Source organism: Streptomyces sp. JJ36 (assembly GCF_021696945.1).
Taxonomy (GTDB): Bacteria; Actinomycetota; Actinomycetes; order Streptomycetales; family Streptomycetaceae; genus Streptomyces.
The window spans coordinates 1-42,556 of sequence record NZ_JACYHE010000050.1 but is presented as its reverse complement, the minus strand read 5'-3'; the positions used below and the strand labels follow the sequence as shown (position 1 = coordinate 42,556).

Annotated in this window: 37 protein-coding genes and 7 pseudogenes; 16 read left to right on the top strand and 28 right to left on the bottom strand. The window is 71.1% G+C overall.

Annotation, left to right across the window (positions count from 1 at the left end):
• Positions 1-118: 118 nt before the first annotated feature.
• The 3 genes from HOY81_RS18565 to HOY81_RS18555 all read right to left on the bottom strand — a co-directional run bounded on the left by HOY81_RS18565 (position 119) and on the right by HOY81_RS18555 (position 4,646).
• A complete protein-coding gene (locus tag HOY81_RS18565) occupies positions 119-1,660 on the bottom strand; it encodes an amidase (protein WP_237321571.1) in 1,542 nt (513 codons plus the stop codon).
• Between the two features lie 830 nt (positions 1,661-2,490).
• Positions 2,491-3,981 carry a hypothetical protein gene (locus HOY81_RS18560; protein WP_237321570.1) on the bottom strand — a complete coding sequence of 497 codons (1,491 nt, stop codon included), beginning with the start codon at positions 3,979-3,981 and terminating at the stop codon, positions 2,491-2,493.
• Complete coding sequence (locus tag HOY81_RS18555) at positions 3,981-4,646, bottom strand: RNA polymerase sigma factor (RefSeq protein WP_237321569.1); 666 nt, start codon at positions 4,644-4,646, stop codon at positions 3,981-3,983. Before HOY81_RS18555 ends, HOY81_RS18560 begins: the two co-directional genes overlap by 1 nt.
• A 533-nt stretch (positions 4,647-5,179) precedes the next feature.
• Between HOY81_RS18555 and HOY81_RS18550 the strand changes: the two genes are divergently transcribed.
• Positions 5,180-7,897: an N-acetylmuramoyl-L-alanine amidase gene (locus tag HOY81_RS18550; RefSeq protein WP_237321568.1), complete on the top strand. Its 2,718-nt coding sequence runs from the start codon at positions 5,180-5,182 to the stop codon at positions 7,895-7,897.
• Between the two features lie 387 nt (positions 7,898-8,284).
• Here the strand turns inward: HOY81_RS18550 and HOY81_RS18545 are convergent, their stop codons facing one another.
• The gene (locus HOY81_RS18545) at positions 8,285-9,790 is read right to left on the bottom strand and encodes a Glu/Leu/Phe/Val dehydrogenase dimerization domain-containing protein (protein WP_237321567.1); all 1,506 of its coding nucleotides are present in this window, start codon (positions 9,788-9,790) and stop codon (positions 8,285-8,287) included.
• Between the two features lie 805 nt (positions 9,791-10,595).
• Between HOY81_RS18545 and HOY81_RS18540 the strand changes: the two genes are divergently transcribed.
• From HOY81_RS18540 to HOY81_RS18510, 7 genes are all read left to right on the top strand, one after another.
• Entirely contained in the window at positions 10,596-11,228 is a 633-nt protein-coding gene (locus tag HOY81_RS18540) for an RNA polymerase sigma factor (protein WP_237321566.1), read from the top strand.
• Positions 11,225-12,406, top strand: a complete 1,182-nt coding sequence (locus tag HOY81_RS18535; RefSeq protein WP_237321565.1) for a hypothetical protein — start codon at positions 11,225-11,227, stop codon at positions 12,404-12,406. The genes HOY81_RS18540 and HOY81_RS18535 overlap by 4 nt, the downstream gene beginning before the upstream one ends.
• A 67-nt stretch (positions 12,407-12,473) precedes the next feature.
• Positions 12,474-13,712 (top strand): amidohydrolase family protein, encoded by a 1,239-nt coding sequence (locus tag HOY81_RS18530; RefSeq protein ID WP_237321564.1) that lies wholly within the window; start codon positions 12,474-12,476, stop codon positions 13,710-13,712.
• A gap of 271 nt (positions 13,713-13,983) precedes the next feature.
• On the top strand, positions 13,984-14,202 hold the full coding sequence (locus HOY81_RS18525) for a hypothetical protein (RefSeq protein WP_237321563.1): 219 nt from the start codon (positions 13,984-13,986) through the stop codon (positions 14,200-14,202).
• A gap of 64 nt (positions 14,203-14,266) precedes the next feature.
• Complete coding sequence (locus tag HOY81_RS18520; protein ID WP_237321562.1) at positions 14,267-14,425, top strand: hypothetical protein; 159 nt, start codon at positions 14,267-14,269, stop codon at positions 14,423-14,425.
• A gap of 68 nt (positions 14,426-14,493) precedes the next feature.
• Complete coding sequence (locus HOY81_RS18515; protein ID WP_237321561.1) at positions 14,494-15,294, top strand: hypothetical protein; 801 nt, start codon at positions 14,494-14,496, stop codon at positions 15,292-15,294.
• Positions 15,295-15,479: 185 nt separating this feature from the next.
• Positions 15,480-15,851: a hypothetical protein gene (locus HOY81_RS18510; protein ID WP_237321560.1), complete on the top strand. Its 372-nt coding sequence runs from the start codon at positions 15,480-15,482 to the stop codon at positions 15,849-15,851.
• A gap of 381 nt (positions 15,852-16,232) precedes the next feature.
• On the opposite strand, the gene HOY81_RS18505 is transcribed toward HOY81_RS18510, so the two are convergent.
• Positions 16,233-17,540, bottom strand: coding sequence for an MFS transporter (locus tag HOY81_RS18505; protein WP_237321559.1), 1,308 nt, complete (start codon positions 17,538-17,540; stop codon positions 16,233-16,235).
• 123 nt (positions 17,541-17,663) lie between these two features.
• Here HOY81_RS18505 and HOY81_RS18500 point away from each other — a divergent pair, with 123 nt between their 5' ends.
• Positions 17,664-18,242 (top strand): CGNR zinc finger domain-containing protein, encoded by a 579-nt coding sequence (locus HOY81_RS18500; RefSeq protein ID WP_237321558.1) that lies wholly within the window; start codon positions 17,664-17,666, stop codon positions 18,240-18,242.
• 367 nt (positions 18,243-18,609) lie between these two features.
• Positions 18,610-21,378, top strand: a complete 2,769-nt coding sequence (locus HOY81_RS18495; RefSeq protein WP_237321557.1) for a S8 family serine peptidase — start codon at positions 18,610-18,612, stop codon at positions 21,376-21,378.
• A gap of 103 nt (positions 21,379-21,481) precedes the next feature.
• Here HOY81_RS18495 and HOY81_RS18490 read toward each other — a convergent pair whose 3' ends face one another.
• The gene (locus tag HOY81_RS18490; protein WP_237321556.1) at positions 21,482-21,877 is read right to left on the bottom strand and encodes a hypothetical protein; all 396 of its coding nucleotides are present in this window, start codon (positions 21,875-21,877) and stop codon (positions 21,482-21,484) included.
• A gap of 298 nt (positions 21,878-22,175) precedes the next feature.
• Complete coding sequence (locus HOY81_RS18485; protein ID WP_237321555.1) at positions 22,176-23,360, bottom strand: SMI1/KNR4 family protein; 1,185 nt, start codon at positions 23,358-23,360, stop codon at positions 22,176-22,178.
• Between the two features lie 506 nt (positions 23,361-23,866).
• Between HOY81_RS18485 and HOY81_RS18480 the strand changes: the two genes are divergently transcribed.
• Complete coding sequence (locus tag HOY81_RS18480) at positions 23,867-24,697, top strand: alpha/beta fold hydrolase (protein WP_237321554.1); 831 nt, start codon at positions 23,867-23,869, stop codon at positions 24,695-24,697.
• A gap of 45 nt (positions 24,698-24,742) precedes the next feature.
• Here the strand turns inward: HOY81_RS18480 and HOY81_RS18475 are convergent, their stop codons facing one another.
• The 8 genes from HOY81_RS18475 to HOY81_RS18440 form a co-directional block, all read right to left on the bottom strand.
• Positions 24,743-25,249 carry a DUF1648 domain-containing protein gene (locus HOY81_RS18475; RefSeq protein WP_237321553.1) on the bottom strand — a complete coding sequence of 169 codons (507 nt, stop codon included), beginning with the start codon at positions 25,247-25,249 and terminating at the stop codon, positions 24,743-24,745.
• A 42-nt stretch (positions 25,250-25,291) separates the two neighbouring features.
• Complete coding sequence (locus HOY81_RS18470; protein ID WP_237321552.1) at positions 25,292-25,657, bottom strand: hypothetical protein; 366 nt, start codon at positions 25,655-25,657, stop codon at positions 25,292-25,294.
• Positions 25,657-26,205: a hypothetical protein gene (locus HOY81_RS18465; protein ID WP_237321551.1), complete on the bottom strand. Its 549-nt coding sequence runs from the start codon at positions 26,203-26,205 to the stop codon at positions 25,657-25,659. The genes HOY81_RS18470 and HOY81_RS18465 overlap by 1 nt, the downstream gene beginning before the upstream one ends.
• A gap of 192 nt (positions 26,206-26,397) precedes the next feature.
• Positions 26,398-26,784 carry a hypothetical protein gene (locus HOY81_RS18460; protein ID WP_237321550.1) on the bottom strand — a complete coding sequence of 129 codons (387 nt, stop codon included), beginning with the start codon at positions 26,782-26,784 and terminating at the stop codon, positions 26,398-26,400.
• 115 nt (positions 26,785-26,899) lie between these two features.
• Complete coding sequence (locus HOY81_RS18455) at positions 26,900-27,370, bottom strand: NUDIX domain-containing protein (RefSeq protein WP_237321549.1); 471 nt, start codon at positions 27,368-27,370, stop codon at positions 26,900-26,902.
• 158 nt (positions 27,371-27,528) lie between these two features.
• Positions 27,529-28,500, bottom strand: a complete 972-nt coding sequence (locus HOY81_RS18450) for a hypothetical protein (protein WP_237321548.1) — start codon at positions 28,498-28,500, stop codon at positions 27,529-27,531.
• Positions 28,501-28,603: 103 nt separating this feature from the next.
• Positions 28,604-28,807, bottom strand: a complete 204-nt coding sequence (locus HOY81_RS18445; protein ID WP_237321547.1) for a DUF397 domain-containing protein — start codon at positions 28,805-28,807, stop codon at positions 28,604-28,606.
• Entirely contained in the window at positions 28,804-29,673 is an 870-nt protein-coding gene (locus HOY81_RS18440) for a helix-turn-helix transcriptional regulator (protein ID WP_237321546.1), read from the bottom strand. Before HOY81_RS18440 ends, HOY81_RS18445 begins: the two co-directional genes overlap by 4 nt.
• 324 nt (positions 29,674-29,997) lie before the next feature.
• Here HOY81_RS18440 and HOY81_RS18435 point away from each other — a divergent pair, with 324 nt between their 5' ends.
• Entirely contained in the window at positions 29,998-31,578 is a 1,581-nt protein-coding gene (locus tag HOY81_RS18435) for a M48 family metalloprotease (RefSeq protein ID WP_237321545.1), read from the top strand.
• 255 nt (positions 31,579-31,833) lie between these two features.
• On the opposite strand, the pseudogene HOY81_RS18430 reads toward HOY81_RS18435, so the two are convergent.
• The 3 genes and pseudogenes from HOY81_RS18430 to HOY81_RS18420 all read right to left on the bottom strand — a co-directional run.
• A pseudogene (locus tag HOY81_RS18430) lies at positions 31,834-31,935 on the bottom strand (IS5/IS1182 family transposase); the annotation flags it as partial.
• A gap of 21 nt (positions 31,936-31,956) precedes the next feature.
• Positions 31,957-32,358 (bottom strand): hypothetical protein, encoded by a 402-nt coding sequence (locus HOY81_RS18425; protein ID WP_237321544.1) that lies wholly within the window; start codon positions 32,356-32,358, stop codon positions 31,957-31,959.
• A gap of 367 nt (positions 32,359-32,725) precedes the next feature.
• Complete coding sequence (locus HOY81_RS18420) at positions 32,726-33,142, bottom strand: DUF5959 family protein (RefSeq protein WP_237321543.1); 417 nt, start codon at positions 33,140-33,142, stop codon at positions 32,726-32,728.
• 202 nt (positions 33,143-33,344) lie between these two features.
• On the opposite strand from HOY81_RS18420, the pseudogene HOY81_RS18415 reads away from it, so the two are divergent.
• A pseudogene (locus tag HOY81_RS18415) lies at positions 33,345-33,540 on the top strand (IS701 family transposase); the annotation flags it as partial.
• Between the two features lie 57 nt (positions 33,541-33,597).
• On the opposite strand, the pseudogene HOY81_RS18410 reads toward HOY81_RS18415, so the two are convergent.
• Positions 33,598-34,308, bottom strand: a pseudogene (locus HOY81_RS18410) (RHS repeat-associated core domain-containing protein); the annotation flags it as partial.
• 9 nt (positions 34,309-34,317) lie between these two features.
• Between HOY81_RS18410 and HOY81_RS18405 the strand changes: the two are divergent.
• Positions 34,318-34,791, top strand: a pseudogene (locus HOY81_RS18405) (IS5 family transposase); the annotation flags it as partial.
• 9 nt (positions 34,792-34,800) lie between these two features.
• Here the strand turns inward: HOY81_RS18405 and HOY81_RS18400 are convergent.
• The 4 genes and pseudogenes from HOY81_RS18400 to HOY81_RS18385 form a co-directional block, all read right to left on the bottom strand.
• Positions 34,801-35,268, bottom strand: coding sequence for a hypothetical protein (locus tag HOY81_RS18400; protein WP_237321542.1), 468 nt, complete (start codon positions 35,266-35,268; stop codon positions 34,801-34,803).
• A 377-nt stretch (positions 35,269-35,645) separates the two neighbouring features.
• A pseudogene (locus HOY81_RS18395) lies at positions 35,646-36,416 on the bottom strand (sugar-binding protein); the annotation flags it as partial.
• 157 nt (positions 36,417-36,573) lie between these two features.
• On the bottom strand, positions 36,574-37,002 hold the full coding sequence (locus tag HOY81_RS18390; protein ID WP_237321541.1) for an SMI1/KNR4 family protein: 429 nt from the start codon (positions 37,000-37,002) through the stop codon (positions 36,574-36,576).
• Between the two features lie 220 nt (positions 37,003-37,222).
• Positions 37,223-37,606, bottom strand: coding sequence for a hypothetical protein (locus HOY81_RS18385; RefSeq protein WP_237321540.1), 384 nt, complete (start codon positions 37,604-37,606; stop codon positions 37,223-37,225).
• Between the two features lie 198 nt (positions 37,607-37,804).
• On the opposite strand from HOY81_RS18385, the pseudogene HOY81_RS18380 reads away from it, so the two are divergent.
• A pseudogene (locus tag HOY81_RS18380) lies at positions 37,805-38,113 on the top strand (transposase family protein); the annotation flags it as partial.
• A 564-nt stretch (positions 38,114-38,677) separates the two neighbouring features.
• On the opposite strand, the gene HOY81_RS18375 reads toward HOY81_RS18380, so the two are convergent.
• The 5 genes and pseudogenes from HOY81_RS18375 to HOY81_RS18355 form a co-directional block, all read right to left on the bottom strand.
• A complete protein-coding gene (locus HOY81_RS18375) occupies positions 38,678-38,935 on the bottom strand; it encodes a MafI family immunity protein (protein WP_237321539.1) in 258 nt (85 codons plus the stop codon).
• Positions 38,936-39,059: 124 nt separating this feature from the next.
• Positions 39,060-39,275, bottom strand: coding sequence for a hypothetical protein (locus HOY81_RS18370; protein ID WP_237321538.1), 216 nt, complete (start codon positions 39,273-39,275; stop codon positions 39,060-39,062).
• A gap of 27 nt (positions 39,276-39,302) precedes the next feature.
• Positions 39,303-40,081 (bottom strand): annotated as a pseudogene (locus HOY81_RS18365) (polymorphic toxin-type HINT domain-containing protein); the annotation flags it as partial.
• A gap of 372 nt (positions 40,082-40,453) precedes the next feature.
• Complete coding sequence (locus HOY81_RS18360; protein ID WP_237321537.1) at positions 40,454-40,894, bottom strand: SMI1/KNR4 family protein; 441 nt, start codon at positions 40,892-40,894, stop codon at positions 40,454-40,456.
• Between the two features lie 390 nt (positions 40,895-41,284).
• Positions 41,285-41,674 carry a hypothetical protein gene (locus HOY81_RS18355; protein ID WP_237321536.1) on the bottom strand — a complete coding sequence of 130 codons (390 nt, stop codon included), beginning with the start codon at positions 41,672-41,674 and terminating at the stop codon, positions 41,285-41,287.
• Between the two features lie 259 nt (positions 41,675-41,933).
• On the opposite strand from HOY81_RS18355, the gene HOY81_RS18350 reads away from it, so the two are divergent.
• Positions 41,934-42,362, top strand: coding sequence for a transposase (locus HOY81_RS18350; RefSeq protein ID WP_237321572.1), 429 nt, complete (start codon positions 41,934-41,936; stop codon positions 42,360-42,362).
• The last annotated feature ends 194 nt before the right edge of the window (positions 42,363-42,556 follow it).

Genomic DNA, 42,556 nt, shown 5'->3' with positions numbered 1-42,556 from the left:
GCGCGGCCCGCTGACACGCCCCGGGCGCAGGCCGTAGGCGCGGGCTCGGGCGCGGCGCGGGAGTGCCGGGCGGCGCGGGAGTGCCGGGCGGTGCGGGAGTGCCGGGCGGTGCGGGTGGTCAGCTCTCGGCGGCCGGTGCGCCGAGCCCGCCGGACCGGCGAGGTGCGCGGGGGGCACGGGGCTCGCGGGGGCCACGGGGCTGGGTCCCCGCCGCACCGCCCCGGTCCGCGCGGGCCCCCGCCCACCACTCGTCCGGCGGCCGGAGCGCGTCCCAGCGCCGGTCCGCCTCGAGCTGGGCGGCCAGCGAGAGCAGCAGCGGCTCGCTGTTCGCCGGGCCCAGGAGCTGCGCCCCCAGCGGCAGGCCCTCGTCGGTGAACCCGGCGGGCACGTTGACCCCCGGCCAGCCGAGCACGTTCCACGGCCAGGCGTACGGGCAGTGGGCGATCATCGTCCGGTCCGTCTGCCAGGAGGTGAGCCCCTCGAAGGCCCCGATCCGGGGCGGCGGCAGGGCCGTGGTCGGCGTCAGGACGACGTCGAACCGGCGGAAGATCCCGCCGACCCGGCGGCGCAGCGGCCCCTCCGCCGCCCGTGCCGCACGCAGCACCGGGCCGCCCAGCAGCCGTCCGGTGCGGGCGGTGTCCCGGGTCCGCGGGTCCAGCAGCTCCGGGTCCGGCGCCCGCATCGACCAGTCCCGTACGCCCACCGTGGCACGCGGCAGGAAGGAGAGCCCCACCAGTCCGTACGGCGGGTCGGCCTCCTCGATCTCGTGGCCGAGCGCGGCCAGCCGCTCGGCGAGCTCGGCGACCCGCACCCGCACCCGCGGGTCGAGCCGCTTCGGGGTGGCCGTGAACGGCATCCGGAAGGAGAGGGCGATGCGGAGCCGCCCAGGATCACGCCCGGGCGCCCCGGCGAGGTCCACCGGGTCCGGCCGGTGCCGGTCGCCCTCGACGTTGCCGGCCGCCGCCGCCAGCAGCAGCGCGGCGTCGGCGACCGTACGCGTCAGGGTGCCGTGCGCGGTGATCCCCCGGAACGCCTCCGGGTCCGGCCAGGTGGAGAGGCGGCCGCGCTGCGGCTTCACCCCGATCAGATGGCACCAGGCGGAGGGGATACGGATGGAGCCCGCGCCGTCCGAGCCCAGCGCGCCGGCGACCAGCCCGGCCGCCACCGCCGCGGCCGAGCCCCCCGAGGAGCCGCCCGGAGTGTGCTCCGGCGCCCAGGGGTTGCGGGTGTCCCCGAAGGCCGGGCCCTCCGTGAAGGGCCACTGGCCGATCTCCGGGGTGTTGGTCTTGCCCACCACGACCGCGCCCGCAGCCCGCAGCCGGCGTACGACCTCGGCGTCGGCCGGCCGGGCCGGGAAGTCGCCCGGGCAGCCGAAGGCGGTGGGTTCGCCCGTCAGGTCGATGTCGTCCTTGATGGCGACCGGCACGCCCAGCAACGGCGCCCGCTCCCCCGCCGCAAGCCGCCGGTCGGCGGCGTCCGCCTCGGCCAGGGCCTCCTCGTGCCGCACGATGCGGAAGGCGTTGAGGGTGGGCTGGGCGGCGTCGACCCGGGCCAGGGCGCGCTCGGTGAGCCGCCGCGACGTCACCTCGCCGGCGGCGAGGGCCCGGGCCTGCTCCGCCAGCCCCTCGGGCGCGGCAGCCGTGTCACCGGTTCCGGTCACGTACGCCCCCTCCGGGGGCGGCGACGGCCCTGCGGCCGGGCGCCCCGCTACTCGCCAGTAAGTCCGGGGACCATCCTGGTGCACCGCGGCCGGGCCCACAACGCCGCCACGCGGAGGGAGGGAAAGAGAAGGGGAGGGAAGAAAGGGCGCGGGCGGGACCGGGGGAACGTGCCCCGCCCGCGCCGAACGCGCGAACCCGGAGGTACGGGGGGAACCTCGGGTGTATCGCGCAGCCGATGACCAGTCGGCTCACTTCTTACTGCGCCGGACCGCCGGAAAGTGTCACACCCGCCGTTCAGCGGAACGAAACGTCTGCGTTGTCCAGGTCTGCGGGGTGGAACGGGAGAGCCTGTGTGCCCAGCCGGGGGCGTCTACACGCCAGCTTCCCGGCGGTCGCGGGGATCCCGTCCCGGGCGCGGAGGGCGGAAGCCCGTCCCGGGCACGGGCAACGGGGCGCGCACAGCCGAACGCGCCGCCGTGCGGGGACGTTACCGGGGCCTCGCGGACCCGGTTGCCGCACGGGCCGTACGGGGCACGGCCTCCGCCCGGCGGGACGCGCCGCCGTGCGGTCGGGGCCGGAGCGGGCGCCGTGCCGACCGGACGGAAACGGGGATGCGCGCCACCGTGCGGGGGCCGACCCGGTGACCCCGGGGCACCACGCGCACCACACAGGCACGCGAGTTCGAGTCGGCGGGACGCGCGCCATGCGGTCGGCTGCGGGGAGCGGCGGCCTCGGGCGCCCAGCCGCCCGTACGGCCATGGGGTGCGTGCCGCCGGGAAGCCGCCCGGCGACGTGACGGGGCCCGGGCCGCGCCCGGGTCGGCGCGGGTTCAGCGCACGCGCGAACCGCCGCTCAGCGTACCGGTGGCTCCACCGGTGTCGGCGCCGCCCGCGGTGCCGGTGTCCGTCCCTCCGGTGCCGCCGCTCGTGACCCCACCGCTCGTGGTCGTGCCGCCGTCCGCGGCGCCACCGGTGGCGTCGCCCGGCTCGCCACTGTCGCCGGCTTCACCGCCGTCACCGACTTCGCCGCCGTCGCCGGACTCGCCACCGTCGCCCGACTCCCAGCCGTCGCCCGACTCACCACCGTCGCCCGACTCCCAGCCGTCGCCCGACTCACCACCGTCACCGGACTCACCACCGTCACCGGACTCACCACCGTCGCCCGACTCGCCGCCCCCGCTTCCCGCGCCGGCCGTGTCACCACCCGGGGTGTCGACGTCGGGCGCGCCGTCACCGACCTGACCGCCGTCGACGCCCGCACCGTCGTCGCCGGACTCACCGCTCAGCCCCTGCCTCCCGTCGTGCCGGGCGCAGAAGCCCAGCACGGCGTCCCGGCCTCCGGCCGCGCGCTCCAGCTTGCGCCGGGCGTCCGACTCCAGATTCTCGTTCTCGTACGGGGCGCAGAAGGCGTCCGCGAGTCGCCGCTTCTGCTGCTGCGTGAGGTCCTGGGGTTTCCAGTCGCCTTGGGGGAGGCCGTCGATGACCGTGCCGTCGCCGTGTTCGCCCGGCCCGGAGGTCTCACCGCCGGAGCGGTCGGCGTCCGGTCCCTCCGTGGACGCGGAGTCGGTGCCGCCGTGGCCGCCGTCCCGGCCACCGGTGTCCTGTTCGCGGTGCGGGTGCGCGGTGCCGTCCTCGTCGGGACTCACCACCGGTGTCGCGCTGGCCTCCGGGGGCGAGCCGCCGCTTCCGGCGCCGAAGGGCGTCGGCAGCACGCCGCTGCCCGTCGCGACCGCCACGCCGCCCAGCGCACAGCCGCCGAGCGCCACCGCCAGCCCGATCCGTACCGGTCGTCCCGGTTGCCCGGGGAGCAGGGTGCGCAGTGCGGACCGTATGCCTCCGCGGCGGTCGGCGGGCGGTTCCGCGCCCACCGAGCCGCTGCGGAGTACTCCTTTCTGTGCTTCCCGGAAGGCGGCGACCGCCGCCTCCTCGCCGCACAGTTCGCCGGAGGCTTCGTGGTGTACGCCGCGCAGTGATGCGGCGGCCAGGTCCTGCAAGATCCCGGCCAGCCGGTCCGGGTCGCCGTCCGGGAGCGGTTCGCCGTCCGGGAGCCGATCGCCGGCCGCCTGCTCGGCGTCGGGCTGCCCGGAGCTGCCGGCCCGGGGACCTTCCGGGTGGCCGGGGCCGCGTCTGCCGCTCGCCCCGCCGTCCTCCGGAAGCTCCGCAAGCCCAGGAAGCCCCACAAGTTCCGGGTCGTCCGAACCGTCCGCGCCGTCCGTTTCCGGACGTGCTGTCCCCCGGATGTCTTGCCCGTCGATCCGCAGACCACGCAGCAACTGCTCCGCGGCCTCCTCGTCCAGCCAGTCGTACCGGTCGTCGGGCATCACGTTTCCCTCAGCGTCCGCGCGGCGTTGTGCGTCACACCGGGTGTCAAGTCCCGCTGCGCCGACTCCTGCTGCCGGTCCCGCTCCTCCTCGGCGGACCCGCCGGGGACGCCGTCCTCCTCGTCCAGCAGTTCGGCGAGCTTGCGCAGCCCGCGGTGTGCGGCCGTGCGTACGGCGCCGGGGCGCTTCCCCAGCACCTGGGCGGCGCTCTTGGCGTCCAGCCCCATGACGACCCGCAGCACCACCGCCTCCGCCTGGTCCCGCGGAAGCCGGGAGATGAACTGCATGGTCCTGCCGGTGCCCAGGGCCTCCATGGCCTCGTCGGCCGTGTCGGCGCCGGCGGGCAGCGCGACCAGTTCGCTCTCGTCACCGCCGACCGCGGGCCGCCGGGAGCGCATCCGGATGTGGTCCAGCGCACGGTTCCGGGCGATACGGGCCGTCCAGCCGCGGAAGCGGTCGGCGTCCCCGGTGAAGCCGGTGAGGTCGCGCGCGATCTGCAGCCAGGCCTCGGAGGCGATGTCCTCGGCGTCGGGGTCGGGCACCAGGGTGCGTATGTAGCCGAGCAGCCGTGGATGCACGGCGCGGTACACCGTGCGGAAGGCGCACTCGTCCCCCGCCTGCGCCGCGCGAACGGCGGCGGTCAGCTCCGCGTCGTCCCCCTGCACGCCCGTGTCCTCGCCCCAACTTCGCGGTGTCGCGATGGTCCTGCCGGCGCCCCTGGCCGGACGCCCGTGCCGATGTTCGTTCATTACGTATCGACCTGTGTCGATGACTGCAAGCACGCTACGGCCAACCGTGCTTCCGCGTCCATGCCGGACCGGCGAGTAGTAGGGGGTGGGAGCCGGGTAACACATTCAACCCCCGCGGCGCTGAGGAGAGTACGGACCGCTGCTGGTCGGTGCGTCCGTACTCGACGGCGGCCGGGGTCTCTCCTGTGGGGGGTGGCGACCTCGGCCGTCTTCGCTTTCTCCCTCCGCCCCGCGCGCTCCGCGAGATTTTCTCCTCAAACTTCGCTCTTCCGAGTGATGCTTGAGCCGTCGCGGACGCTTGGTGAGTGACGGGGGCCTCCACCAGGGGCCCGCGAGCGACACTTTCACAGCCACACCGGACATAAGGGGCGGGACGTTTGAGTCCGCGTAGCGTACGTGCACGAAGAACACTCAGTCTGAAGAAGCGGGCGTGGTTCACGCTCGGTGCCGTGGTCCTCGGCGGGGCCGGCGCCATCAGCGTGGCCGTGGCCGAACCGTCGGACAAGGCCGCGCCTCCGGCGACGGCCGAGCCCGTGAAGATCCACTCGGTGAAGCTCAAGGACCGGGGCAAGGGCAAGAAGGGCGTCGACCGGCGCACCACCGAGCCGTTCAGCCTCGTGGGCATCTCCTGGCCGAAGAGTCGCGCCGACCTCGAGGGCCGCGCCCAGGTCCGTACGCGCAGCGCGGAGACGGGCGAGTGGAGCGCCTGGCACACCCTGGGCACCGACATCGAGGCGCCGGAGAGCCCGGAGGGCAAGGACCGCAACGCCCGCGGCGCCACCGAGCCCCGCTGGGTGGGCGCCTCGGACGGCGTCGAGGCCCGTGTCCTCGCCGAGGACGGCACCGCGACCGCCGGGCTGCCGGGGGGCATGCGGCTCGACCTGATCGACCCGGGCGTCACCAAGAAGGAGGCCAGGCAGGCCAACAAGGCGGGCACCCAGGCGCCCAGCCGGATCGCCGTCGACGAGCTCCCCGGCGGGATGAAGCCCGCGGGCTTCACGGCCCACGCCCCCGCCGCGGCCAAGGCCGACACCACGGCGAGCCCGTCGCCGAGCCCGGACGGCACCACGAGCCCCGAGCCGTCGCCGGGCAGCACCACCTCGTCCGAGCCGACCGGCTCCACCAGCCCGTCCGCCTCGACCAGCACCTCCTCGGAGCCGACGGCCACCGCGAGCCCGTCGCCGACCGAGACCACACCGGTGGCACCGCCGTCCACGGTGACCCGGCCGCCGATCGTCACCCGCGCGCAGTGGGGCGCCGACGAGTCGAAGGTCGAGGAGCCCTCGAACTACCTGGAGGACGGCATCAAGGCCGTCTTCGTGCACCACACCACGGACTCCAACAGCTACAGCTGCGCCCAGTCCCCGGCGATCGTCCGGGCGATCATGACGTACCACATCGAGTCCAACGGCTGGAACGACCTGGGCTACAACTTCCTGGTCGACAAGTGCGGCACCATCTTCGAGGGCCGGCACGGCGGCATCGACCTGCCGGTGTACGGCGCCCACACCTACGGCTTCAACAGCTACTCCACGGGCATCTCCGTCATCGGCAACTACGAGGAGCGCGGCGCGCCGCCGGCCCGGGTCACCGACGCGGTGGCGCGGCTGGCCGCCTGGAAGCTCGGCCAGTACGGCGGCGACCCGGAGGGCCAGGTCACCCTGGAGGCGCTGGGCGACACCGGCGTCTGGAGCAAGGGCGACCAGGCCACGCTGAACGTGATCTCCGGTCACCGGGACGCGTACGCCACCGCCTGCCCCGGTGAGTCCCTCTACGGCAAGCTGGGCGAGATCCGCCGGTTCGCCGGCAGCCCCGCGGCGAGCTCGGCCGTGCCGACCGCCGACCTGAACCGCGACGGCCTCGTCGAGATGGCGGCCGGCATGCCGCAGGCCACCGCCGGCGGCGCCTCGGAAGCGGGCATGGTCTCGATCCTCCCGGGCGGCATCAACGGCCCGGTGAAGACGCCGACGACGCTCGACCAGGACAGCGCGGGCGTGCCGGACGGCACCGAGGCGGGCGACCACTTCGGCGAGTCCACCGCCTACGGCGACCTCAACCACGACGGTCACGCCGACCTCGTCGTCGGGGTGCCCGGCGAGGAGACCGGCGGCGGCGCCGGCGACCACGGCGCGGTGAACGTGCTCTACGGCCCGGACCTCACCACCGGCGCGGAACTCCTGGCGCCGGAGGCCGAGCGGACCGGCGGCGCGCACTTCGGCCAGTCGGTCGAGGTCGCCGACGTGGACAGCGACGGCTACGCCGACGTCGTGGTGACCGCCCCGGGCGCACCGGGCTCCTGGTACCTCTTCGACGGCGAGACCCTGAACCCGGCCGGCTCCGGGACGCTGGGCGACACCGCCTACTCCGGTGACACCCGCTTCCCCGCCGCCACCAGCGCGGACTTCGACCGGGACGGCTACGCCGACGTGGCGGTCAACTTCCGCGACCCGGACGGCCGGGGACGCGTGGTCGTGCTGAACGGCTCGTCGAGCGGCCTGCAGCGGGACGGCATCCTCTCCACCCTGGGCGGCCGCTCCGTCGACGCCGGTGACACCGACGGCGACGGCTACCCGGACCTGGCGATCGGCCAGCCGTACGCCTCGGAGTCCGACGCGGTGCCGGGCGGCCAGGTGACCGTGGTGCGCGGCTCCTCCGGCGGCCTCACCACCAGCGGCCTGAAGACCGTCGACCAGGACACCCCCGGGGTGCCCGGCGGAGTCGAGGGCGGGGACGCCTTCGGCTTCTGGGTCTCGGTGGGTGACACCAACGACGACAACCGCGCCGAGGTGCTGGTCGGCGCCCCGCGCGAGGACCTCTCGCGGGACGGGGAGCACCGCTCCAACGCCGGCATGATCAACCTGCTCTACGGCGCTTCCGGCGGCGTCACCGGCGACGGGGCGCACGGCTACAGCCAGAACTCCGCCGGCATCCCGGGCGCCACCGAGGACGAGGACCGGTTCGGCTCCTCGGTGCAGCTCGCCGACGTCACCGGCTGGGGCCGTACGGACCTGGCCATCGGCGTGGACGGGGAGAACAACCAGGACGGCGGGGTCGTCACGATCCCGGCGGGCAGCGCGGGCATCGATCCGCAGTACGCAGACTTCGTCCACCCCAGCGACTTCGGCAGCCCGGCGGGCGCCAAGCTGGGCTACGCGCTGAAGCCGTGACGCGGCTCCGGCGCCCCGCCTGAGGCGGGGCGCCGGACACGTCACCGTCTGACGCCGTGACGCGGTGCGGCTCCGGCCGCACCGCGTTCCACACCACCGGCCGGGGCCGGGCGGGATGCTCCCGCCCGGCCCCGGCCGCTGTGCTGTCCGGGCAGCTCCGCGCGGACCGCCGCGCGATCGGGGCCCACCGCGTCCGGCGGGCCGGCGGGCCGACTGAGGGTACGGCGGCACACTCGACGCGGCCGCGCCGTGCCGGGGATCCCCTGCGCATGCTGCCCGGCCACCGACGTGACCACCGCACGGCGCGGGCTCCCCGCGCCGAACGCGGCAGCCCCGAAGGGCGGCGCGCACTGGGTGCGCACCGCCCTCGCCGCCGCGCTCGGCGGCTCAGTGCCCGGAGGCCGGGTCGGCCTCGCCCGGCCAGTAGGCGGGCACCGCCTCCGCGGGCCCCGGGGTGGTCCCCAGCGCGCCGTCGAGCAGGCTCACCGCTTCCGCCGGGTCGGCGTGACCGCCTCTCGGCGGGTGCCCGACGGCCTCCCCGCCGGGGCCTTCCGCGACCCGGTCGTCGTCGGGAAGCGCGTCCGCGAGGCGGCGCTCCCCGGCCGGCGCGGCCACGGGCAGCAGCTCCTCCGCCGGGAACCCGCCCTCGCCGGGCATGCCCCACTGCGTCCGCGCGTACAGGTCCTCGAACGCCACCTCGGCGCCGAACTCCCGCATCATCCGCTGCGAGTTCTCCCGCGCGTACCGCACCGCCGCCTCGCGCAGGGTCACACCCGCCGTGTCGGCCCGGCTCATCAGGCCGCGGACCAGGGGCCGCATCTGGGAGGAGAGCCGGCTGCACGCCCCGGAGGGGCTCACCACCTCGCCGAGGATCACCCACCAGGCTCCGGCCGCCGCACCCGTGTTGGCGATGAAGTCCGGGATCACCGTGACGCCGCGGTCCGCCAGCCGCCGCTCGGCCTCCGGCGTGGTGGGCACGTTCGCGGCCTCCACCACCAGGCTCCCCCGGATGCGGTCGCAGTTCTCCTCGGTGATCGTGTACGAGACCGCGGCCGGGACCAGCACGTCCACGTCCTGGCTCAGCCACTCCTCGCCCGGGCGCTCCACGTCGTCCTCGCGCAGCACGGACCGGTCGATGACACCGGAGGAACTGCGTGCCGAGAGCAGCAGCTCCACGTCCAGTCCCCGGGTGGTGTTGAGGATGAGGCCCCGGGCGTCGGTGATGCCCGTGATCCGCACGCCCGCGCGGGCGAGGTAGAGCGCGGTGGAGCCGCCCATCGCGCCGAAGCCCTGCACCACGGCGCGGGCCGACCCGGCGGCGACCTTCCGCTGCTCCAGGGCCGCGAGGGCGGCCTCGGCGACGCCGTAGCCGCCGATCAGCTCGGAGAGCTTCAGGCCCTCGCTCTCGGTGGTGAAGGCGTGCCGGATGCGGGAGCGCACCTCGGTCTCGTCCTCGGCCCGCAGCACGGCCGCGTGGAAGGAGGTCTCGCCGAGCCCGACCCGGGCGAACGACGCGTCCAGCCGCTCCTGCTGGGTCCCGAGGTCGCCCGCGGTCACCCAGAAGCGCTCCAGCAGCGGCCGCACGCCGCGCAGGAACCGCTCGCGCACCTCGTCCGCCCGCGGGTCGGACGGGTCGAAGTCGATGCCGCCCTTGGCGCCCCCGACGTGGATGCCGAAGGCCCCCATCTTGAGGGTCATCTCCCGGGCGAGCTCGCCCACCTCGTGCAGCGTGCAGCCGGGGCGCATGCGCAGCCCTCCGGTGGCGATGCCCGTGACCAGCCGGTCGATCACGACGAACCCGCGCGCCGGTGTCTCCGTGTCGCGCCAGGTGATCTGCAGATAGGGCTCATGCTCGAGGACCTGCAAAGGCTTCTCGACGACGGTCTGCGTCATTCGGCACTCACCCTTTCAGCAACTGATCGACACGTGCACTCTCAGAAAATGCGGGCACGGCAATTCCGCGCACGGCACTTTCGCTCACAGGCCCGCAGGGGTCGCCGCCGCTCCCGGGTTTTTTCCACCCGGGAACATTCGGCGCCCGATAGGGCAGGAAGGGTCGCGCCCGCAGGGCACACGCAGGGTGCGCCCGCATGGCAACGCGACAAGGTACGACGGAAGTACGACGGAAACACGCAGAGAACGCGCAGAGAAAACATCTCATTGCGTTGTGCTTAGGGCCCACTGTGAGGTCACGGTTCACGGCCTGTCAAGACTTCCCAGGACCCCCCTCGCCCACTCGGGTTTCAGCCCCTGACCGGGGGAATCGAGCAGGAAATCGAACGGACTCCGCGGGCCTGCGACGGGGCACCCGGAGGTGCTACCGGAACGCCGTTCCGGGGGCGTGCGAAGGGGCCTCGGGAGGGGCCTCCGGGGCCGCCTCCCAAGCCGCCTCCCGGCACCCTTCCGGGGGCCGGCCCGGCGCGCCTTTCCGGCACCGCCCGAGACCCTCCCGGCCCTCCCCGCCCCCCTTCCGGGGCGCGCCCGGCGCACCGTCCCGGCGACCTCCCGTACTCCGTCCGCCGCTCCGCTCCCCCGCGCCTCGCGTGCGCCCTCCCCGGCCCCCGCCACGGTGGCGCACCTCACACACCCGATGCGCCCCGGTCGTACAACCCTGTACCACCCGGCCTGGTCCAACGGACACGCCCTCCGTACGTGCGGACGGCGCGGGCGCACACACACCAGGCGAAAGGTTGTCCGAGTGAGTGAGCCGGTCGGCGGGGAGGACGACGCCGCGGGCACGCGGCGCCACTCCCGGGGGGAGCTGACCGCGGAGGTCCGGGCCGCCCAGCAGGGCGACGAGCAGGCCTTCCGCGTGCTCTACCGCACCCTGACCCCCGAACTCCTCCGCTACGCCGGGGTCATCGTCGGCCAGGACGCGGAGGACGTGGTGGCGGAGGCCTGGCTCCAGGTCGCCCGCGACGTGATGCGCTTCGACGGCGACGGACCGGCCTTCCGGCGCTTCGCGCTGGCGGTCACCCGCAACCGCGCGCGGGACCTGGTACGCCGGAGGAGACGCCGGGTACCCGAGGTGACCGTGCCCTGGGACGAACTGCCCGAGTCCCGGGACCCCCTGACAGGCGGCGTGCCCGACGTCGCGGAGACCGCCGGGGCCCGGTTCTCGGCGCAGGAGGTGCTGGAGCTCATCGGGACCCTGCCGGAACCCCAGGCGGAGGCGGTGGTGCTGCGGGTCCTCCTCGACCTGGACACGAAGGGCGCGGCACAGGTGCTCGGCAAGCGCCCGGGCGCGGTGGCCATGGCCCTCTCCCGGGGCCTCAAGCGCCTCGCGCACCTGGTGGAACGACCGGCCGAGACGGCGGCGGTACGGAGATGAACGAGATCGACAAGACGAGGAACTGCGGTCCCGGAGAAGCGTCCCCGCAGCCGCAGGCCGGGGACGGCTGGGGCCGGGGCGCGACGGCCCCGTACGGTACGGACCCCGGCAGCACTGCCCCGGACGCCACGGACCCCGGCACCGCGAACCCCGACGGCACCGGCTGGGACGCCGCGGCACTGCGCCGTCTGATCGCAGCCGGCGGCGCCGGTGCGGCCGGCGCCGCCGGCTCCGTGGAGGCGGACCCGAACGGTACGGACCACACACCCGGCGCACACCCCGGTCCGGCCGGCCGCGCCCGGGCCGGTCAGGACTCCGCCCACCCGGAGTGGTGCGGGTGCCCGGCGCCCGTCCACCGGCCTGCTCCCGCGGCGTCCGGCGACCCGTCGGCTCCCGGCTCCGGCATGCCCCCCGACGCCGCCCTGCGCGACCTCGCCGCCGCGCTCAACACCGCCCGCACGGCCCGCCCGGGGCCGCTTCCCGACCCCGGCCCCGCACTGGCCGCCTACCGCGCGGAGGCCGGTACGGCCCGCGCCCCGGCACCGGCTCCCGGCACCCTGACCCGGCTGCGCCGCTGGGGCCGCCGCCTGGGCCGCGCCCGTACGAGCGCCCTGGCCGGGGCGCTCGTCGCGGCGCTCGGCGGCGGCGTGGCCGTGGCCGCCGGCGGCGTGCCGTTCACCTCCCCCGGCGACGACACGTCCCCCGCACACGGCTTCCCCTCCCCCGGCGCCTCCCCGCCGGCGGAACCGTCGGACGCACAGGACGCGGCCCCGGACCGTACGGACCACCGCAACGCCCCGCACCCGGCCGCCCCCTCCGGCGGTGCCTCGACGCTCGCGGAGAAAGGGGACGGCGTCACGGCTTCCGGGACGCCCGGACCGCCCACCGTGCAGCACCTGGTGGCGCAGTGCCGGATCCATGCCCGGGACCCGCATGTGACGCTGCCCGCCGTCACCACGGCGGCGGGCGGCGAGGACCGCGTCCCCGCCTACTGCGCCCGCCTGCTCGCCGCCCACCCGGCACCGCGGCCCACCCCGGACGCCCCGGTACGGCAGGACGAACCGTCCGGCGTACCGTCCGCCGACCCCACCGACCCGGCCGCGGACCCCGCGGACGCCGCGGACCCGGCGCAGTCACCCGGTGCGCCGGAGGCGGCTCCCGGCAAGTCCGCGCCCTGACACCGGGTTCCGTACGTCACCATCGAGGGGAAGCGGGCGACCGGACGCCGGGAAGACGGGAGGGGACATGCGGTACGTGATCGCGGCCGGACGGGTGCTCACCGGGCCCGGCGGGCAGGTGCTGCGGGACGGTGCGGTGCTGGTGGAGCAGGACCGTATCGCGGCCGTCGGGCCCCGGACGGAGGTGGAGGCCCGGGCCGGCGAGGACGCCGAGCGGGTGGACCTCCCCGGCGGCACCCTGCTGCCCGGCCTCGTCGACTGCCATGTGCACCTGGTCCTGGACGCCGGACCGGACCCGGTCGGCGCCCTGGAGGCCGCGGACGAGGCGGAGGTGTGGGCCGGCATGGCGGACCGGGCGGCGCGGCTGGTCCGTACGGGCGTCACGACCGTACGGGACCTGGGCGACCGCGACGGGCTGGTGTTCCGGCTGCGGGCGGCGATCGCGCGCGGCGAACTGCCCGGGCCACGCATCCTCGCCGCGGGAACCCCGCTCACCCCGCCCGGCGGCCACTGCCACTATCTCGGCGGCGAGGTCGACGGTCCCGGGTCGATCCGGGAGCTGATCCGGCGGAACGCGGCGCGCGGCGCCGACGTGATCAAGGTGATGGCCACCGGCGGCGGGCTGACCAAGGACGGGCCGGCGATATGGGAGTCCCAGTTCGCCCCGGCCGAGCTCGGACTGGTCGTCCGGGAGGCCCGGGCGCACGGTCTGCCGGTGGCGGCGCACGCGCACGGCACGGACGGGATCGCGGCCGCCGTCGCCGCGGGCGTGGACACCGTCGAGCACTGCACCTGGATGGCGCGCGGCGGCTTCGACGTCCGCCCGGAGCTCGTCGCGGAGCTGGCCGCCCGGGAGATCGCCGTGTGCCCGGCGGCCAGTCCCAACTGGCGCGGCCTCGCCGACCGGTTCGGGCGGGAGCGCGCGGAGGAGATGTTCGCGCGCGTCCGCTGGATGGCCGAGCAGGGGGTGCGGCTGCTCTCCGGCACGGACGCCGGGGTGCCGTACGCGGTCTTCGACGACCTGGTCTCCAGCCTCGGCTTCTACAGCCACCTCGGCTTCCCGCCCGCACGGGTGCTCGACATGGCGACGGTGGACGCCGCCCGCGCCCTCGGCCTGGAAGGGGTGACCGGCCGCCTCGCGCCCGGTCACCGCGCCGACCTGCTCGCCGTGGACGGCGACCCCCTCACCGGCCTGGAGGCCCTCCGCGCCGTCCGCCTCGTCATGACCGCCGGCCACCCCCACCACCCAGTGCCCACCGGCCCGTACGGCACCGGCGCCCGTTCCTCCCTCGGAGTGCCCGAGTGACCCGGATGCGGCTGATCGTCTGCCTGCCGCCGGAGAGCCGTGCCGACGTGCACAAGGAACTGGCCCGCGCGCTGGGGCCGTTCGAGATGTACTCCGGGGTCGAGTGGCGAGAGATGTGGGACCGGTGGGCGATACGGGGACCCCAGGACGGCCTGGGGTTTCCCCTCCGGCCGGGATACGAGGGAAGTCCGGAGCTGGTGCACGACGACCCCCGGTACGACGGCCCCCCCTGCCCGCCCTCCCCGGCCGGTGCGCCGGAGGTCCCAAGGGCATGCTGGACACGTCTTCCCTGCACACCCGGGACCACTTCGTGCTGCTCACCCGGGACGGCTGGTGGATCGAGGACGGTCATGCGGTCCACGCCGCGTGCGACGGGCCCCGCAGGTGCCCGCACCTGAGCACCGGGGAGACCTACGCTGCGGACCCGCTCGCGTATGTGCGGTCCCTGCCGGAAACGGCCTACCTGGTGAACGTACTGTGTCACGGCTGACGCCGGTGCGGGCGTGCAGCCGGCCGGGGCCGCCGGCCCCGCGGGCCTGCACGGGAAGGAACGCATGTACACGCTGCGACTGCGACGACTGCTGAACCTCCTGAGGCTGCTGGACGTGGTCGCGGCCGAGCCGCTGCTCCAGATCGGCCTCTGGAGAAGAGCGGTCACCGCCCGGCGGGCGTCCGGCCCCCGAGCCGGGTACTCGGAACGGCCTGCGTCGTGACAGCCCCGCGTTCCCCGGGACGAGGGCCGCAGTGCGCGTGGCCGGCGCAGAGCGCGACACTGGGGCGCATGACAACGGGTTGGTCGCGCCACGCGCATGCCTACGGCCCCGCCGACGACGTCCCACGTCTCCTCGCGGAGGCCGGTGACCCGGACCCCGACGTGGCCGAGGAGGCATGGGAGGAACTGTGGTCCTCCCTGTGCCACCAAGGGACCGTCTACCCGGCGAGCTTCCTTGCCCTCCCCCTCCTGGCGGACATCGCGGCCTCCCGAAGGCCCGGCGACCAGCACCAGGCGATCGCGCTGGCCGGCCGGATCGTCGCCGGAGCGAACCGGCTTCACCAGTCGGGATACGTACGTACGCGCTACCCGGAGGCGTTCGGCGAACTGCACCGGGCAGCTCTGCACCACCTGAGGAAGGGGCGTTTCGACAGCGAGGAGACGGACTGTCTCCACCTGCTTCAGGACCTCCTCGCCTTCGAGGGCGTACCGGTGTGGGACGACTGCCTGCTCCCCGGTCTCCACGACGTGGTGTGCCCGTGCTGTTCGGCGTCCCTCGAACTCGACTTCTGCGAGGAGCAGCCCGGCACTCGCCGTCGCGATCCCGAGGAGCAGGTGCGGCGCCTCAACTTCAAGGGCCCGGCGCCGGCCCCGATCAGGCCGGCGGGCCTCTCGGAACTCCGGCCTCCGGCGCCCCGGCTGCACCGCCTGGCCGTCCACGCCGGACAGCCCGCCGCGGCCGAGCACCTGACCCGTCTCTTCGGACGGACGACCTGCCCCGACTGTGACGAGGAGTTCTCCGTACCCCCGCAGATCGAGGCGCAGGTTCCGGAAGCGCCGAGCACTCTGCGCCAGCAGGCCGGCGGATGAGCACCGTGGTGAGCCCCACCGGGAGGGGACGGGCGTCCGTCCGACGTGGCCTGGCCGTACCGGCGGTGTGTGCGGTCCTGCTGGCCGGGTGCGGTGGTGGGGACGGCCGGACTTCCCCGGACGGCGGGCAGCACCCGAAGGCGTCCGCGACGCCGGACGGTGGCGTACGGCGGGACGCGAAAGCGGTGACGGAGTACTTCCCCGAGTTCGGCGCTCTCCAGTCGGTGGTGTGGAAGGGCGAGGTGCTCGGGGAGGGAAGGTCTGCGGTGCCCGGACCGTCGGATCTGCGGGTCTCCGGTGTGGCGGTGCTGACCGCGGCGGCCGCCGGGGAGCTGCGGACGGCCTACGCGTGGCAGGACGCCCCGGGCACACCGTCGGTGCTCGCGGACGTACGGCCGCACGTACCGGAGAGTCCCCGTTGGCAGGTGAGCGACGCCTTCACCTCCGCCGTCACCGGAGAACGGTACTCCGGCTCCTTCTCCGTGGACTTCACCCGCAAGGTCGTCGTGTTCGACACCAGGAACCCGGAGAAGCCGCCGTCATCGGGGGGCGCATGACGCATGAAGAGCGAACACCTCGTCGCATGCTGGGCGGGCTTCCGCCCTGCGCCGGAGCCGCGCTTTCCACCGCATCGTGCCACTGCGCCGCGGCGGCGCCCTCTTGGTCGCACTCCGGGGTTCGAGCCCTACGCAGGACGGGCTGTGGAGGCCGTCTGGCAGGCTGTGGCACCTGTCCTGCGTTCCAGGGAAGCCGAAGAATTCCGGGACGGAACCCGGAAAGCCTCCCCGTCGTGGGCGAAGGGACCGCGGGAACACAGCGTGCAGAGTGACTCCTGAACGTCCGGGTGACACCGGCCCGCCGGTGACGGTCAGGCCGGCGCCCGGAAGAGCAACCGTCGCTCACCTCGGGCCGGGTACCGGGTGCTGGGGGCCGGCCGGTCAGTGGGGGTATGCGGTCGCCCGGTTCAGGGCGCTCGGGGTGGCGATGCGCAGGAAGGGAATGATCACCAGCAGGGTCGCCACGGCGAAGACGGCGAACGCCGCCCGCAGACCGAACCACTCGGCGAGTACGCCCACCAGGCCGGCGCCGAGCGGCATCGCGCCCCAGCTGAACAGGCGGGCGGCCGCGTTGTACCGTCCCATCAGCTCGGTCGACACCAGGCGCTGGCTGATGGTCCGCGAGTTGACCGTCCAGAGCACCCCGCCCATGCCACCGGCGAAGGCGCTCGCCGCCACCAGCCACAGGTTGGTGGTGAGCGCCGGCGCAGCCACCATGGCGGCGGTGCCCACCAGATCCGCGAACATGGCCCACCGCCGGCCCAGCAGTCGGTTGAGGGTGGTCACGGTCAGGGCGCCGACCAGGCCACCGGCTCCGAGCGCGCTGAGCAGCATGCCGTACTGCTGCGCGTCCAGTCCCATCAGCTGCGTCGCGACCAGCGGCATCAGGGCGAGCCAGGCACCCCAGCAGGAGCACAGCACGGTCAGGGCGAGTGCCATCATCCGCAGGAGCCGCTGGCGCCACAGGAACCGCACCCCTTCGGCGATGCGCTGATTCACCGTGCCGGTCGGTCCGGCGCCGTCCGGGCGAGGCGCGAAACGGCCTGCGAGGAACGCGAGCACCAGCATGCCCAGTACGTACGCGACGCTTGTCGCCCCCAGGGCGACGCTCGCACCGGCGGCGATCAGGAGGCCGCCGACGAAGGGGCCACAGAACTCGTTGCATACCGTCTCGGCGCCGGCCACCCAGGCATTGGCGCGCTCCAGGCCCCTCGGGGCGACGGCGGCCGGCACGAGGGCGGTGGCGGAGGTCAGAGCGATGACCTCGGCGACGCCCAGCGCGAGGCCTCCGCTGTAGAGCACCGGAAGGCTCATGGTGCCGGTACCGATACCGCCGAGCAGGGCCGCGATGGCCACCAGCCGGACGAGATTTGCGGCCCACAGCAGCCGGCGCCGGTCGAAGCGGTCCACCAGGACTCCGACATGGAGCGCGGTCAGCAGCCACGGCAACGTCAGCGTCAACGCCACCCCGGACACCTGGGCCGGCGAGTGGGTGATCTGCGTCGCCAGCAGGGGCAGCGCCACCTTGGTGACGCCGTCGGCGAGGTTGGTGACGGCGGTGAAGATCACGAGCACGGCGGTGTTCCGCGGCGTGGCGTCCAGTGGGTGCGTCGGCGGGCTCGTTGCCGCCGAGGTCTTCACCGGCCCCTGCGGGGTGCCGAGGGCCGCGTCTGCGGTGGCGCTCTCCATCAAGTAACCCCCTAATCGATTTGGGTGGTTAGCATAGCAGCGCACACCTCACCGCGCCTGTAGACTGCGGTTAACCAGACACAGAGTTTGACTGGTTAACCATCCTGCTCGTGAGGAGGGAGCATGTCCGGACAGCCGGAAGCGGCCGAGCTGATCGCCGGCTTCGCGAACACGGTCGATCTGGAGAGCGGGCGGGACGAACTGGCCGGCGCCGAGGGACTGGCTCGCTGGCTGACCCGCACGGGGCTGGTGCGGCAGGCGCCGCGGGTGACCGATGCGGATGTGCAGGCCGCGCGGGATCTGCGCACCGGCATACGCGAGGCGCTGAGCGACGGCGCCCGCCCACCGTCACCGCACCGGCTCGCACTGGGCGACGCCGTACTGGCGCGCCTCCCGGTACTGGTCACCCTGACACCCCGGGCCGCGCTTCCGGCCACGGGTGCACCGCAGTCGGCCCTCGGTCCTTCCCCCGACCTCGCCCCGGTGCCGCACGCCATGGCCAGGCTGGCCGCGGCGTGGGCCGAACTTGCGCTGACCGGTCAGGCGCAGCGGTTGAAGCGGTGCGCGAACCAGGGGTGCGGCGAGGTGTTCTGGGACACCTCCCGGAATCACAGCCGCCGCTGGTGCTCCATGCAGGTCTGCGGTAACCGGGCGAAGGCCCGGCGTCACACTGCTCGCCGTACGACGCCGGACGGGGCCTAGCGGACGGGGCTCAGGACCAACGCCGTCGGTCAGCCGCCCTGGTGGGCCCGGCGAGGGGTTGGTCCTGAGCTGGACGGATCCGGTGGCTTCGGTCGTCGCGCGGCAGACTCCGCCGGGACCGCACGTCCTTCCGGGATCGCATTTCCTGAGCGCGCGGAAACGCCCGAACGGCGGTACGGTCGATTCATGTGCGGATCAGCACGTCGCTCATGTGCTGATCCGTGCATCGTGAGGTGCCCAGCACCGGCACCCGGTTCCCGTGACCACTCCGGGAGCTGAATCCGGCACCCTGTGCAAGCCATCGACTCCCCCCTGCTCTCGAGCGGGTCTGCCCTTCCCAGGGAAGAACTCCGCTCATCTCTCGGAGATGACCATGGCACATCACGGCAAGCGATCCGACACCGGAAACCGGAAGCACGAGCCCGCGGCCGGGTCCTCCGGCATGCCCGTCCCCTCGACGTCCGGCACGCCCACCGGGAAGGCCGGTGAGATGCCGGTCCCCGGTGGCAAGGCGGCCTCCGCGCGTCCTGAGGCCGGAGGCATGCAGGCGCCCGGCATGAATCCGGCGGCCGCCTCCGGCGGGCAGGAGGGGATGCCGACACCGGGCATGCCCGCTCCCTCCGGCGCGGCGATGCCCACGCCGGCCGAGGCCATGTCCGGCCGGCAGGAGCCCGCCGAAGGGGCACGGCGGAGCGGCACACCCCCCGCGGGCGGCCCATCGGCGGCGCCGGGAGGCGGCGGCCACGCCCCGCTTCCCCGCTTCGGCGGCCCGGAGGGCATCTCCCCGCACGGCCCGTCCTACGAGCCCGGTGTCGTGGAGGTCGAGTTCCGCGAGGGTGTCACCCCGGCGGTCACCGAGCGCGGCGAGGGCGCCCCCGCCGAGGTGCACAGCCTCACGGAGGGGCCGCTCACCGACTTCAACAGCATCCTGGAGGCCAACAACCTCGTCTCCGCAGAACGGACGTTCGAGATCACGCCGGAGAAGGCCACCGCTGTCCAGGCGGACGCGGCCGCGCGGGGCCACGAGACCCCGCATCTGGCGCGGTTCCTCACCCTGCACTTCGCCGACGACTCCGACACCGTCGCGATCGCGCAGCGCCTGGACGCGCTGCCCGAGGTCCAGCGGGCCGTCGCCGTCCCCACGGCGCTGCCGCCGACGGTCACCGCCGCCCCGGAAGCGCTCGCCCCGGCGGGTCCGCTGACGGAGCCGCTGGTGGGGAAGAGCGGCACCGTGGTCGTGGACACGACCACGGGTCTGGAGAACCAGTGGTACGTCTTCCGCTGCGGGGTCGACCAGGCATGGAGTCGCTCCACCGGCCGCGGCGTGGTGGTCGCCGACGTCGACTGGGGTTACCGCACCTCCCACCAGGACCTCGCGCCCAACATCGCCCGCACGTTCAACTCCTTCGACGGCACCGCCGACGTCACCCACGGCCGCTCTGTCAGCCACGGCACCGCGGTCACGGGGCTGAGCGGCGCCTCGACCAACAGCCTCGGCATGGCCGGCATCGCATACGACTCCGCGCTGTGGGCGGTCCAGGCGGATTCGGGCACCAGCCCGGGCCTCGGCGGCAACGCCTGGGCGCGCGGCATCGAGTGGGTGCGCACCACCGACAGCGGCGGCCGGCGCAAGGTCGTGATCCTCGAGGTCCAGACGGGCGCCTTCGGCAACTACGAACAGGTGCCGTCGGTCAACGCGGCCATCAGGACGGCGATCGCCGACGGCGTGGTCGTGTGCGTGGCGGCGGGCAACGGCGACCGGGACGCCTCGCTGGCCGACGACGGCTCGCGGATACCGGAGACCGGTTCGATCCTCGTCGGCGCCACGGCGTACGACGCCTCGGTCAACCGGCGGGCCTGGTTCAGCAACTACGGCTCCCGCATCGTCGTCTGCGCCCCCGGTGACAGCTCGCACGACCTGACCTGCGACAGCGGCTCCGATGCGGCATACCGTAACGGCTTCGGCGGTACGTCGGGGGCGACGCCGAAGGTCGCCGGTGCGGCGGCGTTGATGCTGGCGTCGAATCCCGCCCTCACCCACGCCGACGTGCACCGGCTCCTCCGCACCACGGGGACTCCGGTCTCCCCGGACCCGGACCCGGACAAGGTCGTCGGCACCTTCCTCAACGCCGGCGCAGCCGTGCGGGAGGCCTCCCAGAGCGCGGTCGGCCGTATGGAGGTCTTCGCCCGCGGCGGGGACCAGGCGGTATGGCACAAGTGGCAGACCGCCCTCAGCAACGGCTGGTCGGGGTGGGAGTCCATGGGCGGCTGGGTCGACATGGTCACCCACGGCCGCAATGCCGACGGGCGCCTGGAGGTCTTCGCCCGGGGCGCCGACCAGGCCGTCTGGCACAAGTGGCAGATCGCGCGCAACAACGGCTGGTCAGGCTGGGAGTCCCTCGGCGGCTGGATCGACGACCTGTACGTCAGCGAGAACAACGACGGCAGGCTGGAGATCTTCGCCCGCGGCGCCGACCAGGCCCTGTGGCACAAGTGGCAGACCGCACCCAGCAACGGCTGGTCCACCTGGGAATCCCTCGGCGGCTGGATCGACATGATCAGCGTCGACCACAACGCGGACGGCCGCCTCGAGGTGTTCGCCCGCGGCGCCGACCAGGCCGTCTGGCACAAGTGGCAGATGGCGCCCGGCGGCGGCTGGTCGGGATGGGAGTCCCTCGGCGGCTGGATCGACCGGCTCACCACGGCCCGCAACGCCGACGGGCGGATGGAGGTTTTCGCCCGCGGGGCCGACGGTGCCGTGTGGCACCGGTGGCAGACCGCACCCAGCGACGGCTGGTCGGGATGGGAGTCCCTGGGCGGCTGGATCGACATGCTCACGGTCGCGCGCAACGCCGACGGACGCCTGGAGATCTTCGCCCGCGGCGCCGACCAGGCCGTCTGGCACAAGTGGCAGACCGCACCGAACAACGGCTGGTCCGGATGGGAGTCCCTCGGCGGCTGGATCGACCGGCTCGACGTCAGCCAGAACAACGACGGCAGGCTGGAGATCTTCGCCCGCGGCGCCGACCAGGCCCTGTGGCACACGTGGCAGACCGCACCCAGCAACGGCTGGTCCGGCTGGGAATCCCTCGGCGGCTGGATCGACCGGCTCGACGTCGGGCAGAACGCGCTCTGACCGGCCCCTTACGGAGGCGTCCCCCGCAGTGCTGTGCTGCGGGGGACGCGGCGGGCACGGGGCGCCGTACGGCCGGGCCGGCCCGGCGGCCCGCCCCGCGCTCTCAGGCGGCCGCCTCCGGTCTCGCTCTCCCGTGCAGCGTGAGGAAGAAGGTGTGCGCGGACTCCTCCGGCCCGAGGGTGAACCGGTTCACCACCTTGCCCAGGGGGTTCCAGACACGCCCGTCGGGCATCCGCACGCCCACCGGCTGGCCGAAGAGCTCCCGCTGACCGGGGTCCAGGTCGATCCAGACCGCCCCGCACCGCCGCACCAGCACCTCGCCCACGTATGCGCCCAGCCCGAAGAGCGTGCCGGCGGCACGGCCCCGGTCCGTCGTGCCGCCGCGCCGCAAACCGTCCACGATCCTGTCCACCACCCGCAGGCTGCCGGCCGAGAAGTCCAGCGGCAGCCCGCTGCGGGCGACCAACCGCTCCGCGAACTCCGCCGCGTGCCCTCTCATCCCTTCGGCTGTGGGCGTGCTACCGGTGCTGGTCGTGCTGGTCCCCACCCGGAATCCCTCCCCTTCGGTCGCCGGCGCTCTGGGGGAGCCGTCGAGCCCCCGCTCACAGAGCGCCGGGCGCCCCGCGTTCATCACGCCTCACGGGAAGGAACCTCGAGCCGAAGCGTCCGCCGCTCCGGGGCGGTCAGCGGGAACTGCGGAACGGGCCGGGACACCACACGGCGTCGCCGCCTGGCCGGGCGGCCGCTGCCGGCCTTCCCGCCGCCGCCGGCCCGCCCCGGTGCGCCCGTACCGCCCGTCAGCCTTCGCTGTCGCCCCACGGCTGGAACCGGACGAAGTCCAGCGGATCGTCCGCGGCGTCCAGCCCGGGCAGGCCCTCGGCGCGCAGGCGCCCCCGTGACCACTCCAGGAGCGTGTCCACCAGCCCTCCGGACAGCGGCGGCCCCTGGTCCGCGTGGCGCGGGTGCACGATCAGCTGCCAGCGCTCCGGGTCGCCCTCGGTCAGCCAGCCGAGCTGGTCGCCGTCGATGGAGTCCGCGAAGGGCAGGAAGCCGCCCGGCTCGGGCCATGTGGCCAGCGGGTTGAACTCCGGGAACTCGGCCCGCAGCTCGCGGTAGGTGTCGAGCCGCCACTCCACCTCCTCGACCAGCCCGGCGTCACCCGCTCCCAGGGGCTCGAAGAAGCGCAGCCACTCCGCCCAGCAGCCGGCGCCGTACCGCTCCATCAGTGCCACGTACTCGGCGGGCAGCCGGGTGCCCAGCGCCTCGTACAGCTCGTCCCAGGTCCGGCCGGTGCCGAGGTACGGCGACGCGGGCGGCGGCACCAGCCGGGTCAGCGCCGCCAGGTCCGTCCCCTCGGTGAGCGCCGCGCGCCGCTCCGCCCGGACCGCTTCCGGCTCCGTCTCCGGCGGGGCCCACGGGGCGGGTTCGGGCAGGAACGCCGTGCGCCGGGCGGTGGCGGGCAGAGGGCCCAGCCGGCCGCCGCCGGGCAGTTCCAGGCCGGAGGTGAGCAGCGCGGCCAGGGTCTCCGTCAGGGTGTGGTCGTAGCGCTGCCAGGGGTTCCGGCCCGCGCGCGCACTGTCCGGGTCGTGGAGCACGACGGGCCAGCGGTCCGGATCGTCGTTGGCTCCGGTGTCCCAGAAGAGCACGCTCTCCGCGCGCGTCTCGCCCCAGGCCAGCAGCCCGCCCGTCTCGGGGTGCAGGGCGGGCGGCTCGTACGGCGGCGCCTCACGCGAGGCGATACGGCAGGAACGGTGGGTCTCGCGCAGCCACCGCGTGTAGTCGAACCGCGCCTCCTGCACACAGGGCCCGTGGAGCCAGACGAACTCACCGATGTCCAGCGGGCCGTGGCCGGAGAACAGGGCCTTGTAGTCCCCGGGCAGCGTCAGGCCGAGCCACGACTCCACCCGGCTCCAGTCCACGGCGACGGGGCGGTCGCCGGGGCGGGGCAGTCCCAGCAGAGCGGTCAGGCGGGTGAGGTCCATGGGGCTCCAGGGGTCTGTTCCGGGCCGCTGCGGTGCGTCCGTACGTCGCCGGCGGCCCCGGGGCATGACGGCCGCCGCGGCCTGGCGGAGCCTCCGGGACGTGCGGCGACGCGCGCCTCCCGGGCGGGTCCGGTGCTGCGCGTGCGCGGCGCATTTTCGATCACCTGCACGAGGGAAATCAAGCCACCGGACACCCCGGGCATTCCGGCCTTCTCTCCGGCATCTCCGGGGCCGGGTGCCCGCCGGCGGAGACGCCCGACACGTCCCCGCACCCTCCCGGCTGGTGACGCCCGGCGAACCCTCTGTTGTGCAGATGGCCCGCAGATGCGGCATTCCGGACACGCGCGTAGCGTGGCTGACGAGGAACAGAGCCACCGGTCAGTGCACCGGAGGTCCGGGCCGCGGGAACTGCGGCTCCGTTCCCCGACTCAACTCCTTTGTGCTGTGGCCGAGAGAGCGCCGCGCGCCCAGGCCGCTACAGCGAACCACGCGGAGGAAGCAGAGCGATGAGCACGGTCACCACCCATGACGGCGCGAGCATCTACTACAAGGACTGGGGGCCGCGCGACGCCCGGCCGGTCGTCTTCCACCACGGCTGGCCGCTGAGCGCCGACGACTGGGACAACCAGATGCTGTTCTTCCTCTCCCGCGGCTACCGGGTGATCGCCCACGACCGCCGCGGCCACGGGCGCTCCTCCCAGACCACGGCCGGCCACGAGATGGACACCTACGCCGCCGACGTGGCGGCACTGACCGACGCCCTCGACCTGCAAGGGGCCGTCCACATCGGGCATTCGACCGGCGGCGGCGAGGTGGCGCACTATGTCGCACGCGCCAAGCCGGGACGGGTCGGAAAGGCGGTGCTCGTCAGTGCGGTGCCGCCGGTCATGGTCCAGTCGGCCGACAACCCCGGCGGCCTGCCGATCGAGGTCTTCGACGAGTTCCGCGCCTCCCTCGCCGCGAACCGCGCGCAGTTCTACCGCGACGTGCCGTCCGGTCCCTTCTACGGCTTCAACCGGCCCGGCGCGGACGTCTCACAAGGGCTGATCGACAACTGGTGGCGCCAGGGCATGATGGGCGCCGCCAACGCCCACTACGAGTGCATCAAGGCGTTCTCCGAAACCGACTTCCACCAGGATCTCGCACAGATCGACGTCCCCGTTCTCGTGGCCCACGGCACCGACGACCAGATCGTGCCGTACGCGAACTCGGCACCGCTGTCGGCCGAGATCCTGAAGAACGCGACGCTCAAGAGCTACGAGGGCCTGCCTCACGGCATGCTCTCCACACACCCGGAGACGCTCAACCCCGACCTCCTGGCGTTCACGGAGGCGTAGAGCCCACTCCCCGCGAGCATGTAGGCGCCGCGCGCTGAGCACCGCTCACCGCTTCCGGTCCCGTAGGGCCGCCGCCACCGTCACGGCAGTACCGGCGAGGATCGGCACGAGCATGGCCACGAACACCCATACCGGCACCTCCGGTTCCGGCGCGGAACGCCACAGCACCCCGCAGCCGACGAGGAAGGAGAGGCCGATGCAGGTGTTGAGCACCAGCAGGGCACGTGCCGTACGGCGCGCCGAGGCGCGGCTGCCGGGGCGGTTGACCAGGGAGGAAGCCACCTTCCCGGGCGGCAGTTCGTCCCGCGGGGTGATCCGCAGCGTCATCTCCGTGCAGAGGATCATCAGCACCGTCACCCCCGCGTAGAGGAACACCAGCACGAACGCGCTGCCGATCGACCGGTCCGTCCACGCGTCCACGCCGTCGATGCCGATGTGCTCCGGGATGCGGTCCGGCAGACGGGGGTAACGGACCACGCCCCAGACGGTCAGCGTGACGAGCAGCGCGACGTCGGCGAGCAACCACAGGCGGTACGGCGGAGAGAACACCATGGCACCGATCGTCCGACGCGACGGCGGAAGGGGAAAGGGGGTTCAGGACCTCGCCCGGCCGGACGCCTGCCCGGACGCCGCACCGTCCTCGCCCCGGCCCGGGTCCGTCGCCGCTCGACGCACCCCCGCGCCGGACCGCCGCACCCCGCCCGGACCGCCCCGGGCCGGCAGGGCGTCACCGGCCGCACAGACGGCGAGGGCGACGACGAGGAACGCCGCACCGGCGGCGAGCAGCGTCTGCTCGTAGTACGGCGCCGTGAGCGCCCGCGTGACGGCGTACGCCACCGCCGCCCCGGCCACCACCGCGGCGCCGAGCCGCGCACCGAGGCCGACGGGCCGGAACGGCTCACCGGCCTGCCGGGCCCCGGCCGCCGCGTCCCGCAGGCCCCGCCCGGCGGCGACCGCCATCAGCAGCAGCGCCGCGCCCGCGGCACGACCAAGTCGTCCTCCGTGTACGGGTTCCGCAGGTCCCACTCGACCACGCAGAACACCCACGTGTACGCCACGGACGCCGACCACAGCAGCACCGGCGCCCGCAGTACGCGCCCGTACAGCCCCGGGTCGAGCCAGCGCAGCACGCTCAGGAACGCCAGCAGCACGAACGGCAGCTCCAGGAACGCCTGCACCCGCAGGACGCTGGGCGCGAGCAGCTCCGGCGCGGGGAAGTGGTCCGCGAGCCACCGCAGCGGACCGGCGCCGTCGGCCGGCTCGAACCAGCCGGGCGGCAGGTGGCGCGCGATGAACGACGGGTCGCCGTCGTGCACCCGGAGTACGTACACCGTGAACAGCACCTGGTTCAGGAAGATCAGCCCCGTCACCAGGGCCAGCGCCGCCTCGGGCGACGGCCCGCGTCTTCCCGGCCCGGGGACGGGGCACTCCGCCGTCCTGCGAAACGCCACCAGCGCCACCGCCACCGCCCCGACGACCGCCCCGTCGACGACGCCTTCGACGCCCATCCGGTCCCTCCGTTCGTCGCCCGCACCTCCCTCGGTCGCCCATGGCGTCCACGGGAGCCGAGCGAGCGATGAAACCATGCGAGGTCCGGGCACCCGCAGCCGGGGAGGGACGAGTGAGCCACAACCGCCGGCAGACCGCACGCGGCAGCGGAGCGCACCAAGGGCGTCACCGGCCTCGCGCTCCCCGGCGGCCTACTCGGCCTCCTCCTCCGCGGACCTGTGTGTGACCTTCCTCCCGGCTTCGGTGGGTACCAGGGTCAGTGCGCCGACCCAGCAGTCGCCGTCGGGGTACTCCCAGGCGCCGGCGTCACCGAGAACCGCCGGAAGCAGCTCGCGAGGTACCACCGCGCCGGGCTGATAGCCACTCTCACCTGAGGGAGAAGTCCACGGCTCAAGCCGACGGACCTCGATCCATCCACGATCCACGAGAGCGAGCAGCGTCCACGCAAGCTCGCAGATCGACCGGCACCGGTCGTCGTCAACATCTCCCCGGACACCGGGCAGAATGTCGGCCTCATACGCGTTGACCAGGAACGCTTCCTCAACGTCGGTCAACGTGTGCCGCTCTTGCTCGCCCATTCCCAGTTCACCTCAGAGCCAACGCTGATCGTTGCGCCCTCGCAGAACTCCGTACCGGAGAGCCTGGCGGGCGACGCCCACCGGCGAGGACAGGCACGAAGCACACCCACAACGGCTACCCGAGGGGCCGCCCGTCCGTCAGAGCCAGCCGGATCAGCTCGCGGTGCGACTCCTGCACGCCCTCCGGCAGGGCGTCCGGGAAGCACCAGCGTGCCTCCAGGATCTCCAGCGGGTCGATCGACAGCTCACCACCGGCCAGCACGGCTTCGTAGGCCACCTCGACCCGCAACCGGTAGCCGCTCCGGAGACGCACGAGCGGGCCGACCGTCACCTCCAGCCCGGTCTCCTCCCGCACCTCACGGGTGACGGTCTCCCCGAACTCCTCGCCCTTGCGCGCACAGCCCGTCGGCAGGCCCCACTGCCGGCCCTCCGGCCACAGCCGGTGGCGCAGCAGGAGGAAGCGGCCCGCGTCGTCACGGACGACCCCGGTCACCCCGACCATGAACTTCGCCTGACTCAGCCACAGCAGCCGCCACTGCACCGGGCCGCGCAGACCCCGCCACAGGCGCGCGACCAGTCGCTTCACGCCGTATCCCTCCCGGACGCCGAAACCTCGCACCGGCACCGCGACCGCTCACCGGCCGGTGCGGGAGTCTCTCACGCGGGCAGCCTGCTCCGCCGTCCGAAGGGCCCACGACACGCTCAGCGGCAGCGAGTTGAGGCCGCCCACGCCACGGCACCGGGTCAGCACCCCTCGGGGCCACCCTCGGCACGGGCCGCACGCAGCGCCGCGCGCCAGCCGGCGCCCTCGCGGAGGACCGCGACCGGCCCGCCGGGGCGCGGCGCCCCGGGCGGCGCCTGCGGCTCCTCCGCAGTCCCTACGGCGCCCCGGGGCCACGCGGGCGGCGGCGGAAGGTAGCGCAGCAACCGGCCGCGTACGAACCCCGCAGGCGCCCGTACGCCCTCCGGGGGCAACCCCTGCGCGACGACGGCGCGGATGGTCTCCGGCCCCTCGCCCCGCAGCAGGTAGTGCCCGGCGATCTGGGCCAGCTCCCGGGCGTCGGCGGCGGGCAGCGCGAGCTGCGGGGCGGTGCGGCGGAGCCGCAGCAGTACGGCCTCCGCACGCTCGGCGTACACCGCGAGCGGCCCCTCCAGCGGCGGCAGCTCAGGACCGGTCCGCGGCTGCCGGGCAGGGGCGGGCGCGGGGACGGGGAGGGGGGTGTGGTTCTCCTCCGTCTGGTCCCCCTCGGGGGGTCGTCGCCGGTCGGTCCGTGGGGCGGCCGACCCGGCGGCCGGTTCCCGGACCCAGTCGGCGGCGTTGACCAGCCGTACACCCCACCGCCGCGACGCGGCGGTGTCCTTGCCCAGCCGCGCGGCCTCCTCGGCCGCCGCCCACCCGGCGGCGACCTCCTCGGGCGTGCGCAGCGGTACGAGGGAGGCGAGTCGCTGGTCGCGGATCTCCCCGCGGACGTTCTGCCGCTTCCGGGCGTGCCAGTGGCCTTCGGCGCGCAGGCACTTGCGGGCGGCGTTGAGCTTGTCCTTGCCCATGCGGAGCGTACGGGCGACCGCGTCGCTGTTCCGCGCGTTGCGCGGCGGGAGCTTCACCAGGGCTTGCAGCAGCCGCAGTGCGGCGTCCGTGAGCCCGGCCGCGTCGATCAGCGCCTCGGGTGTCTGGAGGAAGGGCGCGCGCGCAGGCGCGTTAACCTGGTCGGGCATCGTCAGTGGAGGTCCTGTCCACTCGTCGGTGTAGGCCCTTGGCCGGTGTTGCAGCACCTGCTGAGGGCCGCTTCGTCGTTACGGAGACGAAGCGCGTCGCTACCTAACGTACACCCGTCTGCGCGTCCCGCGCCGCGTGCTCCACGAAAGAAGCCCAGGCCAGAGCTCCGACCCCGAGCTCCGGACCGCCGTCCACCTTCGAGTCCCGGACATGCACGACCCCCGGGGACGCGGCGACCTCGACACAACTGTCGCCCGAGCCACCGCTGTAGCTGCTCTTGAACCAGTCGCGTTCCACGCTGCTCATGACGCTGCTCCTCGCATCTGACGCAGTAGGCTCACGGAGTCTTCCAGGGAGAGAGCCTGCGAACGCATCCTCGCATAGCGCATCTTGAGCATGCTGACCACTTTCCGGTCAGTGATGAGCTGCCCGCTCTCCTGCCCCTCGCAGTAGGCCAGCCACTGATGATCCGGAGTCTCCACGAGCTGCATGGGGCCGTCCAGCCCGGCGTGGCTCTCCCGCACCAACGGCATGATCTGGAACTCGATGTTCCTCCGCTGGACGACCTCCAGCACTTGGTCGATGAGTTCCCGGGTCACTTCTTCCCCGCCCATACCTCGCCGGAAGAGATGCTCCTCAACGATGAAGCCGTACGCGGTGTTCGGGTGCTCGTACAGCAGCCGCCGCCGGTCCAGCCGTACCGCCATCTGCGCTTCGATCTGCTCGTCACCCAGCGGCGGCAACTGGTTCGTGAACAGCGTCCGCGCGTACGCGTCCGTCTGCAACAACCCGGGGATCAGGCGGCACTCGTACGTGTACAGGGTGCGCGCCTCCGCCTCCAACTGCGCCCACTGGCGGAACCAGTGCGCCAGTCCCGGCCGCCGCGACAGATGCCGCGCCGCGCCCCGCAGCGCGCCGAAGGCGTCCAGCACCTCCTCCGCCCGCTCCACGAAGTCGGCCGGCGGAAAGCGACGGCCCTGCTCGATGGAACCCACGGTCTCCGGCGAGTACTGCACCAGCGGCGCGAGTTCCTCCTGCGTCAGCCGTGCCCGCTTCCGGAACGCCTTCACGACCTCCCCGAAGGTCTGGAGGCTCTCCGAGCGTTCCGGCCGCCCGCACACCTGGTACGTCCCGTGGTGCGCCGTTCCCGCCCCGCCGCTGCCGTCCGTCATGCCGGTCACCCTTCACCCGTACTGGTAAGCAGCTCCCTATCGTTGCGACCGACCACCCCGTGCCGCCACCCTGTGCACCCGTACGCTCACCCAGCGTACGAGCGGTCAACCTGGAGCACCCGCGCGCACCCGCGGCCCCTGCTCTCCGCCTGCCGCACAGAGGACCGCCCCCGGCAGCGCACCAGATGGCCGGTTACCACCGGTTGGCGCGGCTCGTACCGCTCTGCGCAGGCGTTTGGTGCCCCTGCGGCCCGTGGTGCATACTCCGCCGTCCCCCCACATCGCACTGCTGTTCCACTCTGCTTCGGGGAGCGTCACCCACCCATGGGAGCCACTCTGCGCGCCGTACGCGCGCTCGTCCTTCTCGCCGGTTTCTATCTCCTCGGCTTCGCCCTGCTGGGCGGCCTCGCCGCACTCGACTGGGCCGTCGCCGGGCACGGCAGCGCCGCCCTGAAGATCTGGGTGATCTCCGCGCTCGTCGCGATCCCCATCGTCAAGGGCATGTTCGCGCTCCGCCCGCCGGAGGACGAGGAGCCCGACGGCATCCGCGTCACCGAGGACCAGGAACCGGCGCTGTGGGCGCTCGTCCGCTCCCTCGCCGAACAGACCGGGACCCGGGCCCCCGACGAGATCTACCTCGTCCCGGAGGTCAACGCGGCGGTCTCCGAGGAGTCCCGCCTGCTCGGGCTCCGCCCCGGCAAGCGGCGCCTGCTCGTGGGCCTGCCCCTGCTGACCGGGCTCGACGAGGCACAGCTCACCTCCGTCCTGGCACACGAGTTCGGCCACTACAGCAACCACGACACCCGGCTCTCCGCCATCACCCGGCGCGGCTGGACGCAGGTCGTGCGCACGGTCGCCGCGCTCCAGGAACGCTCGAACAAGAAGCGCTCCGCGGAGGAGGCCAAGCAGGAGAAGAAGCAGGCCGCGCGGGTCGCCAAGGGCAAGAAGGCCCGCGAGGTCGACGCCGGAGCGGCCGGGCTCACGTACCGCCTCGCCGCGCTGCCGTTCAAGGGCTACGGCCACCTCTACCTGCGCGCCACCCGCGGCACCATGCGGCGCCAGGAGTACGCGGCGGACCTGGCCGCCGCCCGTATCGCCGGCCGTGACGCGACGGCCTCCGCCCTGCGGGAGATCCCCCTCCTCAGCTCCGCCTTCGGCTTCTACATGGACTCCTACGCCACCCTCGGCGCCCGTGCCGGGCTGCTCCCGCCCCGCGGCGAGGTCTTCGGCGGCCTGCGGCATCTGCTGGCCGCCCGTAGCGCCGAACTGGACGAGCTGCGGCGCGGCGTGCCCGAGGAGGACCCGTCCCCGTACGACACCCACCCGCCCATCGCCGACCGCGTCGCCCGCATCGAACAGCTCCCGGAGGACGGCCGCTCCCACGACGGCGCCCGCCCCGCCCTCGCTCTGCTCACCGACGCCGGCCGCTCGCTGGCGGAGCTGGAGGACGTGGCGCTGACGCCGGAGGCCCGGAAGCTGGAACGGGCCGCGGACTGGCCGGCACTGGTGCACACCTCGCTCACCCGGTACGCGGCGGCCTCCGCCGAACCGCTGGCCCAGGCGGCCCGTGACCTGCATGGCGGCGACGGCTCGCTGCCGAAGGTCCTCGACGCCCTGGACGCCGGGCTGCTGCACCGGCTCGCCTCCTCCGACGACACCGACGCGTCCAGCGCCCACGAGCACCGGGACGGCGTCCGCGACCAGGTACGCGGCGCGCTGCAAGCGCTGACCGTCGGCCACCTGGAGGCGCACGGACAGGCACGCTGGGAGTTGTCCTGGACCGAGGCCGCCACCCTGCGGCTGCCGGAGGGCTACGAAGCCGCCCTCGACACCGCCCTGGACGCCGCCGTCGCCGACACCCCCGACACCCGGCCCCTCCGCCACCTGCTCGCACCTCGCTACTGAACCCACCGAGCACGCCCCGGGCCCTCCCGTCGTCACGACGGCGGACCCGGGGCCCTGGGCCCGAGGCGCCGGTGGGGAGGAACGTGACGTCGACCGGACGCGCGTGACGCCGACCAGGTAAGCCCCTTCCGGATAACCTCGCCCGGGCCTGCCGCCGTGCGGCCGCCGGCACCCCAGCCACGGCCCCGGGTGCCCTTGGCCCGTACCGCAGAGGCGCGTAGAACGCCTGCCCCTACGAGTGAGCGTTTGCCAACCTCAGTTTGAGCAGGTCAGGTGCAGGGTGAGGACGGCTTGGACGAGGCTGGTGATGCGGGTGGTGGAGCATCGCAGCTTGCGCACGAGTCGCCAGGTCTTGAGGCACCCGGCCCCACACCGCAGTCAGCTCAGAGTAAGGCCGCCCGCCGGTTCGGCGTTCCCCTTGTCCTGCCACTGCTCTTCATCGAAGAAGATGGCCACGGAGTCGGGACGCGGGTGCCCGCCCACCGCGATTTCGACATGCCAGTCACCGGGTCTCGGCAGCACGATCGTGCGCTCGTCTTCTGCCCCTGGCGCGGTAATGGACAGGACTCCCGAAGAGGACTGCAAACGACCTTCATACACGGTCCTTACCTCCCGGAGATCGACCTCGCCCCTGCGTACCTGCACACGGACGGCTCCATCGGAGTCAGACTGCGTGGAAACATACACATGCCCGGGGAGGGCGACGGTCTCTTCGCCTCCCGTCTCCATGGTCGGGTAGTCGTCCGTACCCATGTCACGAATCGAGACGAGTGCTCCCACGGGCGAAACAGCACCTTCCCAGATGAGCTCACTCAATTTCAGAAGCCTTCCTCACCGGCGCGCTGTCCACCGCATCAGCACACCCCACCTGCGACACCCAACCGCTCGCTACCCACCGTAGCGCGCCCCCGGGGCACCACATTATTCGTGTATGACAGCGGATAACGCATCAGGACGAGCTGAGGCCCCGACTACAGGCATCCCGGCTCGCCGGTGCCGACGAACCGTGTCAGGGACTCCTCCAGCAGTTCGAGAAACTGCCGCAGATCACCAGCCACCGGATCGAGCTCGCATTCGTCCAGTGACGCCGTGCGCGTACGCACTTCCGCTCGCGCATCAATCTCGGGATACCTCGGCCTCTCAAGGTCTATTTCAGATCAAATGTCTCCCATGTCAGATTCAAGCGGCGATACGCATCGTCGAACCATTCATCGACTAGCGGGACCGTCACGGTCACTGTCGTCAGTGACATCGCAGTATCCCTGATGGTGACCCGAGCCCGCTCGTTCTCGACGTCACGGTCAATAAACAACTCAGGTCCGCGCTTCTCTTCACGCCAACCGATATTGTCCCCGGCGTCGAGCGCATCCAATGCCTCCTGCCATTGCGGTAGTTCGTTGGAGAATACCCAAATCTTGAGACTTCCTCTTACGAATGGTGTATCGACTAGCACCTGCCCGACCAGTACGTCACTCGCCCCGTGGCGCTCCCTATCAGTGAGCCGAAGGATCACGCTGTTACCCTCGCCCTCCAGCCGGATCAGGTCGACCGACGCCTCGTCCATTCATGCTCCTTCCCTCGATCGAGTTCCATACGGAGATGGGACCCTAGTACTCCAGCCGTAGATGTGGTTCTTGCTGGTGGGGACCTGTTGCGGAGACGGGTGCGGCCGCCGATGATCGCCAGTGTGTGAAGACAGAAGATCAGGCGGTAGCCGCATTCACAGCGTAGACCCTTCGCGTTGAGACGACGACTTCGAGGGGCTGATGCAGCGCATAGCTGGACGGTTTGCCCGTTCCGAACTCCTGAACTCTTGTGGGCAAGTTCGTCCGTGGTTTGCTGGCTCCGCTGCCGCGTAAGACCTGTTGGACAATCGCGGAGCGGGCGGACGAGACCACGCCGGACGGCATGCAGCTCCTGCTGGAGCGGGTCAAGTGGGACGCTGACGCCGTTCGTGACGATCTGCGCGACTAAGGCACTGTTGGGGGTGCAGTCGTAGCCGTCTTCTTCACAGGCCGCCGGACGGTGCCCGTCGAGTTCGATGAAGGAGACAGGGTTGCCGGCGGTGAAGGCGTAACGGTTGCCGGTAAAGGGGTCCATGCCCAGGGACATGTCGGCGAGGGCGCCGGTGTACATGTCGCGGGTGGTGAAGCGGTTCAGGCCCGGGTCGTAGTTCCGGAAGCCCATGTCGTAGGTGCCGGATGCGGCGTCCCAGCGCTTGGAGTTGAACCGGTAGGCGTTGTACGCCTCCTTGTCCGGGTTGGCGGGGTCGGGCTTGTCGATGCCGGTGAAGTGGTCCTCGTCGGCCGAGCCGTAGGCGGTGTAGCCGTAGGTCGCCTTGGTATCGCCGGTGTCACCGGTCAGGGTCTCGACGTCGGTGTGAGAGTTGTAGCCGTAGTAGGCGTCCTCGGACGTGCCGTCGCTGTTGTGGGTGACCTGCGACAGGCGCTGGCCCCACGGGCTGTACTGGTAGGACTTGGTCAGCTCACCGGCGACCTCTTCGCCCAGGACCTGGCCGGAGAGGCCGAGGTAGTTGAAGTCGGTGGTCTTGCTGCCGGTGGTCTTGGAGGCGGTGCGGTCCAGCGGGTCGTAGGTGTAGGTGGTGGTCTTCGACTCGCCGGTGTCGGTGAGCTTGGTGTGCTCCACCACGTGGTCGAAGCCGTCGTACGTCTTCGATTCGATGACCTGACCGCCACTGGTCACGGAGTTCAGGCGGCCGAACGGGTCGTAGCCAGCTAAAAAGGGGGCGAACACACAGGGCCGAGCCCCGTGGACCGAGGCAAGCCGGGTTCCAAGATGCACGTCCTGTCGGACGCGAAGGGCCTGCCCCTCGTCGTCGGCGTCTCCGCCGCCAACGTCCACGACAGCGAGGCGTTGGAGCCCATGGTCGCTGGCCTCCACACGAGACACGACCCGCACCGCGGCCGTCACTTCAAACCCCGCCGCCTCCATGGCGACAAAGCCTACGACGTCCCTCACCTGCGGAAATGGCTCCGCGGAAGACGCATCGGCGTCCGCATCGCCCGTAAGGGCATCGAGTCCAGCGAACGCCTTGGACGTCGAATATGGGTGATCGAACGCACGATGTCATGGCTGACCGGCTACCGCCGGCTCAACCACCGCTACGAGCGTCATCCCCGCAACTACCTGGCCTTCCTCGGCCTCGCCGCCGCCCTCTGCTGCTACAAACGAGTCGCCCGCCTCACCACGTAGGACACGGTCTCAGTCCGAGTGCACGATCTGCCGAACCACCAGATTGTCCGCCAACTCAGGGATCTCTGCAGTCAGACACGAATGCGCCTGTCGGAGGAAGCTGGAGAGCGCACTCGCGAGCTCACCACGCTCGACAGTAACCCGCCAGGGGCGTTTCGACGAGCTCATGGCGATGAGCTCGCCTTCCCGACGCAGATGGATAACCTCTTCGCTCTCTGTGAAACCGAATGTCGCATCTGCTCCCGATGAGATGCACTTCTTCGCGTGGGAGAGCGAAAGAGCGAGATCCACAAGCGTTACAAACCTTGTCTTTGAAATCACTTCCACGCCGTCTACAACCATTTCGACATTGACGCCGAAGTACTTGTAGCGGAGATCAATCTCTGCCAGACCCGCAGGGTCGCCCTGTTTGGCTGCCTCCCAGGTTCTCCGCCAGGGAGAACCTGGCACCGGGAGAGAGAAGGAAAGATGAATCATCGTTTCTCCTTATGGTAAGCCTTTCAGCTAGAATGGGAACGCGGTCACTACTTTTCCATCATTCACGACCACACGTATTCTGGTCAAGTCTCCGCCCCCTTGTGCCGGGCCAGCCTTGCCGACCGTGGCACCGAAGTCCCACTCATAAACCTGGCCAGGCCGCGGCGCGCCAGTGACCGGGTCCGCCGTGTTCGCCTTGGGGGTTCCGCGGTTGATGGTGTCAATAATCCTCTGACGGACCTTCTTCTCCTTGCCAATGAGGATGCCAGCCTCGTCGTCGACCAACGCACCGCCGGGCCGATGGCGGTCCAGAATATGCTGCCAGTCCCCCGTTTCTAGGGCTGTCTTTCCGCAAAGGCCGTTCGAATTGTGCACAAGCGCTTGGAGTTGAACCGGTAGGCGTTGTACGCCTCCTTGTCCGGATTGCCCGGGTCGGGCTTGTCGATGCCGGTGAAGTGGTCCTCGTCGGCTGAGCCGTAGGCGGTGTAGCCGTAGGTCGCCTTCGTGTCACCCGTTTCACCGGTCAGGGTCTCGACGTCGGTGTGGGAGTTGTAGCCGTAGTAGGCGTCCTCGGACGTGCCGTCGCTGTTGTGCGTGACCTGGGACAGGCGCTGGCCCCACGGGCTGTACTGGTAGGACTTGGTCAGCTCCCCGGCCACCTCTTCGCCCAGGACCTGGCCGGACAGGCCGAGGTAGTTGAAGTCGGTGGTCTTGCTGCCGGTGGTCTTGGAGGCGGTGCGGTCCAGCGGGTCGAAGGTGTAGGTGGTGGTCTTCGACTCGCCGGTGTCGGTGAGCTTGGTGTGCTCCACCACGTGGTCGAAGCCGTCGTACGTCTTCGACTCGATGACCTGCCCGCCACTGGTCACGGAGTTCAGGCGGCCGAACGGATCGTAGTTGTAGGAGGCCGTCGAACCGCCGGCGGTGGCGGACAGCAGCCGGTTGCGGTCGTAGGTGTACGTCGTCGTGCCGTCGATGGTCTGGGAGATGACGTTGGCGTTGGCGTCGTGGACGTAGGTCTCCGTCCCCGCACCGGTGCCGGTGGTGACCACCTCGGCCAGACGGTCGGCCGGGTCGTAGCTGTACTCCTTCGTCGCCGACAGATACGCCGAGGTGTCATCGGCGTTCATCTTCTTCGACACGTCCCGCGCATGACATGCCGCGACTACGTCGTGGGATGCACGCCTCGCACCCTGAGGTCCCAGCTACAGGCATCCCGGCTCGCCGTCGGCTACGAACCGAGTCAGAGATTGCTCCAGCAGTTCGAGAAATTACCGCAGATCACCAGCCACCGGATCGATCTCGGGGTCATCCAGTGACGCCGTGCGCGTCCGGTAGATCACTCCGTCGGGGCCGGGCGACGTAGGACAAGCCGCCGCCGTTCGAGCCGATGACCAGGCCACCAGCCTTCTCGCCCGCGCCCACATCGACGGCGCCGTACTGCTCGAACCGTAGAAGGGCATCATCCGCCGCATCGACGAAGTAACCGCTGCCGACATCCGCCCAGGTGACGGAGCCGATGTTGGCGTAGAAGGTGACCAGGTCAGCAGAGAAGACGCCAGCCTGTGCAAGCCTACGAGCCGCAGCCCGGCCGACCTGGTCGGCCGGTCGGACCTCATTGGCACCCGGAGGAAAGCCGTGCCGACGCTCGAACTCATCTGCCGTTTCCGCCAGGGCTTCCGAGACCCTGCTCACCCACGAGCCCAGCCACGCAGGCAAAAGCAATCGATCACTCACGAGGCCAACTCATGGCCGCAACACCTGACTCCCCCGCGCCGGCTCGCGGCCCGGACACCGAAAAGCCACCGCCCCCTCTTCGGCAGCAGCGGGCTCGACCCGCGCCGAGAAGTCGTCCGACACAATCCAGGCATATCTCCCACGGCCCCGATATACAAGGTCGAGAAGCGCGCCTCTTGGTCTACTACTGCTCGCTGCCGAGCGTCACATGTTCGCCCCATCAGGTCGAATCGTGCCCCCGAAGGTGAGATGTCGTCCTCCTGGCTGCCTCCAGCGGACCAGAAAGCAATTTCTTTCGCTTCCCCCAGCCCTCTGCCTTAACGATGGCCGAGTCAAGGAAGTCTAGAAATTCTTCTCGCGCATCATTCTCAGGATGCCTCGGTAGTGCTACCTGAACAATCAGCGATCGATGATCCTCCAGGAATGATCCGATCCTGATCCCGGAGAACTTCGGACCATAGATTTCTCCTGGAATGAAAAAGGTAACCGTCAGGTTAAACGGAACGTTAGCTCCTTCCCTGAGTTCCTGCAGTGACCCATGCAGCGAGTCAAGTGCGGAAGTCCACTGCTTGTCCTCAAAACCTCCACCGATGATCGACTTCACCGAAAGAGGATCAAGAGGCGTATTCGCAGATCCATCACTTGCCGACATCACAACCCCAGATCCATATTTCCTGCATGCGGTTCCTTATTGAACGGACCAGGCCAACGCTCCACGATCCACCTTTCCAGGTCAGGCATATGCGAGCGCGAGCCATAAGAGCTGCCCGTAACTGCTGGTCAGGCATGAGATGATCACGCGGTGACTGGTGTGGTCACGGCGTCGGAACCCACCTGGATAGCCCCTTCACCGGTGAACTCGCGGAAGTTCGGCAAGCTGGTGACCGAGCTGCGGCGTGAGGGCGCCCACCCGGTCCGCAAGGGCCGGCCCTGGTCCCTTTCGCTGGAGGACCGGGTGCCGCTGGTCTCCGCCTACTGGCGCACGAACCTGACACTACGCCAACTGGCTCCGCTGTTCGGAGTCTCGAAGTCGGCGGCTGACCGCGTCATCGACCACCTCGGCCCCCTGCTGGCCCTGCAGCCGCGCAAGCGCTACCGCAAGGACACGCTTCATCGCGCGGCTTCAACGCGAGACCCGAGCAATTGAACCCACGGGTTTTCCACGTTTCGTGGGTACCTCGCGTTCTGAGCATCTGGCGCCGTTTCGATCAGGTGCAGCAGAGTCCATGAAAGCCCATAACAGTTGTCCGGACCAAAGCACTCCGTTAACGCTTGCGCCTCATCGTCTGAAACCGGCGCTGAGATCCTTTCAAGAAGTCGCTGAGCCTCGGCAATTCTTAGTTCAGGAGCATCCTCCGAGGGAAGCGGTCCCGCATCAATCAGGTCACCGACCTCGCGCCGAACTGACGTCATACTGTAGTAACCGCCCTCGCTGGTGCCATCCGAGTTGTTGGGAGCCGGGAGAGACGCTGACCTGCCCGGCTGGGGCACTCTTAAGTACTATGAGCCGGTACGGGGTGTACGCCTCCTTGTCGGGATTGGCCAGGTCGGCTTTCAGCTTAGCGGATGCATCGGCAGGTGGTACTTGCCCCGATCCGGAAAGCTGACTCGGCTCCGCTCCGAACCGCATCGGCCCATCAAGACACGACCCTCGTGGTGTTGGGGACGCACTCGGTTATCCCGTTACCAGCTCACTCATTCGCCTGATCAGATCGCGAGACCCGAGTTCTTCCGACAGCCGGACAAGCCGCTCATGATACTCTTTGCTAATCGGCAACTCTTCCTCGTAAATCCATGAACACATAGTGTCGAAAGCCAGTGCGAACTCTCCCGCCGCCAGAAGGTCGCGCACGTCGACTGTGACCGAAGGTGCAGTGACGGGAGATTCCTTGAGCAGTTTTTCGATCGTGGCGGCGTACTCGACAGATTCCACAAGGTGAACCACCTTTCAGGAGCCTTCCAGCTACGGCATGCACGCTTGTGCTCCGCACTTCGCAACCCTCGCAGCCCCCTCAGCATCAAACCCGACTGTCACCTATACGTGCAGCAGTCCCTCTTCACTCTTCAAGGCCAGACTGAAGCCGCTGCCAATCCTCCTGCTGATCGCGCCAGGCAGTGCTTGCATAGGTCGCGGTCTTCGCCTCAGGCAAAGACAGGCCAAGCACACGAGAAGCTACGTAGATCGCTTCGATCGGCGAAAGACCAAGTTCCCGCAGTTCCCGGAATACCGGTTCCCGCTCCACTTGCCCTCGGCCCGCGATGCTCGATGCCAACCTGTCCAGTCGAGACCGGTCCACTCTCTAATCTCCTAGGATCTTTGCGACGTCCAAGGTCATCGACCCCGGGCGCTTGTAGATGCTGCCGTCCGGTTTGGGGATATGCCGCTCATAGTTCAGCACGACGGTGCTAAACCCCTGGGATCTCGCCTGCTTGGCGACGGAGCGCTTCATCTGACGGATTGCATCTGGCCCAATCGGGGCGCGGCTTAGCCCTTGGGTACCCTTCGGGAAGACCATCAATCCGTCCAGGTGCACGGTGTCTCCGGCCACCCTGACGGTCGCCATGGCCTCAACCGTCTGCCCTCCAACATCGAATGATCCATCCCAGATATCTCCGTCGGTGAATGGAGAGCAGTTGCTGTTGTGAACGAGGACCGCTGTGTCTGGCCTGCCAGCACATAGTACGTGTGCAGGTCGTTCACGGTGAGGTTGTACGTGCGGGCGTGCTTCGTGAACGGCTTGTGCGCGGTCACGATGACGGTCTCGCCGTCGTCCGTGAGCAGGGTCATGCCTGGCTTGAGGTCGCCGGCCTCGACCCAGCGGTCTTCGGACGGGGACCAGAAGGGATGCTCGTACGTTGCTGTGAGCGTTTCCATTCCACTGTCGGTGGCGATGAACAGCTTGTTGAAGTGCTTGTCGTCCTCAGTGATGATCAGACGCGTGACCTTGCGTGCCTTGGTCTCGCCTGTCTCAGGGTCGGTAGCAAGTACCTTGTCACCGACTTCGACGTCCTCTATGTCCTTCGTGCTGCCGTCGGCCATGAGTACGTCAGTGCCGGCCAGGGAGCACCTCGTGCAGCCATTCGCCGCGCCCGCGATCCGGCGTCCCTGCTTGGGCAGCTTGGCTACATCACCGAAGGGAAAGAACCCGATGACTCCTGCCAGGATGCCCCAGCCGTCACCTTCGTCGACTGACCGCTTCAGATCGTAGGCGTCGCAACCCACCCCGCGAACCCTGCCCAAGCAGGGACGGCCGGTGTTCTCCTACCTATTCTTTTCGGATCGAAAAAGAGCAGAGCGCCAACCGTGCTCAGGAAGACAGCCGCAACAAAAAGGGCACCACGTCTGGACCATCTCAAGTTCCGGGAATTTGCTCAATAGGAACAGCACAGTCGTGCAATGGCATGCCGCGACTACATCCTGGGATGCACGGCTCGCACCCTGAGGCCCCTGCTACAGGAATCCCGGCTCGCCGTTGGCGGCGAACCGTGTCAGAGACCGCTCCATCAGTTCGAGAAACCGCCGCAGATCACCAGCCACCCGATCGAGCTCGGGCTCGTCCCATGACGCCGTGCGCGTCCGGTGGATCACTCCGTCAGGGCCGGCAACGTAGGACAAGCCGCCGCCGTTCGACCCGATCACCAGGCCACCAGCCTTCTCGCCCGCGCCCACATCGACAGCCCCGTACTGCTCGAACCGTAGAAGGGCATCACCCGCCGCATCGACGAAGTAACCGCTGCCGACATCCGCCCAGGTGACCGCGCCAATGCTGTCGTAGAAGGTGACCAGGTCAGCAGGGACGACGCCAGCCTGTGCAAGCCTACGACTCGCGGCACGGTCGGCATGGTCGGCCGGTCGGACCTCATTGGCACCGGAGGAAAGCCGTGCCGGCACTCGAACTCGCCTGCCATTGCCGCCAGGGCGTCTGAGACCCTACTCGCCCACGAGCCCAGCCATGCGGGCGAAAGCGATCGGTCACTCATGAGGCCAGCTCATGGCCGCAACACCACTCGCTGGTGCCGACTCGCGGCCCGGACACCGAAAAGCCACCGCTCCCTCTTCGGCAGCAGGGGGCTCGGTCCGCGCCCAAAAGTCATCCGACACGATCCACGACGTAGCTCCCACGGCCTGGACAACGCCCGACTCCACGTTCGAGCACGCATCCACCGCATTGTGTCGGCCGTTCCGAACGTCTCGCTCTTCGTGCACGACTCCAACCGGCGGGCGCCCCGGTCTGGTTCCAATCGCCGCTACCACACTTCTGTCGCAGAACAGACAAGACCCCTACTTCTTCGAGACCATTGAAATTCCGCCCATAGCAAGGGAGAACATTCGGGCCAAAGCATTCCGAACGTCGGGGTCTCGATCAAGCCGCTCCAACGATTCGTACGTCGCCGGATCAACGTCGATCGTAGCAACTCCCCCAGCATCTCCGCCGTTCACGACCGAGAACAGGAGAAGGCATCGGTATGCCCGCACAACTCCTCCTCTCTCTTCGCGCATCAGCGACTGAAGGACAACGCTTCCTTCCTTGACCTGGCTGCGGAGTGCATCCACCGAGGTCCACCGAGTTGCCCAGCATCGCTCCTCCGCCTCCAGTTGAATTCCGAGTAGCGTGTCGAAGTCGATCTGACACACACGGAAATCGCAGTCATTCGCGCGGATCACAGACATCGGAGCATCATTCCTCACCCAAAACGTCGGTACGGATTTGCGTGTCTGGGTCGATACGCCCGTCCTGGATTCTCCTTTGGAGTTCGTCCCAGCGATGGTGGCCTCCAAGGATGGTTCCCCCACTAAGAACGGCTACTGAGGTTGAATTCGTGGAGTCGTAGGGGCTGACGGGGTGTCGGGTCAGGCGTTATGACCATGGCATGCGGTATCCACAGGGAGGCGGGCTGACCGCCGAACGTCAGCAGTTCCGCCAGGGGCGCTGACCTGCTACAAGCCCGGCCAGCGTTCGCGGCTGATCTACCGGCCGCGCAAGGACGATCGCCGGGACGGGCGCAAGAGCTTCTCCTGGCGCGACTACCGCGATCTGCTGATCGCCGCCCACCAGCAGCTCGGCGGGCCGATCGTGCTCGTCTGGGACAACCTGAACGTGCACAAGGCCGCCGGGCTCCGAGAGTTCGCCGCGTCCCAGGACTGGCTGACCATCTACTACCTGCCGCCCTACGCACCCGACCTCAACCCTGTCGAAGGGATCTGGTCACTGCTGCGGCGCGGCTGGCTCTCCAACGTCGCCTTCACCACCCCGGAGCACCTCATCCAGCGCATCCGCCGCGGCTTACGCCACATCCAGTACCGTCCCCGGCTCATCGACGGCTGCCTCACCGAGACCGGCCTGGTCATCAGCCGCTGACCGAAGACGACTCCACGAGTTCAACCTCAGTAACGACTCAGGACACTACATCACGGTGTCACCTCCTGTTCTCCTGGGCGCACGGAAGACGCTAACTGAGCCCTTTCCAACCTGAGGTGACCGGGCGGTAGTTGGGCTGGGGCGGTGTCCGGACGTGAAGAAGCTCCTGGTAGACGGGTTCACGACCAAGATCA

Coding starts and splice junctions, on each gene's coding strand:
- HOY81_RS18560 (WP_237321570.1), bottom strand. CDS start 3,981: ATGCCCGACGACCGGTACGACTGGCTGGACGAGGAGGCCGCGGAGCAG.
- HOY81_RS18545 (WP_237321567.1), bottom strand. CDS start 9,790: ATGACGCAGACCGTCGTCGAGAAGCCTTTGCAGGTCCTCGAGCATGAG.
- HOY81_RS18535 (WP_237321565.1), top strand. CDS start 11,225: ATGAACGAGATCGACAAGACGAGGAACTGCGGTCCCGGAGAAGCGTCC.
- HOY81_RS18530 (WP_237321564.1), top strand. CDS start 12,474: ATGCGGTACGTGATCGCGGCCGGACGGGTGCTCACCGGGCCCGGCGGG.
- HOY81_RS18525 (WP_237321563.1), top strand. CDS start 13,984: ATGCTGGACACGTCTTCCCTGCACACCCGGGACCACTTCGTGCTGCTC.
- HOY81_RS18520 (WP_237321562.1), top strand. CDS start 14,267: ATGTACACGCTGCGACTGCGACGACTGCTGAACCTCCTGAGGCTGCTG.
- HOY81_RS18515 (WP_237321561.1), top strand. CDS start 14,494: ATGACAACGGGTTGGTCGCGCCACGCGCATGCCTACGGCCCCGCCGAC.
- HOY81_RS18505 (WP_237321559.1), bottom strand. CDS start 17,540: ATGGAGAGCGCCACCGCAGACGCGGCCCTCGGCACCCCGCAGGGGCCG.
- HOY81_RS18500 (WP_237321558.1), top strand. CDS start 17,664: ATGTCCGGACAGCCGGAAGCGGCCGAGCTGATCGCCGGCTTCGCGAAC.
- HOY81_RS18495 (WP_237321557.1), top strand. CDS start 18,610: ATGACCATGGCACATCACGGCAAGCGATCCGACACCGGAAACCGGAAG.
- HOY81_RS18490 (WP_237321556.1), bottom strand. CDS start 21,877: ATGAGAGGGCACGCGGCGGAGTTCGCGGAGCGGTTGGTCGCCCGCAGC.
- HOY81_RS18485 (WP_237321555.1), bottom strand. CDS start 23,360: ATGGACCTCACCCGCCTGACCGCTCTGCTGGGACTGCCCCGCCCCGGC.
- HOY81_RS18480 (WP_237321554.1), top strand. CDS start 23,867: ATGAGCACGGTCACCACCCATGACGGCGCGAGCATCTACTACAAGGAC.
- HOY81_RS18475 (WP_237321553.1), bottom strand. CDS start 25,249: ATGGTGTTCTCTCCGCCGTACCGCCTGTGGTTGCTCGCCGACGTCGCG.
- HOY81_RS18470 (WP_237321552.1), bottom strand. CDS start 25,657: ATGGCGGTCGCCGCCGGGCGGGGCCTGCGGGACGCGGCGGCCGGGGCC.
- HOY81_RS18465 (WP_237321551.1), bottom strand. CDS start 26,205: ATGGGCGTCGAAGGCGTCGTCGACGGGGCGGTCGTCGGGGCGGTGGCG.
- HOY81_RS18460 (WP_237321550.1), bottom strand. CDS start 26,784: ATGGGCGAGCAAGAGCGGCACACGTTGACCGACGTTGAGGAAGCGTTC.
- HOY81_RS18450 (WP_237321548.1), bottom strand. CDS start 28,500: ATGCCCGACCAGGTTAACGCGCCTGCGCGCGCGCCCTTCCTCCAGACA.
- HOY81_RS18445 (WP_237321547.1), bottom strand. CDS start 28,807: ATGAGCAGCGTGGAACGCGACTGGTTCAAGAGCAGCTACAGCGGTGGC.
- HOY81_RS18440 (WP_237321546.1), bottom strand. CDS start 29,673: ATGACGGACGGCAGCGGCGGGGCGGGAACGGCGCACCACGGGACGTAC.
- HOY81_RS18435 (WP_237321545.1), top strand. CDS start 29,998: ATGGGAGCCACTCTGCGCGCCGTACGCGCGCTCGTCCTTCTCGCCGGT.
- HOY81_RS18420 (WP_237321543.1), bottom strand. CDS start 33,142: ATGGACGAGGCGTCGGTCGACCTGATCCGGCTGGAGGGCGAGGGTAAC.
- HOY81_RS18400 (WP_237321542.1), bottom strand. CDS start 35,268: ATGATTCATCTTTCCTTCTCTCTCCCGGTGCCAGGTTCTCCCTGGCGG.
- HOY81_RS18355 (WP_237321536.1), bottom strand. CDS start 41,674: ATGTCTGTGATCCGCGCGAATGACTGCGATTTCCGTGTGTGTCAGATC.